The sequence below is a fragment of the Pseudogemmobacter faecipullorum genome, assembly GCF_020539525.1.
GTDB classification, from domain to species: Bacteria; Pseudomonadota; Alphaproteobacteria; order Rhodobacterales; family Rhodobacteraceae; genus Pseudogemmobacter; species Pseudogemmobacter faecipullorum.
This window is the reverse complement of record NZ_JACDXX010000014.1, coordinates 1-57671: the sequence shown is the minus strand read 5'-3', so window position 1 is coordinate 57671 and position 57671 is coordinate 1. Positions and strand designations below refer to the sequence as shown.

The following is a 57671-nucleotide window of genomic DNA, read 5'->3' as shown; positions in this document are numbered from 1 at the left end:
CGAAGGCAGGGGCCGGTGCGCAGCGGGCAGAGAGGGCCTGGCTCCGGCCAGGCCCCTGACCGGAATAACAGCCTGTCCCAGCCAGGCCGGGCGCGACAGTGCCGCCGCTCTCCTTTGCCGCCTGCTCCTCTTGCCCCCGCCTCACGCGCTCCCGCTGTGCCTGGCTTCGGGCCGCAGGGCATGATCGAGAACCCGCGCCACATGCTGCGCATCGCGGGCCGCCCCGTCATGGATCTGGTGGCGACAGCTGGTGCCATCGGCAATAATCAGATCCTCTGCCCCGGCTCTGCGCACGGCGGGCAGCAGCGACAGCTCGGCCATTTTCATCGATACTTCAAGATTTTCTGCGGCATAGCCAAAGGCACCCGACATGCCACAGCAGGCGCTTTCGATCATCTTCACCTCAAGCCCGGGCACGGCGCGCAGCACGGTTTCGACCGCTCCCATCGCGTCAAAGGCCTTCTGATGGCAATGACCATGCACATGCGCCACCTGGCCCTGCTGGTCTGCGAGCGGCAGGGTGATCCGGCCTGAGCGCAGATCCCCGGCCAGCAGCTCCTCAAACAGCAGCGCCTTGCCAGAGATGAAGCCGGTTTCCTCTTTTGGCAACAAAGCCGTCATCTCATCGCGGAAGCTGAAAATGCATGAGGGTTCCAGCCCCACCACCCTTGCGCCGCGCTCGACAAAGGGGCGCAAAGCCGCAAGTGAGCGCCGGGCCTCATCACGCGCGGCATCGGTCTGGCCAGAGGAGAGATAGGTTCTGCCACAGCAAAGCGGCCGGGCGCTGCCCGCAGCTTTAACACGGTGCAGCCGGTAGCCTGCGGCGCGCAGAACCCGCTCGGCAGCCTCAAGGTTTTCGCGCTCAAAATAGCGGTTGAACGTGTCGCCAAACAATACAAGGTCAAGCCCGTCGCCCAGAACATCCCCGGGCCGGGCCGGGCTCGCGTTCTCGCGCCAGGGTTTGCGCCATTGCGGCAGACTGCGCTTTGCCGAAAAACCGAGCAGCTTTTCTGACAACCGCGCCAGCAGCGGGATCCGGTCGCGCAGGTTCAGCAGCGGGGCCAGCCTTGCCGCATAGGGGGCATAGCGCGGCAGATGGGCGATCAGCCGCTCGCGCAGCGGCAGGCCATGCCGGTTATGGTAATGATGCAGAAATTCGATCTTCATCCGCGCCATATCCACCCCGGTCGGGCAGTCACGCTTGCAGCCCTTGCAGGATACGCAAAGATCCATCGCCTCTTTCATTCCGGGCGAGGTGAAGGCCCCGGGCCCGAGCTGGCCCGAAATGGCCTGGCGCAGGCTATTGGCCCGGCCCCGGGTCAGATGGGTCTCATCCAGGGTGGCACGGTAGGAGGGGCACATGGTACCCCCCGCCAGTTTGCGGCAGGTGCCATTGTTGTTGCACATTTCAACCGCGCCGCCGAAATCGCCCCATTCCGACCAGTCGAGCGCCGGGGCGCCGGGCAGGCTGGTGCGATAGTCAGGCTTAAACCGCATCAGGCTACGGTCATCCATGCGCAGCGGGCGCACGATCTTGCCCGGGTTCAGCCGGTTCTGCGGATCGAAAGCATCCTTTACCTGCTCAAACGCCCGGGTCAGCTTTGATCCGAACATCGGCTCGACAAATTCCGAGCGCGAGATGCCATCCCCATGCTCGCCCGAATAAGAGCCTTTGAACCGCTTTACCAGATCGGCGGTTTCCTCGGCTATCGCGCGCATATGCTGCACGCCTTCGGCGGTCTTCATATTCAGAATGGGCCGCACATGCAGGCAGCCGACAGAGGCATGGGCATACCAGGTGCCAAGGGTGCCATATTTCGCAAAGACGCCGCTCACCGCATCGGTGTAATCGGCCAGATGTTCGAGCGGTACGGCGCAGTCTTCGATAAAGGAGATTGGCTTGCCGTCGCCCTTCATCGACATCATGATATTGAGGCAGGCCTCGCGCACCTCCCAGACCGGCTTTTGTCGTGCGGGCTCAACCACTTCGACCACGGCATCGGCAAAGCCATAATCGGCCATGCACTGATCGAGCCGTTTCAGATCCTGCTTCAGCGCCGCCAGATCATCCCCGGCGAATTCGACCAGCAGCAGGCAATTGGGGGTGCCCCGGGTGATATCGCCCAGGGTTTTCACAAAGATCGGAATATCCGCGCCCAGCACCAGCACATTATTATCGACCAGCTCAACCGCCACCGGGCCGAGGGCGACAATATGCTGCGTCGTTTGCATCGCACTGCGGAAATCGGGGAAATGGCAGACCCCCATGACGCGATGCTTCGGCAGCGGCGACAGCTGCAGGGTAAGGCCGGTTGAGAGCGCGAGCGTGCCCTCGGATCCCACCAGCAGCCGGGCTGCATTGGGTTGCGCCGGCAGCAGCTCATCCAGGTTATAGCCGCCGACACGGCGCTGCACTTTCGGGAAAATGCTCTCGATATCCGTGCGATGCTCGCGGGCGAGGGCGGTCAGGCGCCCGATCACCTGTTGCGCCCGATGCGATCCGGCGGCGGTGCTGTCGGAAAGCGAGAAACTCTCGCCGTCATGGAACATGGCATCAATCGCCAGCACGTTATCGGCCATTTTTCCAAAGCGCAGCGAGCGCGCGCCAGAAGAATTATTGCCCGCCATGCCGCCCAGCGTGCAGCGTGTCGCGGTTGAGGGCTCAACCGGGAAAAACAGCCCGTCTTTTGCCAGCTGGCCGTTCAGCGTGCTCAGCACCGTTCCGGGCCGCACCCGCACCCGGCGCGCCGCCGGATCATAATCGGTCACCCCGCCGAAATGGCGTGACATATCAAGGACCAGCCCGGTGCCGATCGGCTGACCATTCTGCGAGGTGCCGCCTCCGCGCGCGATGACCGGCACATCATGCGCGGCCGCGACCTGCAGCGCGGCGGCGATGTCTGCCTCATGTTTCGGGAAGGCGACAGCGCGGGGCGTGATCTGATAGATCGAGGCATCGGTGGCATAGCGCGCCCGGCTGAAACTGTCGAACCGGCTTTCCCCCTCCATCGCCTTTTGCAGGGCGGCCTCAAAAGACCGGCGCTGCGCTTCGGCCCTGGCGGCCGGAGGATGGAGCGGTTTATGCGGTGCGTTCATCGGATCGCCTTGCTTGTCTCGGGCGGGCTGGCCTGGCTTATGGGTGGTCGGGCTGGACAGAGCCGACCGGCGTGCTGAGGAGGCCCGCTGGCGCGGACAATCAGCCGCCCGCAGCTGCGGACGTCCTTTCTCCTCCCTTTTCAGGCGTGGCGATCTGTCTGGACCCGACACGCAGCCTGGGGCTCCCCTCCCGGCCCTTCAGAGCTTTTCACAGCTTAATAATGAATTCAATATTCAACGGCTGAAAAGCTCTGAACTGACAAAAGCGGCCTGGTAATATGCCCCGGTCCTGGCCGGTCCGGGGCATCTGTCTCAGGCGGCGGCGGTCTGTCCGAACTGGGTGTTTTCCAGCATGGCAAGCGCAGCCTCGACACCGCCGGGCTGATGCGGGACCTTTGCTTTGCGCAAAGCCAGCTCAACCCCGGACAGGGTGGCGGCCAGCGCCAGATCGTTGAAATCGCCAAGATGGCCGATGCGGAACACCTTATCCGCCACTTTCGACAGGCCGCTGCCGAGCGAAATATCGTAATGCTGCAGCGCGACAGCACGGAAAGCATCAGCGCTGTGCCCTTCGGGCATCAGCACGGCCGTCAGCACGCCGCTTTCCTGACCCTGCCTGGTGCAAAGGTTTTCCAGCCCCCATTGCTGCACGGCGGCGCGGGTCGCGGCGGCATGGCGCTGATGGCGGGCAAAGACATTGTCGAGCCCCTCAGCATGCAGAAGGCCAATCGCTTCATTCAGGCCAAACAGCAGGTTAGTCGCCGGAGTATAGGGGAAATAGCCACCACGGTTGATCTCAACCATCTCCTGCCAGTCCCAGTAAGAACGGCGCGATCCTGCGGTTTTCGAATAGTCATAAGCCCGCTCGCTGACGGCGTTGAATGACAGGCCTGGCGGCAGCATCAGCCCCTTTTGCGAGCCGGAAACGCAGACATCGACCCCCCATTCGTCAAAGCGGAAATCAATCGAGCCGAGGCCCGAGATGGAATCGACCATCAGCAGGGCCGGATGACCTGCGGCGTCAAGGGCGCGGCGCATCTCGGCGATGGGCGAGACTGAACCGGTCGAGGTTTCATTGTGAACCACGCAGACCGCTTTGATCTCATGGGCTTTATCGGCGCGCAGGCGGGTCTCGATCGCATCCGGATCGGCACCGCCGCGCCAGTCGCCCTCGATAAACTCGGCCTTCAGCCCCAGTTTTGCCGCCATTTTCTTCCACAGCGTGGCGAAATGGCCGGTTTCATACATCAGCACATGATCGCCTTCGCTCAGCACATTGACGAGGGCTGCCTCCCAGGCGCCGGTGCCGGAGGCGGGATAGATCACCACATTCTGGCTGGTTTTGAAGATCGACTTCATCCCCTGCAGCGCCTTCTTGCCGACTTCAGCGAAATCGGGGCCGCGATGATCGATGGTCTGGGCGGAAATGGCGCGCAACACGCGGTCCGGCACCGGGCTGGGGCCGGGGATCTGCAGGAAATGACGGCCTGAGCGATGTGACATGACGAATTCCTCCAGATCAAATTTCACTCAATAATGAATTCAAAATATCCGAGACCCTGTCAATAGTGACGATTAAGTGAATTCATTAACCTGCAACAAAAGCGCATGCCGATGCATGACGGCGCCGGAGAGGCGGGCTTTGTTCACCGGCGAGGGGCCGGTCCGGTGGCGCAGGCTGCATGAAGAACAGGCGCATATGCTGTGCCAAATGATCCAGGACACCGGGTTCTCGCCGGAGAAGATCCCGGAAGCAGAGCTTTGCGCAAGTATGGCGCCTCACATACTCTGCCGCGCGCAGCGCTGAAAGGGCTGGCAGCCGACACCCTTGTGATACTCAGGGCCAGGCGCGCTTCCCGGGTGGCCGGATTGCACAGGCGGGGCAGGAGGTGTGGCTCCCGCTGATGGCGGCACTTGCATGGCCTTGCCGGAGAGCTATTTGCCACAACATCGGCGAGACGAAAATTGCTGTTATGTGGCAGCTGCCTGAAGCGATGGCCGGTCATCTCCACAACAATTGGCCTGCCGGATAGTTCGCGGTGAATGCGCAGATCCATGAGGCAATCCTGGCGGGGGTGCAGTGCCAGACGCTCCCGGCGCAATTTGGCGCAGTATCACGCGTTTGCGGCTCGGGTTCGGCGGGTGCGCAATTGCGACTATGGCCGCCGCAGGCTGGCAGCAGGCGATGATCGGGTATGAAAACATCATCCGCCTGCCGGTGAACCACGACCCTGCCGGACCTGCTGCGCTGTTAAAGCAGTATCTGGCCGGAAAAGTGGCGAGGTTTTGCGTCTCGCAGGTCACCCTCGCCCCGGCGGACGTTCCCCCCGCACATCCGGTGGTGCGGGGGGAGGCCTTGCCCGGGATCAGCCGGCTTTAACGCGGCGGCGCCAGGCGTGCAGCAGCGGCTCGGTATAGCCCGAGGGCTGAGCTGCCCCTTCCAGGATCAGCGCGCGCGCGGCCTGGAAAGCAGCGCCGTCAAAGCCCGGTGCCATGGCCCGATAGGCCGGATCACCGCTGTTTTGCTGATCGACCGCCACCGCCATACGCCGCAGACTTTCCTCAATCTGCGCCTCAGTGATCAGCCCATGCAGCAGCCAGTTGGCCAGAAACTGCGCCGAGATCCGCAAAGTGGCGCGGTCTTCCATCAGCGCGACATCGTCGATATCGGGCACTTTCGAGCAGCCGATGCCCTGATCGACCCAGCGCACCACATAGCCGAGGATCGACTGGCAGTTCAGGTCAACCTCGCGCTGGATCGCTGCGGCAGAAAGCTTGCGATCCAGCAGCAGTGGCGGTGTCATCAGCGCATCAAGACTGGCCCTTTCACGGCTGGCGAGGCTGTCCTGCACCGCCGCCACATTGACCAGATGGTAATGCGTGGCATGCAAAGTTGCTGCCGTGGGCGAGGGCACCCAGGCCGTGCTGGCCCCGGATTTGGGATGACCGGTTTTGGTCGCCAGCATTTCGGCCATCGCATCGGGTTTGGCCCACATGCCCTTGCCGATCTGGGCGCGGCCCTTCATCCCGCTGGCAAGGCCCGCATCGACATTGCCATCTTCATAGGCGGGCAGCCAGACCGCCGTGCGGATCTCGTCTTTCGGCAGCACCGGCCCGGCCTGCATCACGGTGTGTATTTCATCGCCGGTCCGGTCAAGGAAGCCGGTGTTGATAAAGACGATGCGGTCTTTCAGGGCGCGGATGCAGTCGCGCAGATTGGCCGAGGTGCGACGCTCTTCATCCATCAGCCCAAGCTTCACCGTGCCATAGGCCAGGCCCAGCAGGCGCTCGACCATGGCATAGGTCCGGTCGGCGAAGGCAGCCTCTTCGGGGCCATGCATCTTGGGCTTGACCACATAGACCGAGCCGCTGCGCGAATTGCGCGGGCCTTCGGTCTTTTGCAGATCGTGCATAGCGGCGGTGACCGTGATCATCGCATCGAGCAGCCCTTCCGGGACCTCACGCCCCTGCAGCAGCACGGCGTCGGTGGTCATCAGATGACCCACATTGCGCACCAGCAGCACCGCCCGACCGGGCAGGGTCAGCGGGCTGCCATCGGCAGCGGTAAAGCTGCGGTCAGGGTTAAGGCGCCGGGTCAGAACCTTTCCACCTTTTGGAAAAGCTTCGGTCAGATCGCCCTTCATCAGCCCCAGCCAGTTCGAATAGGCGAGGACTTTATCCTCAGCATCCACGGCAGCGACCGAATCCTCGCAGTCCTGGATCGCCGTCAGTGCCGATTCCAGCATGATATCGCGCAGGCCCGAGGGGCTGGTCGCACCGACCGGATGGCCAGGGTCAAAGACCAGCTCAAGATGCAGCCCGTTATGGCGCAGCAGCACCGAGCGTTTTGCGCCGGAACCGGAATGGCCGACAAAAGCCGTGGGTTCTGCAAGGCCCGTCGTTTTGCCATCGACGACGGCCAGGAGACTGGCCCCTTCAATGCGGTAATCTGTGACCGAAGCATGCGAACCCGAAGCCAGTGGCACGGCCTGGTCAAGGAAACGGGCGGCCCAGGCCACTGCCTCAGCTCCGCGCTGCGGGTCAAATCCCGGGCCAGCCGCGGCGCCAGGCAGCGCATCCGTGCCGTAAAGCGCGTCATAAAGGCTGCCCCAGCGGGCATTTGCCGCGTTCAGGGCAAAACGGGCATTCATCACCGGCACGACGAGCTGCGGCCCGGCGAGGCTGGACATTTCGGGATCCGAAGGCGTGGTGGCAATGGTAAAAGCCGGACCTTCGGGCTGCAGATAGCCTATCTCGCGCAGGAAATCCTGCCAGGCGATATTGTCCCATGGCAACGCCCGCCGCGCCTTCAGCCAGTCGTCGATCTGCGACTGCATTTGCTGGCGGATCGCGAGCAGGCGCTGGTTTTCCGGCATCAGCCCGGTCAGCAGCTCAGACAATCCGGCCCAGAAGGTGCCAGGGCTGATCGGCAGGCCTGGCAACAGCCGGGTTTCGACGAAATCGGCGAGAAGAGGGGCAACCTGCAGGCCGGCCCGGGAGGTGTGAGCGGTCATGGCAATCTCCTTTGTGTGCTATCGTATACCTCCGCATGCGGGGCCTCCAGTTTTGCTTGAAAGTTTTCCACGATGTGGAATAATCTTGGATCTATGGAAAAGAGCGGAACCGTTCAGTCCGTCGATCGGGCCCTGATGCTTCTGGAGGCCCTGGCCACCAAACCCGGCGGCACGCGCCTGTCCGATCTGGCGCGTGAGGCAGGCCTGGCGATCTCGACCACGCACCGGCTGCTGGTGACGCTGGAGCGCAACGGCTTTGCGCAGTTTGATCCGGTGCGGACCCGCTGGTATGTCGGGCGCAAGGCCTTTGCTGTGGGGGTGGCATTCGCCAACTGGCAGAGCTTTATCGCCGCGGCGATGCCCTTCATGCGTCAGCTGCGCGATGCCACGCGGGAAACCACCAATCTGGGTATTCTGGAGGATGGCGAGGTGGTGACGGTTGCCCAGGTGGAAAGCCGCGAGATTATCCGCGCGATTGCCTCACCGGGGGGGCGGGCGCCGGTGATGAATTCGGGCATGGGCAAGGCGATCGTCGCCACCTGGCCCGATGCAGCGATCGAGGCGCTGGTGGCGCGCCACGGGCTGCGGCCGCTGACCCGTAAAAGCCTGCGCAATATGGAAGAGGTGCGGGCCGAGATCATGGCCATCCGGGCGCGCGGTTTCGCCTATGATGATGAGGAATTTACCGCCGGGATGCGCTGTGTTGCCGCCGTGGTCTGGTCGCCTGCCGGCGAGCCGCTGGGCGGGCTTTCGGTCTCGGCCCTGACCGTGCGCCTCGCCGCCGGGGATATGGCGGCGCTTGGGGCGCGGGTGCGCGATCAGGCGCTTGAGCTGACCCGGGTGATGGGCGGGTGGGCGCCGGACTGAGCCTCAGCCCTGGCCCGCACCAAGCTGCTTGCCGATCCGGCCAGCCGCCGCGCTGACCATGTGGCCGATCCCGGCGATGCGGTCATCGCTCAGCCGCTGGCTCGGCCCCGAGACCGAAATCCCGGCAATCGCCTCGCCATGGACATTGAGGATCGCGGCTGCGACACAGCGCATGCCAGGGGTTCGTTCCTCATCATCAACTGCATAACCTGCCGCCCGCGCTTTCGCGAGATCCGCGGCGAGTTCGCTGGCGCTGGTCAGGCTGCGGGCGGTGAAACGCTCAAACGGGGCGCTGGCCAGATAGGTCGCCAGCCGCAGGGGGGGATACTGGCTGAGCAAAGCCTTGCCGATGCCGGAGGCATGTTTCGAGGCGACCGTGCCGGGCGGGAAGAAGGCCCGGATGATCTCATGGCATTCGACCTGGCTCAGGAACAGCACCTGGCCTTTCCAGTCGACGCCGAGATTGGAGGTCTCGCCGCATTCCGTCATCAGCGCCCGCATTTCCGGCCGGGCCCGTTCGGCCACATTGGTGCGGCGCAGAAAGGCCGAACCCGCGCGAAACGCCCCGGGGCCGATATGCCAGTCCTGGCGCTCGGGGGCGAGTTCGACAAATTCCCGCGCCTCGAGGGTTGCCAGAACCCGGTGCATTGTCGCGACCGACTGGTCAAGCGCCACCGCAATCTCGGTCAGGGTCATACCCTCGCGCTGCGAGAGCAGATCGATCACCTCAAGCGCACGGTCGAGAGCCTGAATCGTGCCTGGCGCTTCGGCCGGAAACATCGCTTTGGGGCGTCCACGCCGGGCCGGAGGCTGTGACATTGGTCGGGCTTTCCTGAAAGACTGCAGAATAAAATTAAATTACGAAAAACTATTTTGTACAATGAAAAAAACAACTGTCTGATATAAATGTAGTTTTTTGCATTTATCATCTGGCGAAACTATTTTTCAAAAATATATCCGCAGGCTGTCAGCCCTGCTAGCCTCGGTTCATGGCTGATCGAGGAGGAGCAACCATGCAAAACCCCGTGTTCATTCCCGGCCCGACCAATTTGCCGGAATTCCTGCGCAAGGCGGTGGATATGCCCACCCTGGATCACCGCTCCAGTGCTTTTGCCGATCTGCTGCACCCGGCGATTGCCGGGGTTCGCCAGGTGATAAAAACCCGGGAGGCCGAGGTGTTTCTCTTTCCCTCAACCGGCACCGGCGGCTGGGAGACGGCGATCAGCAATGTGCTCTCTGCCGGTGATGCAGTTCTTGCGGCACGGCATGGCATGTTCAGCCAGCGCTGGATTGATATGTGCCAGCGCCATGGCCTGGCGGTCGAGGTGGTTGAGGCGGCCTGGGGGGCAGGCCTGCCCGCAGATCGCTATGAAGAGATCCTGACCGCCGATAAAGAGCACCGGATCAAAGCCGTGCTCGCCACCCATAATGAGACCGCCACCGGGGTGGTATCGGATATTGCTGCGGTGCGCCGCGCGCTGGATGCGGCGGGCCATCCGGCACTGCTGCTGGTCGATGGGGTCAGCTCGGTTGGCTCGATGGATTTTTGTTTTGATGACTGGGGCGTCGATATCGCGGTGACCGGCTCGCAGAAGGGCTTCATGCTGCCCCCCGGTCTGGCGATTGTGGTGTTTTCAGCCCGGGCCATGCAGGCCTGTGCGACGGCCAAACTCGCCCGCTGCTTTTTTGATATCCGGGACATGGGGCGCAGCAATGCGGCTGGCCTTTACCCCTATACGCCGCCTGTGGGGCTGATCGCGGGTCTGCGTCTCGCGGCCGATAGCCTGCTGGCCGAGGGGCTGGACGTGGTTTTCGCCCGCCACAAGCGCATCGCTGACGGGGTGCGGGCGGCGGCCGGGGCCTGGGGCATGCCGCTCTGCGCCCGGTCACCCGATCTTTATTCGCAGACCGTAACCACGATCTGCACCCCCCCTGGCTTTAATGCCACCGGCATCGTCACCCGGGCCGCGGATGTATACCAGACCGCTTTCGGGACCGGGCTGGGCGAGCTGGCGGGTAAGGTGTTCCGCTTTGGCCATCTGGGTCAGCTGAGTGATATGGCGGCGCTTTCGGGGCTGGCCGTGCTCGAGATGTGCATGGCTGATCTTGGACTGCCGGTCCGGCTCGGCAGCGGCGTCGCGGCGGCCCAGGAGGTTTACCGCACCACGGCGGTGCAGCCGATGAAACAGGCGGCCTGAGCCATGGCAGCGGGTCAGATTAACGAGGTCGCGCTGCAGATCCCGCAGTTCCAGGACGTGCTGGCGGCGCGGGACCGTACCGCCGGACATATTCACCGCACGCCGGTTCTGACGTCGCGGATGCTGGATGAGCTGTCCGGGGCAGAGCTGTTTTTTAAATGTGAGAACCTGCAGAAAGCCGGGGCGTTCAAGGCCCGGGGCGCGGCTAATGCCGTCTTCGGCCTGAGCGATGCGGCGGCGGCGCGCGGGGTGGCGACCCATTCCAGCGGCAATCACGGCAGTTGTCTGGCCTGGGCGGCTGGCCGGCGCGGCATTCCCTGCACGGTTGTCATGCCGCATAGCGCGCCCCAGGCAAAGAAAGATGCGGTGCTGGGCTATGGGGCCCGGCTGGTGGAATGTGAACCCTCAACCTCATCGCGCGAGGCGGTCTTTGCCGGGGTTCTGGCCGGGACCGGTGCGGACTTTATCCATCCCTATAATGACCCCCGGGTGATCGCGGGCCAGGGGACCTGCGCGCTGGAACTGGCAGATCAGGTGTCTGGTCTCGATGCGGTGATCGCGCCGATCGGCGGAGGTGGGATGATTTCGGGCACATGCCTTACTTTATCGCAGATCGCTCCGGCGGTCCGCATCTATGCCGCCGAGCCCGAACAGGCCGATGATGCCTGTCGCAGCCTGAAAGCGGGCAGGATTATCGCCGATGATGCGCCGCAAACCATTGCTGACGGGCTGAAAGTGCCGCTGAAAGAGCTGACCTGGCATTTTGTGCAGCGCCATGTGACCGATATCCTGACCGTCTCTGAAGAAGAGATCGTCGCGGCGATGCTGCTGATCTGGAAGCGCCTGAAAATCGTGATGGAACCCTCCAGCGCGGTGCCTCTCGCGGCGGTGCTGAAGCATAAGAATCTTTTTGCCGGGCAAAGGCTCGGCATTATCATCACCGGCGGAAACGTCGATCTGACAAGACTTCCCTGGATGCAGAAGGGCCTGCCATGACTATCGAAGCAACACTGACCGGTCCTGAGGTGGGCTATGACGTCCCGGCGCTGCCGGGGATGGATGAGAAAGATATTCAGACCCCCTGTCTGATCCTCGACCTGGATGCGCTGGAAGCCAATATCCGCAAGATGGGCGCATATGCGCGCGATCACGGCATGCGGCTGCGGGTGCATGGCAAGATGCATAAATCGGTGGATGTCGCGAAACTGCAGATGCGCATCGGTAATGCCATCGGGGTCTGCTGTCAGAAAGTATCAGAGGCCGAGGTTTTCGTGCGGGGCGGGATCAGAGATATTCTGCTGACAAACGAAGTGCGCGACCCGGCCAAGATCGACCGGCTGGCCCGGCTGCCAAAGCTGGGGGCAGAGATCATCACCTGCATCGATGATATCGATAATGTGGCCGAGCTGTCTGAGGCAGCGATGCGCCATGGCACCACGCTGGGCTGTTTTGTCGAGATCGATTGTGGCGCCGGGCGCTGCGGCGTCACCGCGCCGGAGGTGGTGGTGAAAATCGCCGAGGCCATTGCCGCGGCGCCAGGGCTGCGTTTCCGCGGGCTGCAGGCCTATCAGGGCGCGATGCAGCATATCGAGGATTTTGCCGAGCGTGAGACCAGGCTTGATGCCGCGATTGCGCTGGTGAAGGAAACCTCAGAGCAGCTGGAGGCGGTCGGGCTGAAGCCCGAACTGGTCTCGGGCGGCGGTACAGGCTCCTATTATTTCGAAAGCAATTCAGGCATCTATAACGAGCTGCAATGTGGCTCTTATGCGTTCATGGATGCCGATTATGGCCGGATCCGCGACCGGCAGGGCAATCGCATCGACCGGGGTGAATGGCAGAATGCTCTGTTCATTCTGACCAGTGTGATGAGCCATGCCAAACCCTTCCAGGCGGTCTGTGATGCCGGGTTGAAGGCGCAGTCGGTAGACAGCGGTCTGCCGGTGATCTTTGGCCGTGAGGATGTGAAATACATCAAATGTTCGGATGAGCATGGGGTGATTGACGATCCCAAAGCCGTGCTGAAGATCAATGAGAAGCTGCGCCTGGTTCCCGGGCATTGTGATCCGACCTGTAATGTTCACGACTGGTATGTGGGCGTGCGTGGCGGAAAAGTTGAGGTGCTCTGGCCGGTCTCGGCCCGTGGTCGTTCCTGGTAATCCGGCGCAGAAAGGCTGCAGATGTATATTGTTCCCGAGGCCGTGATTGCGGGTCTGCTCAGCCGCGATGAGTGTTTCCGGGCTGTCGAGGCGGTTTTTGCCTCTATGGCGCGGGGGGCTGCGCGCAATTTTCCGGTGATCCGCGAAGCACTTGGCTATGCGGATGCGCTTTACGGCTTTAAATCCGGCTTTGATCGTGAGGGCCTGGCGCTGGGGCTGAAATCAGGAGGGTTCTGGCCGGGCAATGCCGCGAAGGGGCTGACCAATCATCAGTCCACGATCTTCCTGTTCGATGCAGAGAGCGGGCAGATCAGGGCGGTGATCGGCGGCAATCGGATCACGGCATTGCGCACGGCTGCGGCCTCGGCGGTTTCGATCCGCCATCTGGCCCGGCCCGATGCCGAGGTGATGGCGGTGGTCGGGGCGGGACATCAGTCCGCCTTCCAGCTGCGCGCGGCGCTCGAGCAGCGCCGTTTTCGCCGCGTCGTGGCCTGGAACCGCGATCCCTCCAGGCTGGCTGGCCTGGCGGCTGTTGCGGATGAGTTTGGCCTGCCCTTTGCTGCGGTGGATCTGGATCAGCTCGGGGCTGAAGCCGATGTGATCATCACCATTCTGTCGTCTTTCGCGCCGGTTCTCCGGGTGGCGCAGGTGCGGCCGGGCACGCATATTGCCTGTATGGGCACCGATACCCGGGGCAAACAGGAGGTGGAAACCGCGCTGCCGGGCCGGGCCAGCCTGTTCACCGATGAGGTACTTCAGGCGATCACAATCGGGGAGTTCCAGCATGCGATCGCGGCCGGGCTGGTCACGGCGGAAGCTGTCACCCCGCTTGGCGCTGTGATCATCGGTGAGCATCCCGGGCGGGTTTCGGAGGAGGAGATCACCCTTTTTGACGGAACCGGAGTGGCTTTGCAGGATCTGGCGGTGGGTGCTGCGGTGTTGGAGGCTGCGATTGCGAAGGGTCTTGCACTGACGGTATGACCTGTGATGCCCGCGCAATATAATGAGGTCGTTTGCAGGTTCTCTGGCTTTAATCTGCAAATAGTGAATTCATTATTCGGCGGTTCGTATCGAGAGGTATGCGATTGAATACATATGATCCTCTCGGCTCTTCTGTTCGGAAAGAATTCAGAGTAGGCTGCGACGGTGTTTTCAGCTTTGGTATGATATGGATTCCGCAACCCCCGACACGGCGCAACAGCCCATTGGCACCACTTTGCATGGTGAGATCCTGTCGCGCCTGCGCGACTATGTGGTCGAGGGGAATATTGCCGAAGGGGCCCGGGTCCCCGAAAAACTGCTTTGCGAGATGCTGGGGATCTCGCGCACGCCGCTGCGTGAGGCGCTGAAGGTGCTTGCCGCCGAGGGTCTGATCGAGCTTTTGCCAAACCGCGGGGCACGGGTGAAAGCGCTGACCACCGAAGAGGTGGGCGAGCTTTTTGATCTGATGGGCGGGCTTGAGGCCCTTGCCGGGCGCCTCGCCTGTGAGCGGATCACCGCAGCCGAGCTGGATGAAATCGAGCATTTACACCGGGAAATGTATGCTTTTTACCTGAGGGGGGATCGTCACGGCTATTTCCGATTCAATCAGATGATTCACGACCGGATCCTTCAGGCGGCGGGCAATCAGGCGCTGACGCTCAGTGCGCGCAGTGTTCAGGGCCGGATCCGGCGGGTGCGCTATGCTGCAAATCTTGACGATCAGGGCGCGCGCTGGAGTGAGGCGGTGCGCGAGCATGAGCTGATCCTCGAGGGGTTGCGGCGACGTGCGGCGGATGATCTGGCCTCAGTCTTGTTTAACCATTTGCGCAATAAGAAAATTGCAGTGCTGCGCCATCTGGCTGAAGGGCGCGGCGTTGAAAATAAGTGAATTATGCATTCGCCATTCTTATTGATATATTGAATTCAAAATCAGGTCGACTAGACTTCTTCCTGCGAGGCGCTGCAACGCCAGCCTCTCGTGCCTCAGGGAGGAGGAAAAATGAAAACTTATATGACGGCGGCCACCGCTGCGCTGGTTCTTTCGGTCACTGCGGCTCAGGCCTGGGAGCCGACCCGGCCCATTGAAATCGTTGTACCTTTCAGCCCGGGGGGCGCGTCCGATCAGATGGCGCGGACGATCCAGGGCATTATCCAGAAAAACAATCTCATTGCCGTGCCGGTGGTGGTGGTGAACAAACCGGCGGCAGCCGGGGCAGAGGCCATGCTCGATATCAAGGCAGCGGCAGGTGATCCGCAAAAGCTGCTGACCACATCGACCGGGGTGTTCCTGACGCCGATGACCACCAAGCTTGACCTCAGCTGGAAGGATTACACCCCGGTTGCCATGCTGGCCGAAGATGCCTTCGGGCTCTGGGTCAATGCCGCGGCCCCCTGGCAGAGCGCCGGTGAATTTGCCGAAGCGGCAAAAGCCAGCGCGGTGCCGCTGAAAGTGGGCGGCACCGGCTCAAAACGCGAGGATCAGCTGATCGCGCTGGGGGTCAATAAAGTCGCCGGTGTGAATACGGTCTATATCCCGCATACCGGCGGCGGTCAGGCTTCGACCCAGCTGGCGGGCGGCCATATCGACGCGACCACCAATAACCCGGCCGAGGAAGTGGCGAACTGGCGCGGCGGCGCGACCCGTCCGCTCTGCGTCTTCTCGGCAGAGCCGATCCCCTATACCGAAAAAGTCACCGAAACCCAGTCCTGGAATGATGTGCCGACCTGCGCCTCGCAGGGGCTGGATGTGCAGTATCAGATGCTGCGCGGCATTTTCATGCCCGGTGGTGTCACCGAAGAGCAGCAGGCCTTCTATGTTGATCTTTTCACCAAAGTCGCCGCGACCGAGGAATGGGTCGAATATATGGAGCGCAGCGCTCTGCTGCCTGCCTTCAGAAGCGGTGATGACTTCGTCAGCTATCTGAGCGCCGAAGAAGAAAAGCATCGCGCGATGCTGGATGCGGCCGGATTCCTGGTTCAGTAACCCCGGCTTTCTGCGGGTCGCGGGGGGGATCCTCTCCGCGACCTGGCCTGCACCCGGTCGTTTCTGCCCGCCCTGTCCGCAACGGATGGCGGGCGCCGCCGGGCTATCCTGATATCGCGAGGAGAAGATGACAGCATTTGAAACCAGGGATGACGAAATCGACGCTGCGGTCAGCCGGCCGCCCGAGCTGGACCCAGAGGCAAAACAGCCGGGTGTTTCGGCGCGAACGGCAGAAATTATCACCGCCGGGCTGCTGGTTGTACTGGGCGCCGTCGTGCTTTGGGACAGCTATGGCATTGGCGCCGGCTGGACCGAAGGACTGGGCCCGGAATCAGGATATTTCCCTGCAAGGGTTGGCTGGATCTTTTTCGCCCTCTCGGTGTTTTTGCTGCTTCAGGCCTTTCGCCGCCCGGCCGATGAGATCTTCGTCACCGTGCCGCAGCTCAAACAGGTCGCCCGCATTCTTCTGCCGCTGATCCTCTATATTGCCCTGATCCGGCCGCTTGGCATCTATGTCGCCTCGGCGCTGTTTATTGCCACATTGATGCTGATCGTCGGGGGCTCGCGCTGGTTCATGCTGGTGCTGATCCCGATCGCACTGCCGCTGCTGGCCTTCTGGGTCTTTGAGCTGCAGTTCCAGGTGCCGCTGCCCAAAGGGCCGCTTGAAATCACCCTCGGCTATTAAGGAAACCCCGGAATGGAAAATTTCTATTCGCTGATGCAGGGGTTCGAGCTGGCCCTGTCGCTGCATAATATCTTCTACATGATCCTTGGGGTGCTGCTCGGGATCGTGGTAGGGGTGCTGCCCGGTCTGGGCGGTCCGAATGGGGTTGCGATCCTTTTGCCCCTGACCTTTGGCATGGATCCGACTTCGGCGATTATCCTTTTATCCTCAATCTACTGGGGGGCACTGTTTGGCGGGGCGATCACCTCGATCCTGTTCAATATCCCCGGCGAGGCCTGGTCGGTGGCCACCACTTTCGACGGCTATCCGATGGCGCAGCAGGGCCGGGCGGGCGAGGCGCTGACCGCGGCCTTCACCTCTTCCTTCATCGGCGCAATCTGCGGTGTGCTGCTGATCACCCTGGTGGCCCCCCTGGTGGCGAAATTCGCTTTGCGTTTCGGGCCGGCCGAATTCTTTGCAGTCTATCTGCTGACCTTCTGCTCTTTCATCGGCATGGGGCGCGAGAACCGCGCCAAGATCGGCGTCGCGCTCTGCATTGGCTTTTTGCTGGCGGCGGTCGGGATGGATACGATCTCGGGCGATATGCGCATGACCTTCGGCAGCTCCGAGCTGATGCGTGGCTTTGACTTCCTCGTGGTGGTGATCGGTCTGTTCGGCGTTTCGGAAATCCTGCTGACGGTCGAGGAGGGGCTGGAGTTCAAAGGCAAAAAAGCCGGGATCCAGCTTTCGGTGGTACTGAAGACCTGGATGGAAATGCCAAAGCATTTCGCCACGCTGATCCGGTCCTGCGTCGTCGGCATGTGGATGGGGGTGACGCCGGGCGGGGCCATTGCCGCTTCCTTCATGGGCTATGGTCTGGCCCGGCGGTTCTCGCGCCGGGGCAAAAACTTTGGCAAAGGCGAGATCGAGGGCGTGCTGGCGCCTGAGACCGCAGCCCATGCTGCCGGAACCTCGGCCCTGCTGCCGATGCTGGCGCTTGGCATCCCGGGTTCGGCCACGGCGGCGGTGCTGCTCGGCGGGCTGATGATCTGGGGGCTGCAGCCCGGACCGCTGCTGTTTGTCGAGCAGAAAGAGTTCGTCTGGGGGCTGATTGCCTCGATGTATCTGGGCAATTTCGCCGGTCTGGTCATCGTGCTGCTGACGGTGCCTTTATTTGCGGCGGTGATGCGCATCCCCTTTGGCATGGTCGCGCCGCTGATCCTGATGGTCTGCGCCATTGGCGCCTATACGATCTCAAACTCGATCTTCGATATCTGGCTGATGCTGGTGTTCGGCGTGATCGGCTATGTGATGAAAAAACTAAACTATCCGCTGGCGCCGCTGGTGCTGGCGCTGGTGCTTGGCGACCGGGCGGAAGAGGCCTTCCGCATGGCGATGCTGGGCTCGGGCGGCAATATTTCGGTCTTTGTCAGCAACGGGCTGGTCGGGACACTGATTGTGCTGGCATTCGTGCTGCTGTTCTGGGGCCCGGTCTCGGATCTGCTGGCCCGGCTGCGCGGCCGCACGGTTCCGGCCGAGTAAGGCACTTCGCCGATAAAAAGGCCGGGCAGGAAATCCTGCCCGGCCTTTCGCATTGCTGCAGGCTCTGCTCAGCAGCTCGGGATCAGGGCTGCGCCTCGCCAAATTCCTGGCCAAAGATCTCGCGTTTGACCCGGTCGCGCCCCTCGGCCTTGGCAAGGCTGAGCTGGGCATCAGCAAAACGCACCCAGTCTGACGGGGTCATGCCAGCCCGCACCCGTGCCGAGGCCACCCCGATGCTGATGGTGACATAGGGGCTGACATCGGAGCGCTCATGCGGAATGCGCATCTGTTGCAGCTGATAGCGGATCTCAACCGCGACCGCCCCGGCCTGGCCTGGCGGACAATTGGGCAGGATGCAGCAGAATTCCTCTCCGCCATAGCGCGCCGAATGACCTGCCACCCGCACCACGGCGCGGTTCAGGGCCGCGCCGACCATTTTCAGGCAGTTATCGCCGCTCATATGGCCATAGGCATCATTATATTGCTTGAAGAAATCCAGATCGAGCATGATCAGCGACAGCCAGCCCTCATCCGGCAGCAGGTCCTGGACGTTCTTTTTCAGCAGGGAATCGAGCTTGCGGCGGTTGTGCAGCCCGGTCAGCGCATCGGTCACCGCCATTTCGGTCAGATGATCGCGCAGCTGTTTCAGCTCGATATGATTGCGCACCCGGTTGCGCAGGATCAGCGGATGGATCGGCTTGGTGACATAATCGATGGCACCGATCGACAGGCCGCGCACCTCATCATCGGTATCATTCAGCCCGGTGATGAAAATCACTGGCACATCGGCCAGCAGCGGATCCTGCTTGAGCTTTTCGCAGACCTCAAAGCCCTGCATGCCCTGCATCACCACATCGAGCAGCACCAGATCGGGCATGGTCACATGCATCTGCTCAAGCGCCTGCTCACCCGAAGTGGCAAAGCAGATCTCATACTCATCCCCGAGGGCTTCGTTCATAATCTCGATATTCGAGATTTCATCATCAACAATCAGGATCGTCGCCTTTGGCCTGGTGTCAGGCAGGTCAGAGGATTGTATCACGTGTCAGATCTCCGATGCCAGGGAAGAGGCGCTCCGCAGCGTTTCAAGCTCGTCCAGCGCGCTGGCGTAATCCAGACGCTCAAGCGCCTTGTAAAGCGGATGCGCGCTCGCCGCCACAGCATCCATGCCAAGGGCGGCTGCCAGTTCCAGATAGCTGCTCCGGGCACCGAGATTGCGTTTCACCAGCTGGCTGTGCAGCCGGTCGGACAATGCGCGGGTATCGCTGCTGCTGGACTGGGGCAGGACCGGGCCGGGCAGGACCAGCGCCGCACCAGCGCTCAGACTGCGGCCCGCCTCAACCGCAGGGGCAAGGGCGCTTTGCAGCTGATCAAGCAGCGGGTCGAGCCCCCGGGTCTCGCCAAGCCTGAGGCGCTGCTCCAGCTCAGCCGCGAGGGCCTGCAGATCCGGCAGTTCCAGCGAACCGGCCAGGCCTTTCAGCGTATGCGCGGCCCGCCGAGCCTCATCCAGCGAACCGCGTTCCAGCATCATATGGATCTCGGATGAGATATCGGCCTGGGTCTCGGCAAAGCTGATGATCAGCCGCCGCAGCAGCGCGCGATTGCCATTGACCCGCTGTAAAGCCTCAGCAATTCCGAATGGAGGCAGCTGATCGGGCAGGACGGCAGCGGGGGCTGCCGCCGCGGCGGCGATGGGCGGCACTGCCGTGATCGTGTTTACCGGGCGCAGCCAGCGGTCGAGGGTTGCGACCAGAACCTCAGGCTTCACCGGTTTGGCGATATGGTCATTCATACCGATATCGAGGCAGCGCTGCCGTTCATCGGCATAGGCATGGGCCGTCATGGCGAGGATCGGCAGCCGCTTTGCATCATAGGTCTCGCGGATGATCTGGGTCGCCTCAAGCCCGTCCATCACCGGCATCTGCAGATCCATCAGCACCAGCTGAAAATCACTGCCGCGGGCCTTGACCTCATTGACCGCTTCCAGCCCGTTTTCGGCCATATCGACCTGCAGCCCGGCATCCTCCAGCAATTGCCCGGCGATTTCGCGGTTAATCTCAATATCCTCGACCAGCAGCACCCTGGCGCCACGGAAGGCCGGGGCCACCATCGGGATCGACAGGCTGCCTTCGGCAGAAGGGTTCTCGCCGGGGGCAGGGGGGGGGGCTTCGCTCTCAGGGGCGAAAAGCTCATCCAGGGTGGCGATCAGCGCCTGGGGTTCCAGGGGCTTGGGCAGATAGCCGCAGACCCCGGCCGCCTCGATCTCGCCGGTCAGCACCTCTGAACCATAGGCAGTGACCAGCACCATGCGCGGCAGTTTCGACAGATATTTACTGGCGCTGATCGCCCTGACGGTTTCCAGCCCGTCCATATCCGGCATTTTCCAGTCGATCAGCACACAATCATAGGGCCGGCCCTCAGAGCTTGCAGCCTCAAGCAGGGTCAGGGCCTCGGCGCCGGAGGCGGTGGTATCGGCCTGCATCGACCATTGCGCGAAAATATCCTGGACCAGCTGGCGCGAGGCCGGATTGTCATCGACCGAAAGGAAGCGCAGCGGGCGCAGCGCCGGATGCGGCGCGGTTTTCAGCTGCGGCCCGGCCGAGGTCAGGCCAAGCTTGACGGTAAAGCTGAAAATCGTGCCCTGCCAGGGTTGGCTGCGCACCGAAATTTCGCCGCCCATCAGCCCGACGATCTGCTGGCTGATGGCGAGGCCCAGCCCGGTGCCGCCGTAGCGGCGCGTCATCGAACTGTCGGCCTGGGTAAAGGCGGTGAACAGCCGGTCGACCTGCTCTTCGGTCATGCCGATCCCGGTATCGATCACCTCAACCGCCAGCACAACCGAAGTCTCGTCGCGCGACTGCATCCGGGTGCGCACCGTTACCGAGCCATGTTCGGTGAATTTCACCGCATTATTAACGAGGTTCAGGATCACCTGGCCAAAGCGCAGCTCGTCCCCGACGATGCGCGAGGGCAGGGTGGGGTCTTTCTGCACATCGAGTTTCAGCCCCTTTTCGCGGGCCTGTTCCAGCACCATCTGCAGCTGATGCTCGATCACCGCATGCGGGTTGAAGGGGGTGGTTTCGAGGGTCAGCTTGCCGGCATCATGTTTCGACAGATCAAGGATATCATTGATCAGCCGCAGCAGCGCGCTGCCCGAACTGCTGATCTTGGTGATGTAATCGACCTGACGCGGCGTCATCTGGGTGCGCTGCAACAGGTGGCAAAAACCCAGCACCGCATTGAGGGGGGTGCGGATTTCATGGCTCATATTGGCGAGGAACATCGATTTGGCGCTATTGGCCTTTTCGGCCTCCTCGCTGCGTTGGGCCAGGCTGGCATTGCTTTCAACCAGCGCCTTGTTCATCTCGCGGATCCGGCGGAAGGCGTTGCTCAGCATATCGGCCAGCCAGACCAGAACCGCAGTCTGGAAGGCAACAATCGCGGCATGGAGCAGCACCCGCGACAGGGTGCCCTCGCTGGGGAATACGGCAAAGGGGATCAGGTAGAGCAGGATCAGATGGTGCAGTGCCACAGCCACTGCCGCCAGTAAAATGGGGCGGCGGTCGAACCAGGCAATCATCAGCGCCAGCATGGCAAAGAAGTACATATGCATGTCCATCTGCCAGGGATGGCCCCGCATGACAAAGACCAGCAGCGCCGGCTCGCCCATCAGCGCGATCGCCGAAATATAGCGCGTCACCGGCGCGATGCCGCGCAGCTGATAGCTGGCATGATAGCAGGCCGCGAGGGCGGCTGGCGCGAGGCCGGCCAGCAGCGGTGACTGGCCGTTCAGCCAGGCCACACCGGCGATCAGCGGCACATGCGCCCAGAGCAGCAGCACCAGCAAACGGCCAAAGCGGCTGCGCATCGAATCCAGTTCAGGTGTCATCTCAGGCTCCTGCCTCAGGGGGGGGGCTGCAGCCCAGGAATGCAGGTGCAGGAAAGACGATCAGCGCGCCGGCGCGGCGCAGCTCATCGGCGAAATCCGGCCGCTCTGAGGCGGCGATCAGCACATTGTCAAAACCGCCCGCCGCCACAATCGCACCCTCGGCCTGGCTGATAATCTCAAGCGCCGGGGGGCCAAAGGGCGGGGCGATGACAACATACTGGCCGGGTACACCGTCACTGAAGATTGTGGCCAGAGCCAGCCCGGCGAGCCCGGCGCAGAGCATCAGCCCTGCAGGCCAGAGCGCGGCCAGGCCTTGGCCTTCCTGGTCTTGCTGTCCGATCTCAGATGACACCACTGATGTTTCCTGCGTGAGCTGCAGCCGGTCCGATACGCCGCGATCAAAATGATACACGCGCATGAATGACGATTGAATATCAAATACAGCTTAAAGATGTTTTAGCAACCGTTGGCTTTTACATGATTTTCCGCAATCACGGCTGCTGCCCGGGCGCTTTAGCCGGGGGCTGCAGCCGGTCAGATGCCTGTAGCTGGCAGATCGGGTCAGACTGTTTTCATCCGGCGCGGCGGGCATTCGCGGCGGGCAGGCCACGCATCTGGCGCAGGGTTTCGATAAGGCGCATCGGATCGACCGGCTTGGTCAGCAGCGGCACATCCTGGAAATTGCGGGGCAGGTGCTCGCGGTTATAGCCGCTGACAAAGCAGAAGGGGATCGAGCGCAGTCGGAGTGTCTGAGCCACCACATCCACCGGCGCGCCGCGCAGATTGCCGTCAAGCAGGGCCAGATCAAAATCAAGGGTGCGGGCCGCCAGCAGCGCCTCTTCGAGGCTGGTGGCCAGCCTGACCACCTGCGCGCCATGATCCTCGAGCACATCGGTAATATCCATGGCGATCAGCGGCTCATCCTCGACGAGCAGCACCCGGCAGGCGCCGAAACCCTCGGCATGGCAGGCGGTCGCGGGGTCAGGATCGCTCTGCTGGCTCAGCTGCGACATATCGACGGTAAAGCCCGAATGAATGCCAATGGTCCAGAGCACGCCTTCAGGCTGCCAGCTGACCGCCACCTCGCCATCGCCGACGCCACTCTCGATCAGGGTTGAGCCAAAGCCGAGCTGCACCGGCGCGATAACCGGAGGGCCGCCGGTCTCGCGCCAGCTCAGCTGCAGCGCCGATTGCCGGACTGTCCAGGACAGATGCACCCGGCCGGAACTGCGCGAGAGCGCGCCATATTTGGCGGCATTGGTCGCCAGCTCATGCAGGATCAGCGCAAGGCGCAGCGTCACTTCGGGCGAAAGCGCAATCTCGGGCCCGCTCAGCTCCAGCCGGTCACGGTCGAGAGTGCCGGCGGCACACTGATCCTCGATCAGCTGCCCCAGCGAGGCGCGCGACCAGGTGACATCAGACAGGATCGAATGGGCCCGGGCCAGCGACTGCAGCCGGCCGCTGAAACGTTCGTTAAACCCGGCCAGGGTGGAGGAGGTGCGCAGCGTCTGGCGCATGATGGCCTGCACATTGGCAAGGGTATTCTTGATGCGGTGGTTCAGCTCACCCACCAGCAGAGAGCGCACTTTTTCAGCCTCATGGCGCTCGGTGGTCTCAAGGATCTGCAGCGAGAGAGAGGGGCGGCCCTGCGCCGGATCCAGCACCACTGAACCATAAATTTCACAATTGATCGTGCCGCTGGCGCCGTTTGCCACCGTTTCGGCGCTGTGGCGCGCCTGACTTCCGGCTGAGCTGATCCAGTCTGCGAACAACTCAAGGCTGTCATGCGGGAAACATCCGGCTTCGGCGAGCGCTCTGCCGATCGCCTTCGCGGGCGCGACGCCAAATATCCGCTCTGCTCCGCCCGACCAGCTGACCACATTCAGCCGGGCATCGCATTCGATCAGCGCCAGCGGCGAATTATCGGCATGCGCGCGCAGCGAGGCAATCGCCAGATCGCGGGCCTGGGCAATTTCGCGCAGCTCATCACGCTGGCGCTCAAGGTTATTGGCCTGCGAGGCAAGACGGTAGAAAATCTCGGCCTTGGAGCGCAGGATCACCGGATCAATCGGCTTGAAGATGAAATCGACGCCGCCCGCCTCATAGCCCTGAAAATCGCGGATCTCGCTCTGATCGGCGGCGGTGACAAAGATGATCGGAATTTCGCGGGTGAGTTCGGTGCCGCGCATCAGCTCGGCCAGTTCATAGCCATTGGTGCCTGGCATCTGAACATCCACGAAAGCCAGGCGGAAATCATATTGCAGCATCAGTTCCAGCGCTTCGCTGGCGGAATGCGCCTTATGAATTTCCAGGCCGTCGCGCTGCAGCAGCGCCTCAAGCGCGAGCAGGTTCTCCGGCAGGTCATCAACCAGCAAAAAGCGAATGGCTCTCTCAGACATCATGAAGCTCACTCAGGTTCGACCGGCGCCAGATGCGCTCTTGTTCGTTGAAAGAGGTGAAAGCCGGTTTTTTATCAGAGAAACGCAGGGTTTCATGCGCGCCAAGCCCAATGAACCCTCCCCGCACCAGCGATTGGGCAAACAGGCCCAGCACCCGGTTCTGCAGGGTTTCGTCGAAATAGATCATCACATTGCGGCAGGAAATCAGATGCATTTCACTGAAAACCTCATCGGTTGCCAGATCATGCTCAGAGAACAAAGTGCGCTGGCGAAGATGGCGGTGGAAGGCCGCGCCCCGATAGGCGGCGGTGTAATAATCCGAAAGCGTGGTCCGGCCGCCTGCCGCCTGATAATTCTCGCTGAACCGCGGAATGCGGGCCGTTTCATAGATCCCGGCCGCGGCTTTGCTCAGCGCCCGTCGGTTGATTTCGGTGGCATAGAACATGGTCCGCTCCAGCAGCCCTTCCTCGGCAAAGAGGATGGCCAGCGAATAGAGTTCTTCGCCATTGGCGCAGCCTGCCACCCAGACTTTCAGCGAGGGGAAGGTTCGCAGATAGGGCAGAACCTCCTGACGCAGCGCCAGATAATAGCCGGGATCACGAAACAGATCGCTGACCTGTACGGTCATCGCGTCGATCACATCATGCAGCAGCGCCGGTTCGCGCAGCAGCCGGCCCTGCATTTGTGAGATCGTCTCACAGCCCAGACGGCTGCGCGCCACCTCAACCCGGCGCTGTACCGAACTGCGGGCATAGGCACTGAAATCGTAATGATAGCGGCGGTTCAGCGCCTGGAGAAACAGATCAAGCTCGATATCCCTGACAGGGTCAGCCAGGCGTCGCTGCGCTGTCATTGCGGCATCCAGACGCGGATCAGCGACAGCAATTTATCTACATCAAGCGGCTTTGCCAGATAGTCATTCGCCCCGGCCGCAAGGCATTTCGCCTGATCATCGGCCATGGCTTTGGCGGTGAGCATGATGATGGGCAGGCTGCGCCAGGCCGGAATGCGGCGGATTTCGCGGGTGGCGGTCAGCCCGTCCATTTCCGGCATCATCACATCCATCAGCACCAGATCGATCTGCGGATCAGAACCATCGGCGATCCGGCCCAGCCTGTCGAGCGCTTCGCGGCCATTTCGGGCAATGCTGACCTGCACGCCATGCGGTTCGAGCACGCCGGTCAGGGCGTAGATATTGCGGACATCATCCTCAACCACGAGGATTCTGCGCCCCTCCAGCTCGGCATCGCGGTTAAGCGAGGCGGCGAGCATTTCGCGCTGTTTCTGCGGCAGATCTGAAACCACCTGATGCAGGAAGAGGGTGACCTCATCGATCAGCCGCTCCGGGGATTTCGCGCCTTTGATGATGATCGACTGCGAATAGCGCCTCAGGCGCCGCTCTTCGGCCTCGCTCAGCGCCCGGGCGGTGTAAACGATCACCGGCGGGAATGAGGCGCTGTCATCGCTGTTCAGCTGTTCGAGCAGATCAAAGCCACTGCCATCGGGCAGGTTCATATCCAGCACGATACAGTCAAAGGTATGGGCCCGGCAGGCGGCGAGGGCTTCGGCGGTACTCGAGACCCCGGTCACCTCGACCTCATCCGATCCGAGCAGAGATTTGATGCCCGAGAGCTGCGCCGGGTCATCCTCAACCACCAGCAGATGACGGATCCGCGCATCGGCCTGTTGCGAAATGCTGTCGAGCGCGCCGAGCAGATCCTCGCGGGCGACCGGCTTCAGCAGGTAATTGACTGCGCCTTTGGCCATGGCATCACGGGTGTGATCGGCGGCCGAGACCACATGAACCGGAATATGCCGGGTGGCAGGATCGCGTTTCAGGCGGTCGAGCACGGTCAGGCCGGAATGGTCCGGCAGGCCCATGTCGAGGATAACCCCCTGGGGCAGATAGGTTTTCGCCGCCCGTACCGCTTCATCCGCGGTCGAGACAATAATGGCGCAGAACTGGCGCTCATGCGCCAGATCCAGCAGGATGCCGGCGAAAGCCGCGTCATCCTCGACGATCAGCAGGCTGCGATCGCCTTCACCGATGTCGTTTCGGTCATCGGCGAGGCGGGCCCTGCGTCCGGCTGGGCGCTGCACGATCATGGCCTGGCTGTTCGCCTCTGCCGCCCCGGGGGAGGGGGCAGATCCCGCGCTCTCGGGCTCACCCGGATTCAGGATCGCGGCAGGCAGATGCAGGGTAAAGGTGCTGCCCTCGCCGGGGCGGCTGTCGAGGCTGATACTGCCTTCGAGCAAAATCGAGAGGTCGCGCGAAATCGCGAGACCAAGGCCGGTGCCGCCGAATTTGCGCGAGATCGAGCCATCGGCCTGGCGGAAAGCTTCAAAGACGGCTTTATGCTGCAAAGCGTCGATGCCAATGCCGGTGTCGCTGACCGAGAGCGCCACACCTTCGCCTTCGCGGCGGGCCGAGAGGGTGACCGAGCCTTTGGCGGTGAATTTCAGCGCATTGCCGACGAAATTGCGCAGGATCTGCTCGACCCGGGCCGGATCGGTGATGATTTCCGGCAGATCCGGCTCCAGATCCACCTCCAGGCTGAGGCCTTTATCCGAGGCAGCCGAGGCAAAAGCCCGGGCGATGCGCCGGGCAATATCGCGCGGATCGCTGGGTTCGGGCGAAATCTCGACCTTGCCGGCCTCGATCCGGGCGAGATCCAGAATGTCGTTGATCAGCCGCAGCAGATCCTTGCCAGAGCTTTCAATCGTCTCGGCCCAGCGGGTCTGTTCGGTGGTCAGATTGCCCTGACGGTTTTCGGTGATCAGCCGCGCCATGATCAGCAGCGCATTCAGCGGCGTGCGCAGCTCATGCGACATATTGGCAACGAATTCAGATTTGTAGCGGCTTTCGCGGGCCAGTTCCTCGGCCTGGGCTGCCAGCCTGCCGCCCGATTGCGCCAGCGCGTCGCGCTGTTCTTCCAGCTGGGCGGTCTGGGCCTCAAGTTCGGTATTCTGTTCTTCCAGCGCGGCCTGCTGATCGCGTAGCAGCGCGTCACTGCGTCTGAGCGCCTCGGTCTGCTCCTCCAGCTCCTCATTGGTGGCGGCGAGACGCTCGGCATGGCTGTGCAGCTCTTCGGCCTGCTGGCGGGTTTCATCGAGCAGATGCTGCAGCTCGTCGCGGTAAACGGCCGAGCGCAGCTCTATGCCGATTTTCATGCCAAGCGTTTCCAGCAGGGCGAGCGTGCTTTCATCCGGTTCCTGGTCGAGGCCAAGCTCAATCAGCCCGTTGGTCTGGCCGTTTTCGCGGGTCGGGATGATCACCGAACAGGCAGCGCGGCCCTGCATAAGCGCGGTGCCCCAGTTCAGCGCGGCCCCAGCGGGCGCGGTCAGGACAAGCGCCCTGTCACTGCCGAGCGCGCGCCAGAGATGACCGCCATTGCGCCCCGGCGCGTCGCGCTGCAAGGGCTGTGGTGTCTCGGCGGTGCCCCAGGAAGACAGCGGCACCAGCGCGCCTTCCTGCATCCCCCATAGCACCGAAGCCCTTGCCTCAAGCAACTCACCGATCAGGCTGAGACTGCGGTTGCCGATTTCAGCGCGGCTGAGATCGCCCTCAAGCGCTTTTGCCAGCCGGATTTCAGCAGCATGGCGCCAGTCGGCACCGGCGATGCGCAGACGGTTGCGGATCAGGATAGTTCCGGCAATGGCCAGCAAGGCGAGAGAAATGCTGGCGAGGCTGCGGTTGACCAGGGCAAGGGCGGCATTGGTCTCGCGCGGGTCGAGCTGATAGCCCAGCAGCATCACCAGGGTAGCCGAGGCCGCAATCACCGCGGGCAGCCAGCGGAAACTGAGGCTGAAACTGAGCACCATGGCGATGAAATAGCCGAGCCAGACCGAATAGCCGAGCGGCGCGGTGAAATCGACTGCCAGAGTGATTGCGAAAATCACCAGGATGCAGATGCCGACCGCATAGTCATAATAGCCTGCTCTGGCAGCCTTCATGCGCATTCTTCCCCCCGGTCCGACCGGTACCAATCTCAGCATCGGGCGGAAGACCTGCGTGGTGCCTGCTGCTGCAAATGTCTTAAAACACTAATCCTCCGCGATTATGCCAGCGCGAAAGATCGTGTTATAGGGGTAGGGGTTTTGCCGGGATAAATCCAGCCTTGTCGTGTGACATTGCCACTGGCTGTGCTGACTGAGCGGACGGCGGGCGGGCAGGGTCTGGCGCGGTGATTTTCGCAACGACTTCCGGGGCAGTACCCGGTCTCTGCCCTGGCTGGTCCGGGCAGGTAACGCCGATGCGGCACGGCTGGCCGCATTGCGCAGGGGGGCGGAGCCGCTTCTCTTCTGGAATACAAAAGCGCCCGGAAGAATTGCTCTTCCGGGCGCTCGTTGTGTCTGACTTACAGAAGCTGACAGGACATATTCATCGCAATGTCACCCCGATAGGGAAAACGACGGATCTGGCGGCTAGGCCCGTTCTGTCACTGTACTATTGCTGGTCAGGCAGCCTGCCGGTGAGGCAGGCCAGCTATCACAGAACCTTGATATTGACAGCCGATTCGCGGCCGTCACGGCCCGGCTCGATGTCGAAGCTGACAGCCTGACCGTCGTTCAGGGTGCGCAGGCCAGCACGCTCGAGAGCGGTGATGTGCACGAACACGTCCTTGCGGCCGCCTTCCGGAGCGATGAAACCGAAGCCTTTGGTTTCGTTAAACCATTTCACGGTGCCATTTGCCATCGTGAGGATCCTTTTTAGTAGATGCCGCCCACAACATGTGACGGCTTGGCACGAGCGATAATCGAGAGCTGCGCCATATGGATCAGGGTCGAAAAACGAAATGCTCATAACGCCTACAGGATCAGGCCAGACGGAGCAAGACATTTTGCGATTTTTTTCGCCGGGCCCGGGCGTCACAGAGCCGCGAGCAAGGCCTTTTGCGCCGGGTCTTGCAAGCGCGGCCCCTGATCCCCAGATAAGAGCAATGATAGAAACTGACTGGGGCAAACCCCTGCATATTGCCGTCACTCCTGCGGGTGACATCCGAAAAATCTCAACAATCGAACAGGCGCGTTACTGGCTGCGGAAAGACTGGCCGGTACAGGATAAAGCGCGTCAGAGGGCGCTTGAACGCATCGATTCCGCGATGCATTGCCTGTCAGACGCCGCCAGCGCGCGCCTTGCCTTCATGGCAGCCGCCACCACTGCGGGCTTTTCGCCTGTTTCCGGCGTTTCCTGCGTAGCCGGGACATAAGCCCTGACCCGGCACTGCGCCTGCGGCCTGATATCTGATGCCGGATATCGGGATGAGAGCCTTTCGCTGCCGCGTCATGTCACGCCTCGCGCAGCACTGCCATCAACCGCAGGCTATAGCTGCTTTGGAAAAAGCCCGGGGGGCGCGGTGAGCCCCCCGGTTTCAGGCCCTTCCATAGCAATACGAAGATCGCATTATCATGGAGGCGGTCCGGGTCAGGAACTCACCGGGCCGCGCCGGGCGTCATCGCCTCGCGGGTGAGGCTTTGCAGCTTTTCAAAGATACGGAAGCGGCTGAGATGCAGATCCTGCATCTCACCGCCCCGTGGCGTGTAGGAGGTCGCAAAACGCGACATCTGTGCCATGGCCTGGGGAAAGTCCGGATGACTGCCCGAGGCGACGCTGCCCAGGATGGCCGCACCGAGCAGTACCGGCTCTTCCGCTGCCGGGGCAGCGACCTCGACCCCGGTGGTATCGGCCAGCAGCTGGCGGATCAGCGGGCTGCGGCCCGCACCACCGCTGATCACGATCCGCCCCACCTCAGCCCCGGCCTTTGCCTGGACCTCAAGGATCTGGCGCAAGCCATAGCCAATGCCGCACAGCCCCGCGAGATAGAGCGAGAGCAGGCTGTCAAAGCCCTGATCCATGCCAAGGCCGATAATGGCGGCCCGGGTATTCGGATCGGCAAAGGGCGCGCGATTGCCCAGAAATTCCGGCACCACATGCAGAGTACCGAGCAGCCCGGCCAGATCCGCCTCGCTGTTCAGCCGCGACTCGACTGCAGCGGTCAGGGCGTCGGGCAGGCTCAGACCCTGTTCCTCTGCCTGCCGTCTTGCGGTTTCGGCATAGGGATGCAGGTTCAGCAGCGCCTCAATTGCCGCCCCTGCCGCCGACTGGCCGCCCTCATTGAGCCACAGGCCCGGGATCATGGCCGAGTAATAGGGCCCCCAGACGCCGGGCACGAAGACCGGTTCAGTGGTTGAGGTCATGGTGCAGGAAGAGGTGCCGAACACATAGGCCATATTGCTCCCGGGGCCACCGCTGGCCCGTGCGCCGACCGATCCGACGCCGCCCGCATGGGCATCGATCAGCCCGGCCCCGACCGCTGTGCCGGGGATCAGACCGAGGTCGCGGGCGGCTTTTTCGCTCAGCCCGGTGCCAAGCGGGCTGCCGACGGCAACGACATTGGCGCCGATCCGGCTGAACCCCTCTTCGGCCAGATCGCCAAGGCCAATGGCGCTAAAATAGGAGGCATCCCAGCTGGCCTCATGCGCGATATAGGTCCATTTGCAGGTAACAGTGCAGACCGAGCGCGCAAGATCGCCGGTGGCGCGCCAGGTGAGATAATCGGTCAGATCCATGAACTGCCAGGCACTGGCATAGATCCCGGGCCGGTTTTCCTTCAGCCACAAGAGCTTCGGCGTTTCCATCTCGGGCGAGACCCGGCCGCCCAGATAGTCCAGCACCCGGTGCCCGCTGGCATTGATCCGCTCCGCCTGGGGCAGGGCCCGGTGATCCATCCAGACCATTATATTGCGCTCGGGATGTGCCGGGTCGCCGACCGGCAGCGCCGCGCCATTCTCGCCCAGAACGACCAGCGAGCAGGTGGCGTCAAAGCCGATTCCGGTGACCTGGGCCGGATCGGCCCCGGCACTGGCCAGGGTTTCCCGCACCGCATGACAAACCGCCTGCCAGATCTCCTCGCTTGATTGCTCGACGATATCCCCGCCTTCGCGGTGCAGCGAGATCGGGTGTTTTGCCGTGGCCAGCATTTCACCCGCCAGGGTGAAAAGCCCGGCCCGGGCGCTGCCGGTGCCGACATCGATCCCCAGAAGCAGCTTTGGTGCGCTCAGTGCCATCTGCGCCTCCGTCACAGATCGAGACTGTTTGGCAGGATCACCAGATCGCGGATCACCACCCCGCGCGAGCGGGTCAGCATGAACAGCACGGCCTCGGCTACTTCGCGCGGCTGCATCAGCGAGCCACTGGCCAGAGCCTCTTCCATCTTCTCGCGCGGCCAGTCATCGATCAGCGCCGTCACCACCGGGCCAGGCAGCACCGCGCCCATGCGGATCCCATATTGCGAGACCTGGCGCCGGGTTGCATGCAGGAAGGCCTGTACCGCGAATTTAGAGGCGGTATAGACCGGCTCCCAGATCACCGGCACGACGCCGGCAACCGAGCTGGTGAAGATGATATCGCCGGTTTTACGTTCGATCATCGCAGGCAGCACCGCCTGGACCGAGCGGAACGCGGCATTGATATTAAGGTTCAGCATCCGGTCCCAGGCATCAGGATCGCCCTCTGCCGCCGGGCCGCCGATATAGGCCCCGGCATTGGCGTGGAAAATATCCAGCGGCCCGACCAGAGCCTCGATTTTCGGCAGCATCGAGGACACCTGCTTTCCGTCCAGCAGATCGACCACCAGCGGTTTTGCCGCAGGCCCCAGATCCTGGCAAAGCGTGGCGAGCCGGTCGGCCGCCCGGTCGATCAGCACCACCTCTGCGCCTTCCTCGATCAGGATGCGGGCACATTCCAGGCCGATCCCTGAAGCGGCCCCGGTGATTGCGGCGGTTTTACCTTGCAGGCGTCCGGTCATGTTACTTCTCCGATAAAACAGATGTCTGGCACGGGCTCAGGCGCGGCCATGGCTGGCGCGGGAGCGGCGGGCGAGCGAGTCAACGATCACTGCAATGGCGAGGACAGCTCCGGTGATCATATAGCGCAGCGAGGATGAGAGGTTCAGTAGCGTCAGCCCGTTTGAGATCGCCATGATGACGATCACGCCAAGCAAAGCCGACCAGGCCGAGCCACGGCCGCCAAAAAGCGAGGTGCCGCCGATCACCGCTGCGGCAATCGCATTGAGGTTCACATCCCCGGTACCGGCCTGCTGGCTGGCCGAGGCCAGGCGTGCGGCGGCAAAGACACCGCCAAGCGCGGCAAGGGCTGAGCAGATGACAAAAGCCGAAAGCCGGATGCGCCGGACATTGATGCCCGAGCGCCGGGCGGCTTCGGCATTGCCGCCGACGGCAAACATCGAGCGGCCCCATCTGGTGCGGGTCAGCGCATAATTCAGCGCCACCACGAACAGGGTAAAGACGCCAAAGATCAGCGGCACGCCGCGCCCCAGCTCGAGGTAATAGACGGCAAAGATCAGCGCCGCGCTGAGGGCTGCGGCTTTGGTGATGGTCACGCTCAGTCCCGGCGCGCTCAGACCTGCCGCACGGCGCTTTTGTCCGTTCTGAAGCCCGCCGGTGATGATCAGCAGCCCTGGCAGCACTGCCAGCAGATAGGAGACCCAGGCGGGCAGGATCAGGATCTGGCCAAAGCGGACCAGAGAGGATGAGAAGGGCAGGTTGATCGAGCCGGTCGGGCCCAGCAGATAGAGCTGCAACCCGAGCAGCGCGAGCAGGCCTGAAAGCGTTGCGACAAAGCTGGGCATTTCAAAGGCATTGCGCAGCAGGCCATAGACCGCGCCGACCAGCGCCCCGGTCAGCACCACCGCCAGAATGGTCAGCGGCAAAGGCAGCCCGGCCTGAACCCAGAGCACCCCGACCATGGCCGAGGCAAGGCCGCTCATCGAGCCGATCGAGAGATCAATCTCGCCCAGCAGCAGCACACAGACCACGCCAAGCGCGATCAGCCCCACGGCGGCGGCATCAAACAGCAGGTTCACCAGGTTATTGGGGGCCAGAAACACCGGATTGAGGATGGTGAATACGGTTGAGATCAGGATCAGACCGATCACCACCGGCAGCATACCGAGATCGCCCGAGCGCACCTGATCGATAAAGCCGCGCAGCGCGCCCCTCAGCCCCTGATCATGGCGGAGCCTGCTGTCGGCCCTGTCGAGGCTGACCGGTGCGGTTTGTTGAGTGTCTTGCGCCATGTTACTGAACTGCCTCTTCATTCTTGCGGGCGGCGCGGCGCGAGACCGCATTTTCACTGGCGCCGGTGATTGCGGCGACAAGGTCCTGGTGCGAGGTATCGGCGGTAAACTCGCCATTGTTGCGCCCGAGCCTCAGCACGACAATCCGGTCCGCCACGGCCCGCACATCATCCATATTATGCGAGATCAGGATCACCCCCAGCCCGCGCTGGCGTACCCGCTCAATCAGGTTCAGCACCTCTGCGGTCTGGGCGACACCAAGGGCGGCGGTGGGCTCGTCGAGCATGATGATCTTCGGGCTGGTCAGCAGCGAGCGCGCGATGGCGACGGTCTGGCGCTGCCCACCCGAAAGCGATGCCACAGGTTCGCGCACCGAGGGGATGCGGGCCGCGAGCTCTTTGAGCAGGGTCCAGGCGCGGACCTCCATCTGCACCTCATCGAGCCGCCAGGGCGAAAGCTCCTGGCCCAGAAACAGATTGGCGACGACATCAAGATTTTCACAAAGCGCCAGGTCCTGGAATACCGTGGCAATGCCCAGCTCAAGCGCTTTGCCAGGCGAGGTCAGCGACACCTCCTCGCCCATGAATTCCACTATGCCCGATGTGGGCTGATGCACCCCGGCCAGGACCTTGACCAGCGTGGATTTGCCCGCGCCATTGTCGCCGACCAGCGCGACCACCTCGCCGGGGTAAACCTCAAGCGCGATATCGGTCAGGGCGGAAACCGCGCCAAAGCTTTTTGAGACGCCATTGAGGCGCAGGATCGGGGCCGAACCAGGGGTGCTCATGTTTTTTCCTCTGCAGGGTTGGCCTGCCCGCTGGCACGGGCAGGCCGGGGCTCATGCGCCAGGCGTCACGAAACGCGCTGGTTACTGAGTGATGCCGAGGGCCGCACAGGCATCGGCATATTCGGCGGTGCAGACCTCGGCACTGGTCTGAATGCCGGCATCAAAGATCAGCTCTTTGATATTGGCCTGGGTGACCACGGCCGGAACAAAGAGCTGCGAGGGCGTGTCGTAAAGCGTGGTCGTGGCTTGCGGCGTCTCGCCCGCCAGCAGTTTCACCACCACTTCAGCCGCCGCCGCGGCAACGATTTCAGAGGGTTTGGAGATGGTATTATACTGATCCCCGGCGATGATCAGCTGCAGCGCGGCAATGGTCGCGTCATTGCCGGTGACCGGCGGCAGCGGATCAGCCCCTGCCGCTTTCAGCGCCGCGATCGCGCCACCGCCGGTGCCGTCATTCGCCGCCACGATGCCTTTGATATCACCGCCGAAACGGGTGATCTGACCTGCGGCCCATTCCTGGGCTTTCGGCGGTGCCCAGTCGGGGGTGTCAAATTCGGACAGGGTTTTATAGGGCGAGGCATCAAGGGCGCGGTCGATGCCGTCGCGGATCAGGCCAGCGGCAGCATCGGTGGGCGAGCCATTGATCTGCAGCACGCCCGCGCCATCGGGCACGCCCGAGGCTTTCAGATGCTCGACCAGCGACTGGGCGATGGCATAGCCGATGCCCTCATTATCGAAAGAGACATAAAAATCTGCGACCTTGTCCGGAATGGGGCGGTCATAGGCGATGACCTTCACATCCTGGGAATGGGCGATCTCGACCAGCCCGGCGGCTGCGGCGGAATCGACAGGATCGAGCACAATCACTTTGGCGCCCTGTGCGATCACCGAATTGAACTGCTGCTGCTGCAGCGCCACATCGCCATTGGCATTCTGATAGACCAGCGTGCAATCAGCGCAGAGCCCGGCCATTTTGGCCTCAAAACCGGGCCAGTCATGTTCTTCATAGCGGGTTGATGCCTGATCCGGCATCAGGAAGGCCACGGTCTGGGCCGAAGCCGCAGTGGCGATGAAAGCGGCGCAGACGGCCGATGTGGACAGCAGGCCTGTAAGTCTGGTCATGGTTTCCTCCTCCATGTTTAACATGCCCGGGGCGCCTGCTGAAGGAACAGCCCTCTGACCTGCCGCCCGGACTTTTCCCGGATCAGCAGGTTCGGCTTACGATTTCCCTCCGCTGCCCCCTCCCTGGGACAATCAACTGAGCTTTGCTCAATCGATTGTGCAATTGCTGCTCCATCGATTTCACTTTGTCAAGAAAGAGGTGTAGAGGGGAAAGAGCGGGCGGCAGGAAGGGGGGCGGCGGTTTGGAAACGAGCAGAAAAAAGCCGACAATTTACGATCTGGCCGGCCTGGCCGGTGCCTCGCCCAGTGCCGTGAGCTCGGTGCTGAACGGCACCTGGCAAAAGCGTCGAATCAGCCGCAGCCTTGCCGAGCGGGTGATGCGCATTGCCGGCGAAGAGGGCTATGCGGTGAATGTGCAGGCCAGCCTGCTGCGCCGCGAAAAGTCAAACATCGTCGGCATGATCATTCCCAAATACGATAACCGCTATTTCGGGCGGATCGCTGAAGAGTTTGAGACCATGGCCCGGGCGCGCGGGCTGTTTCCGGTGATCACCTGCACCCGGCGCGACCCGGAGCTGGAATTTGAGGCCGCGCGCGAGCTGATTTCCTACCAGGCGGAATGCCTGATCGCCACCGGCGCCACCGACCCGGACCGGATTGCCTCTTTGTGCAAAAGTGCAGGGGTGCAGGTGATCAACCTTGATCTGCCCGGCGCGCTGGCGCCTTCGGTTGTCTCTGACAATTTTACGGCGGCGCAGCAGCTGACCGAGCTGATCCTGCACAAATGCGACAGCGATCCCGGAAGCGGCGGGGCGCTGCATTTCGTCGGCGGCCGGCTGAGTGATCATAACACCGCCATGCGTCTGCGCGGTTTTCTGACCGCGCATGAAAGCCGTGGCATTGCGGTGCCCGAGCATCACATACTCGCAACCGGCTATTCCGCTGATCGCGCCGCCAGCGCGCTGGAGCGGCTGGGACCGGCGCATCCGCTGGGCCTGTTCGTCAATTCGACGATTTCGCTTGAAGGGGTGATCCGCTGGCGCAGCAGTCTGGGCGCGGCGCAGAGCAGATTGCGTTTCGGCTGTTTTGACTGGGATCCTTTCGGCTCATTCCTGCCCGGGAATATCGGCATGGTAGAGCAGGATGTGCCGAGGATGCTGGACAGGGTTTTTGAGCTGATGGCCAGCCGGACGCTCAGCAGTGAATGTCAGACCGTGCCCTGTATCCTGCGGAAATTCGTATAATGGCGGAAGGCAGGGACAGGATCAGCGGCATCTGAAATCGCTGAGGCAGGGGCAGGCCGGAGGCCCAGGTATGAGATCGGGCCGCCATTCGGGGCAAAGCCCTCTCGGGCCGCCGGCGTCACGCTGTTTCGCGTTCTGATCCTCACAGCGCGCCGCACGAGCGGCGGCGGCTCATGCCGCCGCTTCCCCATGGGGAAGACCCTGCCTCAGCCCTCCCAGGCAATTTCCTGCAGCCGGGTCAGTTCGGCGATCTGCGCCGGGGCGTGCCAGCTGAAATCCGCGCCGCGCATCAGCACCGCCAGACGGGCCCCCCGGCTGGATGTTCGCCCCCCCGGGGTCAGGCCTCGTGGCGATTGGTAAAGATCTCCCAGGCGAATTTTGCCCGGACACCAATGTCCAGAAATGGTCGGGGCGGAACCGCATTGGGCTGGCCAAGACTGATCATATCGGCCAGCAGCGGATCCTCGGCACCAAGCGCCATAGTCGCCGCCATTCTGCCGCTCATCGTGCCCTTGGTCACCCCCACCGCATTCTGGCAGACCGCGCTCCAGATATTCGGGGCCATCTGGCCAAAGCCAGGCGTGCCATTGCGCGACAGGCAGATGAAACCGGTCCAGCTATGCTCCATCGTCACGCCCGGCAAAGCCGGGAACAGGGTCTCAAACAGCCGCTGATGCCCGCGCCGCACCCGGGCCTGCAAGGCCGGACTGACCTGCATCGAGGGCTGGAAATGAATATTCTGGCGGACCAGAATGCGCCGGTCATTGGTATAGCGCAGCGTCACCCCGGCAAAGGCATTGGCGGGCGTGGTACCCCAGGGGGCGATATTGCCAATCTTTGCCTGTTCCTCACTGGTCAAGGGCCGGGTGAGGCTGGCGTGGGCCGCAAAATTCAGCAGCCGCCCCTTCCAGAAGCCAAAGCGCATGGCAAAGCCATTCACCGCAATAATCGCCTTTGCCGCGCGCAGGCTGCCCTGCGGGGTTTTCAGCGTGATCACCGGACCAAAATCAGCCTCAATGACCGGGCTGTTCTCATAGAGCCGGACATTTTCCGGCAGCGCGCTGGCCAGGCCGCGGCACAGCGCGGAGGGGTTCAGCAGCACAGTGCCCGGGGTATAAACCGCGGCGGCGAAATGGCCGGTGCCCAGCCGGGCGGCGCAGGCCTCGCGGTCCAGCCAGCGATAGCTTTCTCCCAGCCGGTCCAGCTCTTCTGTTGTCGGAACAAGCACTTCCCGGCGACCCCGATCCGAGCTGGCAGTGTGGAACTTGCCGTCCTCGCTCCAGTCGCAGTCAATCTGATGCCGCGTAACGGTATCGCGCAGGGCAGAAATCCCGGCGCGTGACAGCCGCAGATAGGCGCGGCCGCGCGCCAGCTCCTCCATCGACGAGCCGGTATTATGTGGCAGATCGATGCCAAAGCCCGAATTGCGGCCCGAGGCATTCTCGCCGACCAGGTCGGCCTCGATCAGCGCAATATCGAGGCCCGGATTCAGCTCGGCAAGGCGCCGCGCCGCACCGAGACCGGCAAAGCCTGCGCCGATCACCACGATATCAGCAGTCTGATCCCCCTGCAGGGCCGGGCGCGGCGGGCGTTTCGGCAGGATCGCACTCCAGCCGAGGCTGCGGTCATTTTTCGGCAGATGGGTGATGCGGCGGCTCACAGCGCGGCCTCCTCGCTGGCCCAGGAGGCAGGCTGCAGACTGTAAAACACCAGAGCATTCTCGGCGATATAGGTGACTTTGGTCCCTGCCGGCAGCCAGATCGTGTCACGCGGCCCGGCGCTGAGCCGCCCCTCGGCGGTCTCGACGGTGAATTCGCCTTCCAGCACCAGGATCAGCTCATCATAGCGCAGTTGCCAGGGAATTTCGGCGGCAGTGAACCGGGCGAAGCCACCTGCCAGGGCACTGCGATCGGCAAGGCCCGCCACTTCCACAACCTTACACATCTGCGGGAAAGCAAAGCGGGGCGCAAAGTCCAGCCCGTCAAAGCGTGTGACGCGCGGGGGTGATTTCTGCTGATGTTCCATATCTGGCGCTCTCTCTACGGCGCGCAGGACGGCGCCCCGGCGCCTGAATAACGCCGCTGCGCGATCCGTACAATGATGTATGGTTCTTCAGAGAGGGTCGCTAAACCCGCTTTGCCCCCGGCGCGGATCACACCGCGCGGGGTTTACGCTCGAAGGGGCCAAACGGGATTTCAGAAGGGGCATAGCTGTCGGCCCGGGCCCGGTCCCAGCGGCTGTACCAGCTTTCCAGACCTTTGATCTCTTCCCCGGCCAGCAGGAAGCCTTCGGGCAGATAGCTGTAGACCTCATTGCCGTCGCTGAATTCATTGTCTTTATTGCGGAACATGAAGTGATAGGGCATGAAATCGCGCGGATCGCTCAGACCCGCAGCCCCGGCCAGCTCGCCAAGCGCATGCATGGTATTGCGGTGGAAGCGCGCAACGCGCTCGCTTTTGTCCAGGACATCAATCGCCTTTTGCCGCAACGGATCCTGGGTGGCGATGCCGACCGGGCATTTATTGGTATGGCAGCTCTGCGCCTGGATGCAGCCGATCGAGAACATGAAGCCGCGGGCGGAATTGCACCAGTCCGCGCCGAGCGCCAGCGCGCGGGCGATGTCAAAGGCCGAGATGATCTTGCCGGCAGCACCGATGCAGATCCGGTCGCGCAGACCGGCGCCGCGCAGGGTATTATGCACGAAAGTCAGCCCCTCGAGCATCGGCATGCCGACCCGGTTGGCGAATTCCAGCGGCGCAGCACCTGTGCCGCCCTCTTTGCCATCGACGACGATGAAATCGGGGGTGATGCCGGTTTCCAGCATCGCCTTCACCATGCACATAAACTCCCGGCGGTGACCGATACAGAGCTTAAAGCCCACGGGCTTGCCCCCGGCCAGCTGTCGCAGCTCGGCGATGAAACGCATCAGTCCCAGCGGCGAGGAGAAAGCGCTATGCGCGGCCGGGGAAATGCAGTCGACCCCCATCGGAATGCCGCGCGCCTCGGAAATCTCACGGGTGATCTTGGAGGCGGGGAGCATGCCGCCATGGCCCGGTTTTGCTCCCTGGCTCAGTTTCAGCTCGATCAGCTTTACCTGGGGATCAGCGGCCTGAACCGCGAATTTTTCCGGCGAGAAACTGCCGTCCTCATTGCGGCAGCCGAAATAGCCCGAGGCCACCTGATAGATCAGATCGCCGCCGCCCTGGCGGTGATAGCGCGAGATCGACCCCTCGCCGGTATCATGGGCAAATCCGCCCAGTTTCGCGCCCTTATTCAGCGCCAGAATGGCATTGCCTGACAGCGAGCCAAAGCTCATTGCCGATATATTATAAAGACTTGCATCATAGGGCTGGGTGCAGTCCGGCCCGCCGATCGGCACGCGGAAGTCTTTATCGGCCAGATGGACCGGCTCAGCCGAATGGGTGATCCAGGAATAGCCCGAAGCATAGACATTCTGCGTCGTGCCAAAGGGGCGTTTGTCCTCGGCGCCTTTGGCGCGCTGATAGACCAGCGCCCGGGCCTCACGCGAGAAGGGTTCCTCATCGCGGTCGCCCTCGATCAGATACTGGCGGATCTCGGGGCGAAAGCTTTCAATGATAAAGCGCAGATGGCCAATGACGGGATAGTTGCGCAAAATCGCATGGCGGGTCTGTCTGAGATCATGCAGGCCCAGCAGGGTAAGCGCGGCGGCGATCAGTCCGGGCAGCAGCCACCACAGCGACCAGAAGGCGAGAGCGCAGCAGAGCAGGGCTGCAGCCGCGGCCAGCACCAGCGTCGCATAGCGGGCATTATAGAGCAAACGGACGGACATGCTGCGGACCTTTCTGAACGCGCTCCCCTGCCAGGCCCCGAGGCCCCGACCGGGCAATCAGCCTGCTTCTAATCTTCCCTCGGACGCAGGACCAATGCCGTTGCCGTCCGGTCTATGCCGTTTCAGCATAACCCCTGGAGTCCCGGCTGGCCACGCTCCAGACTTTCTCAACGATTGGCCGCGCCCTTTCCGCATTACGATAGAGACGAATTTCCATGGGCAGGGCAGGGGCGACCCGTTCCAGACGCCCCGATGCCAGATCAGCGCTGATCAGCGCCTCGGGCAGCCAGGCCACGCCATGGCCTTCGAGCACCATTGAGCGCATCGCCTCGGCAATCGAATTCTCATTCACATGCACCACCTGGGTGGCAGGGGCGCCGGGCAGGCTCTGGGCAACCGAGGTCAGCAGGCCGAGGAATGAGCCGCGCGAATAGTGCAGCATCGGCAGGGGGCCAGCCGCGGCCCGCCATGCCGCCAGCTGGCCCGCCTCGGCCACTGCCACCAGCTGATCTGCGCCAACCCGCGCATGCGGGAAACGCTGCGGATCGAGCGGCAGGGGCACGCTCGGGTGATGGAAGGTCAGGAAAAAATCATAGCCGCCCTCGGCCAGGGCCTGCAGACAGAGGGCGAAATTTTCCGGCAGCACCCGGCTGCCGACCGGCCCGATCTCGGCGCGCAATCCGGTCAGCCAGCGCGGCACAAAGGTGGTGCTGAGCGTATGCAGGGCGGTCAGGGCGAAGCTGGCCTGGGGCAGCTGCCCCGATCCCAGCCCCTGCAGGCTGGCCTTGCTCTGATAAAGCAGCCGCACCGCTTCCTCGGCGGTCTCGCGAAAGGCCCGGCCCTCCTGGGTCAGGGTAACCGGATAGCTGGTGCGGTTGAACAGTTCCGCCCCCAGCCAGATCTCAAGCGAACGGATACGGCGGCTGAAGGCGGGCTGGGTGACTGACCGCATTTCTGCGGCCCGCGAAAAGCTGCGATGCGCCGCCAGGCTGAGGAAATCTTCCAGCCATTTCAGTTCCATCGCATTCTCACCCTGGCGTGGCCCCATGTTGTAGCGCCAACAGAATGCGCCTGGCGGCCCGGCGGAGGCAAGGGGCAGTAACGGGAGGTTGTTCTGCAGGGCCCCGGCGGACCGGCCCCGCCCTTACAGGATCTGCGCCAGGCGGTCACATCCTCAATGCGCTGTGGGATCCGCCCCGAGTACAGGCTGCAGGCTGCGGCGCGCCAGCCATTGCCCGATGGGGCCGGGTAAAAGCACAGGCCAGCTGTGGCCCCTGCGCGGATGCTATCTGACCTGCGCCAGCACAGCAGTTTTCTGCCCTGTCAGGCTGCCCTCTCTGGCGCGGGTTTCAGCCGCCACTGATGCCGGGGGAGGGGCGCGCCAGCGGCATTGGAAAAAACGAATTCAGCCCGCATAAATTTACTTTTGCGAAAGTCATCGCCTCGCCTAGGCTCGCCTCACAAGACTGTGAAATGCAGCTGCAGCCTGATCCGGCCCAGCCCGGGATTACCAAGGGGAGAGTGACGATGACCAGCCTGAAACTGATCTGCACGACGGCGCTGTCTGTTCTGACCGCGCTGACGCCTGCGATGGCGCAAATCTCTGAACTCGGTCCGGGCGAGGGCAAACTCTCGATCGTCGCCTGGGCGGGCTATATTGAGCGCGGCGAAACCGACAAGGCCTTTGACTGGGTGACCGGCTTTGAGGAAAAGACCGGCTGTAAAGTCTCGGTCAAGACCGCCGCCACTTCGGATGAGATGGTCGCGCTGATGAATGAGGGCGGTTTCGATCTTGTCACCGCTTCGGGCGATGCCTCGCTGCGGCTGATCGCCGGCGGCCGGGTGCAGCCGGTGAATATCGACCTGGTCCCCTCGTGGAAAGAGGTGGATGACCGGCTGAAAGATGCGCCCTGGCATACGGTCAATGGGGTGCATTACGGCGTGCCCTATATGTGGGGGCCGAATGTGCTGATGTATAACACCGAAGTGTTCAAGGAACCGCCCAGCTCGTGGAATGTGGTGTTTGAGGAGCAGACCCTGCCCGATGGCAAATCCAACAAGGGCCGGGTCCAGGCCTATGACGGGCCGATCTATGTCGCTGATGCGGCGCAATATCTGATGGAGACCAGGCCGGAACTGGGCATCACCTCGGTCTATGAGCTGAATGAAGAGCAATATGCGGCGGCGCTGGATCTGCTGCGAGGCCAGCGCGAGCTGACCAGCCGTTACTGGCATGATGCTTTCATCCAGATGGATGATTTCAAGAATGAGGGCATTGTCGCTTCGGGTTCCTGGCCCTTCATGGTCAATCTGCTGCAGGCCGAGAATGTGCCGGTGGCCAGCGTGATCCCGAAAGAGGGTGCGACCGGCTGGGCCGATACTTCAATGCTGCATGTCGATGCGAAAAACCCGAACTGCGCCTATATGTGGTTTGATCACCAGCTGTCCTCAAACCTGCAGTCTGACCTGGCGGTCTGGTTCGGCGCCAATCCCAGCGTTCTGGCCGCCTGCACTGATAAGCGCGGCATGCTGACCCCCGAGATCTGCACCCGGAACGGCCTCGATGATTTTGAGAAGATCCGCTTCTGGACCACCCCGGTCTCGAACTGCGCGCAGGGTGAGGGGGCCTGTGTACCCTATTACCGCTGGGTCTCGGATTACATCGGGGTCATCGGCGGACGCTGAGCGCGCAACATCTGACCCTGCCTCCGGGCGGGGTCAGCCCGGCTTTCGCCCTGCCTGCGGGCCGGCCTGCGGATCTGTCCGCGCCGTGAGGGCAGGCCGCCCCTTTTGCCTCGGGATAGCGTATGGCCATTGCTGTTGAATTCGTGAAAACCTCGCGTCATTTCGGCGCTGTGAAAGCGGTGGACGATGTCGATCTGCAGATCGAGGAGGGGTCGTTTTTCGCAATGCTCGGCCCCTCGGGTTCGGGCAAAACCACCTGCCTGCGCCTGATCTCGGGGTTTGAACAGCCCGACAGCGGCGCGATCCGCATTTTCGGCGAGGATGTCTCGCGCATTCCGCCGCATCTGCGCAATGTGAATACGGTCTTTCAGGATTATGCGCTGTTTCCGCATATGTCGGTGCGTGAGAATGTTGCCTATGGGCTGATGGTCAAAGGCCTGGGCCGTCGCGCCCGCAATGACCAGGCCGAGGCGATGCTCGACCTCGTGAAGCTCGCCGATTACGGCAGCCGCAGACCCGGTCAGCTTTCCGGTGGCCAGCGCCAGCGCGTGGCCCTTGCCCGCGCCCTGGTGAACCGGCCCAGGGTTCTGCTGCTGGATGAGCCGCTCGGGGCGCTGGATCTTAAGCTGCGCGAGGCGATGCAGGATGAGCTGAAGGCTCTGCAGCAGCGTCTTGGCCTGACCTTTGTCTTTGTCACCCATGACCAGCATGAGGCCCTGTCGATGGCGGACCGGCTCGCGGTCTTCTCGCAGGGCCGGATCGCCCAGATCGGCCGCCCGGCCGAGATCTACAACCAGCCCCGCACCCGGTTTGTGGCCGATTTCGTCGGCTCGTCCAATCTGCTGCCGCCGGCGCTGACCCAACAGCTGGGAGGTCCGGCGCGCTGGTCCTCGATCCGGCCGGAACAGATCCGTCTTGGTGAAAGCGGCGCCCTCAGCGGCGCGGTGACAGCGCTGCGCTACCTCGGTTCAGGCACGCGGGTGATGATTGAGGCTGCAGGCACCCAGCTGGCCGCCTTTGTGCCCGCGGGTCAGCCGGTTCCGGCCGAAGGTATGCAGGTCAGCCTGAGCTTTGAGCGTGCGGCGCTGAATGTGATGGAGGAGCCATGACCAGCCCCGCGATCTTTCCCGCCCGCACCAGCGCTGACCGCCTGACCGGGTTGTTCTGGCGCAGGCCGGGGCTGTTGCTGTTCCTGCTGCTGCTGCCACCGCTGCTCTGGCTCGGGATCATTTATCTCGGCTCGCTCGCGGCTTTGCTGCTGCAGAGCTTTTACTCGATCGATGAATTCTCGGGAATGGTGCGCGAAGAACTGACGCTGAAAACCTATGCCGAGCTGTTCCGGCCGCAAAATCTCGATATCCTGCTGCGTACGGTGCTGATGGCGGCGGCGGTTACCCTGGCCTGCGCATTTATCGCCTTTCCGGTTGCTTTTTACGCCGCCCGCTTTGCCTGCGGGCCCTGGAAGGCGGTCTTCTACCTCGGGGTGATGCTGCCTTTGTGGTCAAGCTACCTGGTGAAGGTCTACGCTTGGAAGCTGATCCTCGCCAAAGAGGGCATCCTCAGCTGGGCTGCCGGAGCGAGTGGCACCTCCTTCGTGATCGACGGGCTGTTATCGATGCCGGTAATCGGCAGCTCCTCGCTCTCGACCTCACCGCTCGGCACTTTCATGGTCTTCGTCTATGTCTGGCTGCCCTATATGATCCTGCCGATGCAGGCGGCGCTGGAACGGGTGCCCGCCTCGCTGCTGGAGGCCTCGGCCGATCTGGGTGCCACACAGTCCCAGACCCTGCGCCGGGTGATCCTGCCGCTGGCTCTGCCTGGGGTGATCGCCGGCTCGATTTTTACTTTTTCGCTGACGCTGGGCGATTACATCATCCCGCAGATCGTCGGAAATTCGGCGAATTTCATCGGCATGGCGGTCTATCAGCTGCAGGGCACCGCCGGAAATATCCCGCTTGCCGCCGCCTTTGCCGTGGTGCCGATCCTGATCATGCTGGTCTATCTCGGGCTGGCGAAAAAAGCGGGGGCGTTTGATGCCCTCTGAGCGCCCCTCCGTTCTGCTGCGCATCGGTGCCCTGCTGGGCCTGTTGTTCCTGCATCTGCCGATCCTGCTGATTTTCCTTTATGCTTTCACCACCGAAGAGAAAACCTATCAGTTTCCGCCGCCAGGCCTGACCACGAAATGGTTCGCCGTGGCCTGGTATGAGCGCCCCGATATATGGCCGCCGCTCTGGCTGTCGCTGAAGGTCGCGGCGATTTCCACTGCGATGGCCATGGTGCTGGGCACGCTCTGCGCCGCCGCCATGAGCCGGGCCAGCTTTTTTGGCCGCAATCAGATCACCCTGCTGATCCTGCTGCCGATTGCTCTGCCGGGGGTGATCACCGGCATGAGCCTGCGCTCGGCCTTTGGCATGATGGGCATTCCCTTCTCGGTCTGGACCATCCTGTTGGGCCATGCCACCTTCTGCATCGTCATCGTCTATAATAATGCGGTGGCGCGGATGCGCCGCTTGTCGGGCGGGATCCTCGAGGCTTCAGCCGATCTCGGCGCCAATGCGTTCCAGACCTTCCGCTATGTGCTGCTGCCCAATCTGGGATCAGCCCTGCTGGCGGGGGGGATGCTGGCCTTTGCCCTGTCCTTTGATGAGGTGATCGTAACCACTTTCACCGCCGGTCAGCAATCGACCCTGCCGATCTGGATGCTCAATGAACTGGTCCGCCCCCGTCAGCGCCCGGTGACCAATGTGGTTGCCATCGTGGTTTTCATCGCAACCTTCCTGCCGATTCTGATCGCCTATTACCTGACCCGGGGCGGGTCTGAGACCGCCGGAATGGGCAAATAGAGACCAGGAGGACCGGCCCTCTGCCGCAGGCAGGCTCAGCGCTTTGTCGCTGCAGCGTCAATTGCTCTCCCGCCGCCGAGCGGATAGAGAGGCCGGGCAACGGCGGCGGTTTTTCCAGCGGCCGACCGGCTTTGGGATACCGATGGCAAGCTTGAGTGAATGGGATAAAGAACTGCTCAGCAATGAGTGGGCAAGGCTGCAGAGCACGCTGACCCCGCCGGTGCGCCGCTCGCTCTCTGCCCTGGTGGCGGATAAGGCGCCCGAGCTTGTGGAGAATTTCTACAGCGAACTCGGCAAAGACCCGGATGCACGGGATTTTCTGTCGCAGGATCTGGTCGCAGACCGGCTGGCCGGGGCGCTGAGGCGCTGGCTGACAGGCCTGTTCCCGGCGGATGCCGCGCCGGATTTTCAGCAGATGGCGGAAGTTCAGTTGCATGTCGGCGCGGTGCATTCACGGATCGGCCTGCCGCTCAAGCTGGTGACCCGTGCCCTGCGCCTGATGATTGACGGGCTGATTGCCGCTGCCGCCGGGCGATATAGCGACGCGGATCAGAGCGCGATGCTGCGGGCCGCCGTCGCGACACTCAGCATCGCCATTGATATTATGAACACCGCCTATGTCGAGAAAAGCCGTCAGAATGACCGCAGCGCCGAGGCATTCCGCTTGTTTTCGCTGGGGAAAAACATGTCCCAGGAGCGCGAGGCCCAACGCGCTGCCATGGCGGAATGGCTCCAGGAGGCAATGTATGTGATTGCCACCGGCGACCAGCTCGACCGGCTCAGCGATATGCGCAGCTCGGAATTCGGCCTCTGGCTCAGCCATCGCGGCGATGTCATTTTTGAGGGCACCCATGAGATCGAGCGCGCCAGACGGGTGATGGAGCGCATCGATGCCGAGATCCTGCCCGCGATCCGGCGCGGCGGGGATCTGCGGCTGCTGCTGCAGCGCCTGAATGATGAGGCGGCCCGGATCCGCGCGCTGGTTGCGGAATGCTTCAGTGCGGCCGCGCGGATTGAGGGCGGGCATGACGCGCTGACCGGCGTGCTCAGCCGGCGTTTTATGGATACGATCCTGACCCGTGAGGTCGAGACGGCCCGCAAAAGGCGCCATAAATTTTCGGTGGCGCTGGTCGATATCGACCATTTCAAAGCGGTCAATGACCGCTATGGCCATGCGGTCGGCGATCTCGCACTGCGCCATTGTGTGCAGGTGATTGCCGAGAGCGCGCGGGTCGGGGATTTTGTCTTCCGCTACGGCGGCGAGGAATTTCTGGTCACGCTTGCCGAAATGGATCTGATCGAGGCACGAAGCTTCGGTGAGCAGCTGCTGGCGGCGCTGCGTAACCGGCCGCTGCATCTGGAAGACGGCACATCCATCATCATGACAGCCTCAATCGGCGTGGCCGAATTCAGCGGCGAGCCGGATTTCCTGCGCCTGACCGAAGCCGCGGACCGCGCCTTGTACGAGGCCAAACACCTCGGCCGCAGCCAGGTCCGCGCTGCGGAATAAAGGCTGTTTCGCCCGGGAGTGCGCGCGGAATCAGGCGAAAGGCTGGAGGGCAGAACTCGTCTGTAATTTTATAATTCGTGACATAATTCATATTATGCGAATCCGCTTAGTCAAAATCATACATTTGGCTAAGCCTTTCACATATATAGGGAATTATGATCCATGCTTCGCCAGTGTAAAACAAAGTGCTATTTTGCCAGATGATGAGCTAAATTGCCAAAATGATATCGATATTTTGCCAGGTTTATAAAATTCAATGAGTTAGCATGCGATTTCAGCGCAGCTCTGCAATGTCATCTGAGCTCTTTCAGCGCGCCAGTATCCCCATTCTGATAGCTTGTCCCGGCGCTGCCATTCATCGGCACTGCTCTGAGTTCGATATCGGCGCTATCATGAGCATCACAGGCTGATCGCCACCAGGACTGTCTCATCTGCAGGATGCCAGGTTCGAGCTTTTTACCCTTACATCCGGGCTATCTCACAGCCGCGTTGGGCCTTAGCTGAGACTCAAACGGTGTGTGCGGCCAGCATCGAAGAGAGCCGCTGTTATAGACAATTTTCAAAAATTTTCTATAACAGCGGCTCCATCCTCAGACCTTTCCTCCAAGGCACCGCGGTAACCTGATCTTCAAGCCCGGTAGCAACGTCGATGCCAGCACTCACCGCCAGCTGCGATGTTTTTTCTTGCCAGACCGCCATGTCTTGCCGATTTCTGATCGTGGGAGGACGGTCATGGGTCTGTTTCTGATTGTCGTCGGGCTGATTGTCGGTGGTCTCGCCACTTTCGCCTATGTTTACCTCATCGGTTTCGGCTGCGGGATGAACACCACTGGGTGCAAGTCGGACCTGATTTATCTCTACTTCCGGCATCTCTTTTTCGAAGAAGGTCTCATCTATCTGACCGTCATGGCATTCGCCGTGATGCTGCTGATCGGCGGCTTTATGGTCCGCAGATCCTGAACCCGGCAGGGGCACCCTGCCCCTCACCTTTTCTTTGACCGGCGCGTAGTTGCTGTCCTGACCATCGGGACTACATCTGGAACATCCCATCTACAGGAAGTCAGATGTCTGTTCTGTTTGAACCCTTTACCCTGAAATCCGTAACCCTGCGCAACCGCATCGCTGTGCCGCCGATGTGTCAGTATTCCGCCACTGACGGTCAGGTCGCCGACTGGCATCTGCAAAACTACGCCTCGCAGGCGCGTGGCGGTGCGGGCCTCGTGATCGTCGAAGCCACGGCCGTGGCCCCCGAGGGCCGGATCACCCCGAACTGCCTCGGCATCTGGAGCGATGAGCTGGCCCAGGGCTTCGTGCCTATGGTTCAGGCCATCAAGGCGCATGGCTCTGTGCCGGGCATTCAGATCGCCCATGCGGGTCGGAAGGCCAACGCGAACCGCCCGTGGGAGGGCGACGACCATATCAGCGCCGATGATCCGCGCTATTGGAAAACCATCGCAGCTTCTGCCATTGCCTTTGGCAACAACCTGCCCCGCACCCCGCGCGCAATGGAGCTGGACGACATCGCCCGCGTGAAGGCCGACTTCGTCGCCGCGGCGCGCCGGGCGCTCGATGCCGGTTTCGAATGGCTCGAACTGCACTTCGCCCATGGCTATCTGGCGCAGAGCTTCTTCTCGAAGGACGCCAACCAGCGCACCGACGCCTACGGCGGCAACTTCGAGAACCGCAGCCGGTTCCTGCGCGAGACGCTGGCTGCCGTGCGCGAGGTCTGGCCCGAGAAGTTCCCGCTGACCATGCGCTTCGGTGTGACCGAATTCAACGGCAGCATGGATGAGGACATGGAAGAGGCCGTCACCCTGACCCGTCAGTTCAAAGAAGATGGCCTTGATTTCATGAGCGTCAGCATCGGCTTCTCGACCCCGCAGGCGCAGATCCCTTGGGCGACCAAGGGTTTCATGGGACCGATTGCGAAACGCATTCGGGACGAGGCCGGCCTGCCGGTCGCCAGCGCCTGGGGCTTTGGATACCCCGATGTTGCCGAAGCCGCCGTGCGCAATGCCGAGCTGGATGTCGTGATGGTCGGCAAGGCCCATCTCGCCAATCCGCACTGGGCTTATGAGGCCGCCCGTGCGCTGCAGGTCGAGCGCCCGTCATGGGCCACCCTGCCCGCGCCTTACGCGCATTGGCTGGAGCGCTACTGATAAAGACCTCGCTGCCAGCTCTGATCGGGCTGGCAGCGCGACACGACACCAACCTTTGGCGATCCAGCCTGGAATTCGGCTGCATTTCCTCCAACAGATCGCTTGTGTGAGGATCCGCCGGCGCTACATCATGGTGCCTGAAGCTGTGATATCAGGCGCAGCTCCTGGTGAAAAATGGCTTTGTCCCCACGCCTGCCTCTGTTCGAAGACGAAACCGTCCGCTCCTGGCTCGAGCGCCTGACGGCTTATCACGGGCCTTCCTCCGTTGAAGATCTCTGCCGTCAGCTGGGGATCAATCACGAAGGCCTGCGCCACGGCGAACGCGACGATATCCTCCGCCTGAGCGATATTACGGGCGAGAGCCCTGCCCTGATCCGGCGCAACCTGATTTCAACCACCGTCAAAGGCGACCTGCGACTTGGTCCTCATGTGCTGACCGCGGTGCTGCGACCGGCAACAGATCGACGGGTCTGCGCAGATTGCCTGAAGGAAGATGCAAGCTGTGGCCCGCCAACATTTTATCTGCGAGAACGCTGGGAGTGGCAGTTGGCGACCTCCCAGAAATGCAATCGACACGATCGTGAGCTGACGCGGATCGATCCTGAAGACGAACACTGGCGTGAAGGGTTCGTTCAACCCAAGGCCTCAAGGAAGAAGACCATAGACACAGCGCCTGAGGACAGCCGCTTCCATGATTGGCTACGGCAGGAGCTGAAGCAGCGTTCCAAGGCGGGCTGGAGCGCGGATATGTCCTTGCCGGATGCTGTGGATGCAGCCGGGGTCATCGGCGTTACCATCGGTCTAGGGTCGAACGAGCGATGGCAGGATCTTGATTTTGCCAGAAAACGGGACGCTCTGAACCTTGGTCATGACCTGGTGTGTCGGGACCGCGAAGCGCTGCGCCCTGCCCTTCTCGCTCAGGTGGAGAGAAACGGCACGTCCTTTGGACGCGGAAGAAATCATGGATCCCCTTTGGGCATGCTCTGGTCCTGGATGCGGCACCGCCGGGAACTCGCCCCCAGCGACCCGCTCACCAACATGTTCTTTGCCATCCTTACGTGATTTCATAGGGTTATCGGCCATGGCCGCGGCAACCGAGCGAAGAGACGCCTCAGCATCGGCCTCTTTGGTCACAGACTGAATTGTGCTACCTGTCGCCTCGCAGGAGTAACTTCGATGCCGCATTGGTATACCGCCGATCTTCACTTTGGTCATGACAGGATCATTCCAAATGCAACGAGACCCTTCCGCGACACGAGCCACATGGATGCCGTTCTGATCGAGCGCCTGTGGGAGAAGGTTGGCCCTGAGGATGATCTGTGGGTTCTCGGCGATTTTGCCTTCGGTCCGAAGGCGAAAGACGAGGACTGGCTTTGGGCGGTATTCAGTCAGCTGCCAGCCGCGAGGCGGCATCTGATCGTCGGAAACCATGATGGCCCTCTTACGCAAGCCCTGCCCTGGGATAGCGTATCCTTGATCGCAGAGATCGAGGATAAGGATGCAGCGCAACCCGTTACGCTTTGCCACTATCCCATGATGACCTGGAGCCATGCGCGCAAAGGCGCACTGCACCTCTTTGGTCATGTGCACGGCAACTGGCGTGGCTCAGCCAACAGCGTCAATGCCGGTGTCGATCTGTGGGACTTCTACCCTATCACCATCAGGGAGGCCGCCCAAAGGGCCAAAATGATGCCACCACACAAGCACTGGAAAGATGTCGAGCCTCGCGCCTGAGCTGAGCCTCTTAAACTACGCCGCCTTGATGGCAAAGCATCCGCGTAACCAAGGCGACAGGGATGGTCGCACGAATCCGGACAAGTGGCTAAGCTTTCGCGCCTGAGGAGGAACCGCTCCGAATTTATGCGGCCGCCTCTCTGGACCCAGCTCCCACCATTGCTGAGCAAACATATCACGTGTTCCTAATACTGCTCAGAAGCGTAGCAGCTGTCGGTTAGGCTTCCGCGCCCATTACGGAAGTTAGCGTTAGGATCACATCTATGCCCTATCCGATGCTCGTCGGGTCGAGTTCAACTACGGCAGGTCCCGGCAGATGATTGCGCCTGTATTCACCGCCGGCGCTGCGTTTGTTTGACCCTGCTTGGAAGAACCTGGCATCAGATCTACTTGGCGGCCAACTCCGCGCCCCATGTTCTGCGCATTGGCTCGGTTGAGCTCCCTGAAGCGAGCGTCGCCGAAAACTCGAGTCTATTCCTCAGGTCCCCACCGACTATCATCAAGATCGGACGATGGCACATGTGAGCTTTACTGCCCGCAATCTTTCTGATCGACGACAAGTCGGGACCGCTTGGTGCGGGACTGGTTCCTGGATGCGAGTGCCATTCCCCCAAGTAGTATCGCCCCTCGTTCCAGGCCTGCTCCAGTATCGCGGCCAGCCCCACTTTTCCGCGCACGAACCACGTCCTGCCCGCACGCGAGTCCGGCGGTTCATCGCTGACGCACTCTATTCTGGCAGTGGTTAGGTCGTCCGAGTAGTGACCGACCATGATGCCGCCGGTCTCGCGGTGGTATCGCTTACGAGCGAATTCGGTCATCATCGCAAGAGCCTTGGCGGATATTGTGACACGAGCCCCGGAAACGCTCGTGAAATGCAGATCGGCTCTATCCATGCTCTAATCCGATCGTCCGATCTTCATTGAAGAAATAGATCCCGCATGCCTCCGGTGCGCCCGCAATCTGGTTCAGGACGAACCTAGCGCCCATGCCGGCCCAGACTTGGATGTCTGCGGCATCCGCGGGAAATACTGGATGCCAGCAGCCAATACCTTCAATACGTTCTTCTAGTTTCTCGGGCCTAAACCGCCTGGCAAGTGCCTCGAGGCGCGTTGTAGCATCGATGGCTGGAAACGCTGAGCCTCGCGAGGACCAGAACATCAGACCCTGCGCACCCCAGTTCACAGAGAGGGAAATGAACAGTTTTTCGGACTTCCAAGGTATCATCGATAGGCCGCGCAACAGCTTGTTTTCCGCAGTGCAGTCCAGAATGACTTCATAGTCATCAGCGGTTTCCAGTCCGTCATACCCCATCATCGGGAATGACTTATCAATTCCTCGCGCCTGTGCATCCGGCTGTATGCGGTTCAGGCGCGCAGCAAGAGCGCTGGCTTTTTTAACACCGACCATACCGAGATCGAGCGAATGGCGGCACAGGTTTCCCGCGGCCAGGACGTCCCCGTCACGAACATCGATACGACTGACACCCATTCTTGTCAGAGTTTCAGCTACGTGACCACCAAGTGCGCCGGCACCCAGTAGCAACACCTTAGGCTGTGCGGTCGGCGCAATGCGAAGTCGGGTCCTGATCTGGTCGGGGGCCCAGTTTTCACATTTTGCCCAGGCGAGGAGCTTGCCGGACAGCGCGAGCTCACGATCGAAGCGCTGCCGGTTCTCCTCTGTGGGGCGGAAACCCTGCCTAGCGCTATTCTTGCGGGTTAGCCGGACATCCGAGATTGCAAGCCAGTGAACGCGTGATGGTGCGGCGCCGAAGTAACGTGGAACCGGAAAGCCGAACATGATCACGGCTGGCTGACTAATGTTTCTTTTCCTCATGCTCTGGCCTAGGATCGCAAAGTTCTCGGCTAGGTCGATCCCCGCAGCAGCCAGTATGTCACCCAACTCACGGTATGTCCGAGGCAGCTGCCAAGCACCGATGATCGGGATATCATCCAGCAAGAACCATATCGCTGGGATCTCCCCGACAGATGGGCTACCGATAAGAGCGCCCCAGTCGGGTGCATGGATCAGTTTGTCCTCAAGCGTCCGCCAGCACTGCGCGGCGAATGCCTTACCGGCAGAAGAGACACTGACCAGGCGCACCACACCCGACTTGGTGCTGGCTTGCGTCCATCGGGCAAGGTCTGCCTCAGTCTCATAGAAACCGATGGTTACATGATCTGAAACTCCGCTAAGGGGTGGGAATTCGAAATGGTCGCCAGGCCTGTGGAGGCAGCCCGCTGCAGCGAGCTCGCACCAACGCGAGAACCGCTCAACTTTCCAGATCAGGCGGCTAGAGAGGTCGACCGGCTCGGGCGCGGCTCCATAGCTGTCCCCCAATATTGCCGTCGGATCGGTGAGGCATGGCTCGCCGAATAACCAGGGGTCTTTGCCTGTCCCCGCCGAAACCGCTCCCTGATGGGGGAAGGTCATGCCGGGTCCGGTCGCGCGGTCCGGCAGGATGAAAACATCCGCAGGATAAGATCCGGACGAAACGATCAAATGCCATCCGCTGTCGGCGGGAAAACTCTGACCAGGTAGCGGTGCCACGTTCACCGTGAGTGGGAGGGAGAAAAAGCCCTTCCGCCACTCGTTCCAGCCCACCAGTGCGCTGACTGGCCCGATGCCGTTGCGCAGCAAAGAGGTGACCAGATGCAGAACATCCGGGATATCCACATCGGCTAGGGTCTTCAAGCGAAGCGGTCGCTGGTCGCGGGCACGGCGGCGGCTGCCGGCTTCACGAAGTGGCCGGCAGGCCGGTCTCCGCCATTAGGTCCAGGGAGTGGAAACTTTGCCCCAAAAATTTGCTTCCAAAGTTTCCCTGATTCCGCCGTATCCGGAGAGTCGAAGGCCTTCCTCGCCAAAGATGCAAAGCCAGAGATGATCTCCACGAAGTCCTGAAAGTCTTGCGCACTGAGGCGTGCCAGCACATTGTGCTCAGGCACGCCGTGGTCGGATAGCTTGGGCACCTGATGGCTTCTCGCGGTCAAAAGCCATTTATCCCGGAAGCTTTCGAATACCTCCACGATACCTTGGGCCGTCGACAGGTCCGCGCCATCCCTGAGGAGGTGTCCGACCATGTGTTCAAGCGGATAGCCCTTGGGATATTTGGGCAACTTTTCCGCAATCTCCAGGCGCCACCATTTGATGGCCCGAACAATGTGCAGATAGGTCTTGTTGGTGTTGCGGTTTTTCTCGGCCGTCCAAGAAATTTGAAGCAGCGGATGCGTGCGTCCCCAGGTCTTGGTGTCGCGGTCAGGGAGCCAGAGTGGCTCGTTCTTCCACAGGTCTGTGACCTCGTCTTTGAGACCCTCGTTCATCACTGAGCCGAGTTGGCGATTCAGGCCGTCGAGATCACTGAAGGCCCTGCTGTCCTGCCATCGCGGGTTCAGGCGCCAGCTCGTGTCCTCCTCCAGCGTCGCGAACGATGTGGCCGCGGCGGAGCGGTAAATATTGGCCAGGGCTGCCCTGTCCGCGATGCTCGCAGCCTGGCGCTCATTCACCACCTGCACTGTCCTTGGAAGTGCTGTGATCACCAGGTCCATATCGACATGAGAAAGCTCGATTCCGAACGAGCGGCCCTGCGGGTGCCACTTGTCCTTATAGTGCTTATCGAGAAAGGGCTTGAACCGGTCCATAGCCTGTTGAGGTGTCGTCTGGTTGTAGTCGATGTTCGTGACCACCACGATGTCGACGTCCGGCCGCTTCCCGCCACTGGGACGAATCGCCGTCGATCTGCGAATGCTTCCCTGCAGGAAGGTTTCTTCCAGAATATCCTTGAGGCCGGGATCTTGCGCCAGCCTGTTTCGCAAAGTCTTCGCCCCGGCCTTCCAATCCTCTTGTTGGATGTCAGTGGGGCGGATCTCACGAAGAAATTCCCTGAATTGCGGTTCAAGCTTCACGCGGAATTCCTCCGGGCAAGATGTGAAAAAGGATGCATCAAAACTGACCCAGAGCACCGCATTCGGTGTGCTCAACGAGGCTGTCCCCCAACATAAGGCGTTCCCTGCCTACCCTTCAAGGCCGGCGAGGATCTATTTCGAAAGATGGTCGGTAAGAGGCGTCGACTTCCTTCTTTAAGTCGAATTCGTAAGGGATGCAGACGCCCATTGAATCGGCCTGCTGCCCCAGGAAGAAGGACACCGCATTGGGTGCTGAAATGAACACATGCGTCCGGCCACCTGGTTGCGCGAGGTCCGACACCGCCTGACCAGCGAAAGCGGCGATGGAAAGTGCATGCTCTCCACCTGCCACCGAAACCTGCGCGGCGCCACCTGAGGGCGTGACGTGAACCACGGTGCCGACCTGCGGCAATGCTCTGTGCAGATATTCCTGCACCTTGGGGAGGGCATTTCGGGTCAGACTCATCACCAGGGCAATGTCTTGACCATCCCCAATTCTGAGAACCTCGATCGACGGCGCTGGCCCGCCCCGCCCATCGCTGGTATCCCAGACCTGGTTCGGGTTGCCGTGGCCCATCTGGACCAGCTCGACTGCGGCTCCGGATTTCAGACCCAGACAGGCGCCCGCGAGAAAGCCCAGAGATGATGGTGCATCAAGGAAAAGCCGGAAGTCGGTGGTTTCCTGTAGCTTCTTACTCAGGAAGGCTTTCACATCGTCGCGGATCTGGTCCCAGCTATGCTCTTTCTTGAGCTGACGGTCATCGAAGTTGTCTGCAAGGACCAGTGTGTTCTCTGGCGCTGCCAGCAAGAGGTCGGCAGGCGTTGCGCGAGGTGCATATGTCTGGATTGCAACCCCGCGTTTCGAGGGCGCACGTTTCTGAAGATACCAACCCTCTCGTTCGCAGAGAGCCTTGAATGCCGCGCGGTCCAGGCTACGGATTTGCTTGACGACCAGCTCTCTTGCGAATTCATCATAGGGAAAAATCGTATCCGCCTCGTGGCCATTGAGGCCGACCGACCGGAACCGCATTGCGACGTCCGAACGCAGTGTCTCGAGGCTGCGCGCTCTGGTCTCGATATGAAACCCTGTCAGGATCTCAAAGAGCTCCTCCTCTGTCACCTTGAGATGTTCGCACCAGACCTCTCGGACCTCCCCCATCCTGCTTCTTGGGGTCTTGCCCTCCTTTAGGACTTTCAAGCGAATTGAATGATCCACATTGGAAACAAGCTCCCGTAGCGGATCCTCCTGCGTGAGATCATGCGTTGTGACGAAATGGAAGGCCGAGTTCGGAGGGGCAGTCCGCTTTGCATCGCGCAACCTCTCCAGCAAAGATACGGCAGTGCCCGAGATAAACTTCGGATCAATCAGGTCCCGGAAACCGAAGTGCCCTGAGAGATCCGTGTGCCATTTGATCTGATAATGGTCCTGGATAACGGGTTCCGGACTCCTCCGATTTGGTCGGCCGGGTTCGTATCGCACTACGACATCGTCGAAGGCCTTGGGGCCATGTGCCTCGAAAGTGACCTCGGCGACATCGGTGCGATGCTCATCGATCAGGGATGCGGCGTGTATCCAGAACTGACGTGACTGATAGTTGTCCCCGTGCCAGCGGGCGCTTGGATCTGCCATCCCTATCTCCTGCATCATGCTCAAATGCGACAAAAGGCCGATATTACGACGGCTTAGTCAACACAAACCTGGCGCGTCAAAACCAATTATGCTGATCCCAATGCCGCGGCGGCTGAAATGGGATGGCGGCGAAGAGCTGCCCATGCCATCCGTCAGACATAGCATTTTGATCCTGCCGAGTCCTCTGATGAAAATTTCCAGATCCTTTCTGCCCGGCCTCTTCGCCAGCCTGGCAGGCAGCCCATACCGCTCGCTTGAGTTGATAAAGGATGGTGTCAATTTTTCTGGTCGGGCAAGCGGCACGCTCAGCTTCTCTGCTCTCTCCGACAGCCCATCCCTGAAAACCGGCCTGCTATCCTCGACGATCACCCTGCCTCGCGATCAGGACGACCCCATCATCCTGCGCGGCGCGCCGAAAGCGCAGGCCCAGGCATTCCAGGAGGCTGCAGAGACGGCCTGGCGGGCCTTCAACCTGGCAGAACTGGAGCGTGAACAGGCCCGCGTCGACGCTCTGCTTGCCCGGCTGGCGGAGCTGAACAACCCCGCCGCCTACCCTTCCGCCTGCCACCTCGAGCCGGTTTCCCGCGAATCCTGGGAACTGTGGAACTGCCTGATCCGAAAACTCCAACCCGCCGCGATCGGCCCCGAGCAGGTCGCCCGCCTTGCGCCCATTGAGGCCTTCGCTGAAGCCCCGTCCAAAGCCCGCAACGCAGCGGTGGATCGCTTTGTCGAGGCGGAGCTTGTCTTATGGAATTCTCGGCTCCTGAGGCAAAAGGGAGCTGTTGCCCAGCACCGCAAACTGCGGGGCAGCGGCGGGGGTGGCGTCGTGCGGAGCTTGGTCTTTCAGGACCGCGGTCGA

45 protein-coding genes and 1 pseudogene are annotated in these 57671 nt (G+C 61.9%); 22 read left to right on the top strand and 24 right to left on the bottom strand.

Annotation, left to right across the window (positions count from 1 at the left end):
• Positions 1 to 141 precede the first annotated feature (141 nt).
• Positions 142 to 3096, bottom strand: coding sequence for an FAD-binding and (Fe-S)-binding domain-containing protein (locus H0485_RS14890; protein WP_226936741.1), 2955 nt, complete (start codon positions 3094 to 3096; stop codon positions 142 to 144).
• Positions 3097 to 3408: 312 nt separating this feature from the next.
• Positions 3409 to 4599 carry a pyridoxal-phosphate-dependent aminotransferase family protein gene (locus tag H0485_RS14885; protein WP_226936740.1) on the bottom strand — a complete coding sequence of 397 codons (1191 nt, stop codon included), beginning with the start codon at positions 4597 to 4599 and terminating at the stop codon, positions 3409 to 3411.
• A 655-nt stretch (positions 4600 to 5254) separates the two neighbouring features.
• Here H0485_RS14885 and H0485_RS14880 point away from each other — a divergent pair.
• Positions 5255 to 5476, top strand: a complete 222-nt coding sequence (locus H0485_RS14880; RefSeq protein ID WP_226936739.1) for a hypothetical protein — start codon at positions 5255 to 5257, stop codon at positions 5474 to 5476.
• On the opposite strand, the gene H0485_RS14875 is transcribed toward H0485_RS14880, so the two are convergent.
• On the bottom strand, positions 5463 to 7610 hold the full coding sequence (locus tag H0485_RS14875; RefSeq protein ID WP_226936738.1) for a malate synthase G: 2148 nt from the start codon (positions 7608 to 7610) through the stop codon (positions 5463 to 5465). The genes H0485_RS14880 and H0485_RS14875 overlap by 14 nt on opposite strands.
• Before the next feature lie 93 nt (positions 7611 to 7703).
• On the opposite strand from H0485_RS14875, the gene H0485_RS14870 reads away from it, so the two are divergent.
• Positions 7704 to 8477, top strand: a complete 774-nt coding sequence (locus H0485_RS14870; protein ID WP_226936737.1) for an IclR family transcriptional regulator — start codon at positions 7704 to 7706, stop codon at positions 8475 to 8477.
• Positions 8478 to 8480: 3 nt separating this feature from the next.
• Here the strand turns inward: H0485_RS14870 and bhcR are convergent, their stop codons facing one another.
• Positions 8481 to 9296, bottom strand: coding sequence for an HTH-type transcriptional regulator BhcR (gene bhcR / locus H0485_RS14865; protein WP_226936736.1), 816 nt, complete (start codon positions 9294 to 9296; stop codon positions 8481 to 8483).
• A gap of 194 nt (positions 9297 to 9490) precedes the next feature.
• Here bhcR and bhcA point away from each other — a divergent pair, with 194 nt between their 5' ends.
• The 8 genes from bhcA (at position 9491) to H0485_RS14825 (ending at position 18002) form a co-directional block, all read left to right on the top strand.
• Complete coding sequence (bhcA, locus tag H0485_RS14860; protein WP_226936735.1) at positions 9491 to 10675, top strand: L-aspartate--glyoxylate aminotransferase BhcA; 1185 nt, start codon at positions 9491 to 9493, stop codon at positions 10673 to 10675.
• A 3-nt stretch (positions 10676 to 10678) separates the two neighbouring features.
• Positions 10679 to 11671 carry a beta-hydroxyaspartate dehydratase BhcB gene (gene bhcB / locus H0485_RS14855; RefSeq protein WP_226936734.1) on the top strand — a complete coding sequence of 331 codons (993 nt, stop codon included), beginning with the start codon at positions 10679 to 10681 and terminating at the stop codon, positions 11669 to 11671.
• Positions 11668 to 12831 (top strand): 3-hydroxy-D-aspartate aldolase BhcC, encoded by a 1164-nt coding sequence (bhcC, locus tag H0485_RS14850; RefSeq protein WP_226936733.1) that lies wholly within the window; start codon positions 11668 to 11670, stop codon positions 12829 to 12831. Before bhcB ends, bhcC begins: the two co-directional genes overlap by 4 nt.
• 21 nt (positions 12832 to 12852) lie before the next feature.
• The gene (gene bhcD / locus H0485_RS14845) at positions 12853 to 13812 is read left to right on the top strand and encodes an iminosuccinate reductase BhcD (protein ID WP_226936732.1); all 960 of its coding nucleotides are present in this window, start codon (positions 12853 to 12855) and stop codon (positions 13810 to 13812) included.
• 187 nt (positions 13813 to 13999) lie between these two features.
• Positions 14000 to 14701: a GntR family transcriptional regulator gene (locus H0485_RS14840; protein ID WP_226936731.1), complete on the top strand. Its 702-nt coding sequence runs from the start codon at positions 14000 to 14002 to the stop codon at positions 14699 to 14701.
• Positions 14702 to 14812: 111 nt separating this feature from the next.
• On the top strand, positions 14813 to 15796 hold the full coding sequence (locus tag H0485_RS14835) for a Bug family tripartite tricarboxylate transporter substrate binding protein (RefSeq protein WP_226936730.1): 984 nt from the start codon (positions 14813 to 14815) through the stop codon (positions 15794 to 15796).
• Between the two features lie 127 nt (positions 15797 to 15923).
• Positions 15924 to 16481 (top strand): tripartite tricarboxylate transporter TctB family protein, encoded by a 558-nt coding sequence (locus H0485_RS14830; protein WP_226936729.1) that lies wholly within the window; start codon positions 15924 to 15926, stop codon positions 16479 to 16481.
• 12 nt (positions 16482 to 16493) lie between these two features.
• Positions 16494 to 18002 (top strand): tripartite tricarboxylate transporter permease, encoded by a 1509-nt coding sequence (locus H0485_RS14825; protein WP_226936728.1) that lies wholly within the window; start codon positions 16494 to 16496, stop codon positions 18000 to 18002.
• Positions 18003 to 18084: 82 nt separating this feature from the next.
• Here H0485_RS14825 and H0485_RS14820 read toward each other — a convergent pair whose 3' ends face one another.
• The 7 genes from H0485_RS14820 to H0485_RS14790 form a co-directional block, all read right to left on the bottom strand.
• Positions 18085 to 19044, bottom strand: a complete 960-nt coding sequence (locus tag H0485_RS14820; protein WP_226936727.1) for a diguanylate cyclase — start codon at positions 19042 to 19044, stop codon at positions 18085 to 18087.
• A 3-nt stretch (positions 19045 to 19047) separates the two neighbouring features.
• Entirely contained in the window at positions 19048 to 21891 is a 2844-nt protein-coding gene (locus tag H0485_RS14815) for a response regulator (RefSeq protein ID WP_226936726.1), read from the bottom strand.
• A 1-nt stretch (position 21892) separates the two neighbouring features.
• Positions 21893 to 22243, bottom strand: coding sequence for a hypothetical protein (locus H0485_RS14810; RefSeq protein WP_226936725.1), 351 nt, complete (start codon positions 22241 to 22243; stop codon positions 21893 to 21895).
• A 220-nt stretch (positions 22244 to 22463) separates the two neighbouring features.
• On the bottom strand, positions 22464 to 24293 hold the full coding sequence (locus H0485_RS14805) for a response regulator (RefSeq protein WP_226936724.1): 1830 nt from the start codon (positions 24291 to 24293) through the stop codon (positions 22464 to 22466).
• Positions 24283 to 25143, bottom strand: a complete 861-nt coding sequence (locus H0485_RS14800) for a CheR family methyltransferase (RefSeq protein WP_226936723.1) — start codon at positions 25141 to 25143, stop codon at positions 24283 to 24285. Before H0485_RS14800 ends, H0485_RS14805 begins: the two co-directional genes overlap by 11 nt.
• The gene (locus H0485_RS14795) at positions 25140 to 28244 is read right to left on the bottom strand and encodes a response regulator (RefSeq protein WP_226936722.1); all 3105 of its coding nucleotides are present in this window, start codon (positions 28242 to 28244) and stop codon (positions 25140 to 25142) included. Before H0485_RS14795 ends, H0485_RS14800 begins: the two co-directional genes overlap by 4 nt.
• A gap of 535 nt (positions 28245 to 28779) precedes the next feature.
• Positions 28780 to 28986 carry a cold-shock protein gene (locus H0485_RS14790; RefSeq protein ID WP_226936721.1) on the bottom strand — a complete coding sequence of 69 codons (207 nt, stop codon included), beginning with the start codon at positions 28984 to 28986 and terminating at the stop codon, positions 28780 to 28782.
• Positions 28987 to 29086: 100 nt separating this feature from the next.
• On the opposite strand from H0485_RS14790, the gene H0485_RS14785 reads away from it, so the two are divergent.
• Positions 29087 to 29500, top strand: coding sequence for a DUF982 domain-containing protein (locus tag H0485_RS14785; RefSeq protein WP_354002453.1), 414 nt, complete (start codon positions 29087 to 29089; stop codon positions 29498 to 29500).
• A 223-nt stretch (positions 29501 to 29723) separates the two neighbouring features.
• On the opposite strand, the gene H0485_RS14780 is transcribed toward H0485_RS14785, so the two are convergent.
• The 5 genes from H0485_RS14780 to H0485_RS14760 form a co-directional block, all read right to left on the bottom strand.
• Positions 29724 to 31358, bottom strand: coding sequence for an FGGY-family carbohydrate kinase (locus tag H0485_RS14780; protein WP_226936719.1), 1635 nt, complete (start codon positions 31356 to 31358; stop codon positions 29724 to 29726).
• A gap of 11 nt (positions 31359 to 31369) precedes the next feature.
• Positions 31370 to 32098: an SDR family oxidoreductase gene (locus H0485_RS14775; protein WP_226936718.1), complete on the bottom strand. Its 729-nt coding sequence runs from the start codon at positions 32096 to 32098 to the stop codon at positions 31370 to 31372.
• A 36-nt stretch (positions 32099 to 32134) separates the two neighbouring features.
• Positions 32135 to 33388 carry a sugar ABC transporter permease gene (locus H0485_RS14770; protein WP_226936717.1) on the bottom strand — a complete coding sequence of 418 codons (1254 nt, stop codon included), beginning with the start codon at positions 33386 to 33388 and terminating at the stop codon, positions 32135 to 32137.
• A 1-nt stretch (position 33389) separates the two neighbouring features.
• A complete protein-coding gene (locus H0485_RS14765; protein ID WP_226936716.1) occupies positions 33390 to 34175 on the bottom strand; it encodes an ATP-binding cassette domain-containing protein in 786 nt (261 codons plus the stop codon).
• An 81-nt stretch (positions 34176 to 34256) separates the two neighbouring features.
• Entirely contained in the window at positions 34257 to 35297 is a 1041-nt protein-coding gene (locus H0485_RS14760; RefSeq protein WP_226936715.1) for a substrate-binding domain-containing protein, read from the bottom strand.
• 242 nt (positions 35298 to 35539) lie between these two features.
• Between H0485_RS14760 and H0485_RS14755 the strand changes: the two genes are divergently transcribed.
• Positions 35540 to 36541 (top strand): substrate-binding domain-containing protein, encoded by a 1002-nt coding sequence (locus tag H0485_RS14755; RefSeq protein WP_226936714.1) that lies wholly within the window; start codon positions 35540 to 35542, stop codon positions 36539 to 36541.
• Positions 36542 to 36878: 337 nt separating this feature from the next.
• Here H0485_RS14755 and H0485_RS14750 read toward each other — a convergent pair whose 3' ends face one another.
• From H0485_RS14750 to H0485_RS14735, 4 genes are all read right to left on the bottom strand, one after another.
• Positions 36879 to 38201 carry an NAD(P)/FAD-dependent oxidoreductase gene (locus H0485_RS14750; protein WP_226936713.1) on the bottom strand — a complete coding sequence of 441 codons (1323 nt, stop codon included), beginning with the start codon at positions 38199 to 38201 and terminating at the stop codon, positions 36879 to 36881.
• Complete coding sequence (locus H0485_RS14745; RefSeq protein ID WP_226936712.1) at positions 38198 to 38566, bottom strand: cupin domain-containing protein; 369 nt, start codon at positions 38564 to 38566, stop codon at positions 38198 to 38200. The genes H0485_RS14750 and H0485_RS14745 overlap by 4 nt, the downstream gene beginning before the upstream one ends.
• 127 nt (positions 38567 to 38693) lie before the next feature.
• The gene (locus H0485_RS14740; RefSeq protein WP_226936711.1) at positions 38694 to 40352 is read right to left on the bottom strand and encodes an FMN-binding glutamate synthase family protein; all 1659 of its coding nucleotides are present in this window, start codon (positions 40350 to 40352) and stop codon (positions 38694 to 38696) included.
• Positions 40353 to 40464: 112 nt separating this feature from the next.
• Positions 40465 to 41400, bottom strand: a complete 936-nt coding sequence (locus tag H0485_RS14735; protein WP_226936710.1) for a LysR family transcriptional regulator — start codon at positions 41398 to 41400, stop codon at positions 40465 to 40467.
• Positions 41401 to 41879: 479 nt separating this feature from the next.
• Between H0485_RS14735 and H0485_RS14730 the strand changes: the two genes are divergently transcribed.
• The 9 genes from H0485_RS14730 to H0485_RS14690 all read left to right on the top strand — a co-directional run bounded on the left by H0485_RS14730 (position 41880) and on the right by H0485_RS14690 (position 51283).
• Positions 41880 to 43037 (top strand): ABC transporter substrate-binding protein, encoded by a 1158-nt coding sequence (locus H0485_RS14730; protein ID WP_226936709.1) that lies wholly within the window; start codon positions 41880 to 41882, stop codon positions 43035 to 43037.
• Between the two features lie 122 nt (positions 43038 to 43159).
• Positions 43160 to 44146, top strand: a complete 987-nt coding sequence (locus H0485_RS14725; RefSeq protein WP_226936708.1) for an ABC transporter ATP-binding protein — start codon at positions 43160 to 43162, stop codon at positions 44144 to 44146.
• Positions 44143 to 45081: an ABC transporter permease gene (locus H0485_RS14720; protein ID WP_226936707.1), complete on the top strand. Its 939-nt coding sequence runs from the start codon at positions 44143 to 44145 to the stop codon at positions 45079 to 45081. Before H0485_RS14725 ends, H0485_RS14720 begins: the two co-directional genes overlap by 4 nt.
• Positions 45071 to 45880 (top strand): ABC transporter permease, encoded by an 810-nt coding sequence (locus H0485_RS14715; RefSeq protein ID WP_226936706.1) that lies wholly within the window; start codon positions 45071 to 45073, stop codon positions 45878 to 45880. Before H0485_RS14720 ends, H0485_RS14715 begins: the two co-directional genes overlap by 11 nt.
• Before the next feature lie 142 nt (positions 45881 to 46022).
• Positions 46023 to 47390 (top strand): GGDEF domain-containing protein, encoded by a 1368-nt coding sequence (locus tag H0485_RS14710; protein ID WP_226936705.1) that lies wholly within the window; start codon positions 46023 to 46025, stop codon positions 47388 to 47390.
• Between the two features lie 732 nt (positions 47391 to 48122).
• Complete coding sequence (locus tag H0485_RS14705) at positions 48123 to 48350, top strand: hypothetical protein (protein ID WP_226936704.1); 228 nt, start codon at positions 48123 to 48125, stop codon at positions 48348 to 48350.
• Positions 48351 to 48454: 104 nt separating this feature from the next.
• The gene (locus H0485_RS14700) at positions 48455 to 49549 is read left to right on the top strand and encodes an NADH:flavin oxidoreductase/NADH oxidase (protein WP_226936702.1); all 1095 of its coding nucleotides are present in this window, start codon (positions 48455 to 48457) and stop codon (positions 49547 to 49549) included.
• A gap of 180 nt (positions 49550 to 49729) precedes the next feature.
• A complete protein-coding gene (locus H0485_RS14695) occupies positions 49730 to 50611 on the top strand; it encodes a TniQ family protein (protein ID WP_226936701.1) in 882 nt (293 codons plus the stop codon).
• Between the two features lie 114 nt (positions 50612 to 50725).
• On the top strand, positions 50726 to 51283 hold the full coding sequence (locus H0485_RS14690; RefSeq protein ID WP_226936699.1) for a metallophosphoesterase: 558 nt from the start codon (positions 50726 to 50728) through the stop codon (positions 51281 to 51283).
• Between the two features lie 386 nt (positions 51284 to 51669).
• Here the strand turns inward: H0485_RS14690 and H0485_RS21880 are convergent, their stop codons facing one another.
• The 4 genes from H0485_RS21880 to H0485_RS14670 all read right to left on the bottom strand — a co-directional run bounded on the left by H0485_RS21880 (position 51670) and on the right by H0485_RS14670 (position 56812).
• Positions 51670 to 52176, bottom strand: a complete 507-nt coding sequence (locus H0485_RS21880) for a Mov34/MPN/PAD-1 family protein (protein ID WP_354002452.1) — start codon at positions 52174 to 52176, stop codon at positions 51670 to 51672.
• Positions 52169 to 53974 carry a ThiF family adenylyltransferase gene (locus tag H0485_RS14680; protein WP_226936698.1) on the bottom strand — a complete coding sequence of 602 codons (1806 nt, stop codon included), beginning with the start codon at positions 53972 to 53974 and terminating at the stop codon, positions 52169 to 52171. The genes H0485_RS21880 and H0485_RS14680 overlap by 8 nt, the downstream gene beginning before the upstream one ends.
• Positions 53971 to 55182: an SMODS domain-containing nucleotidyltransferase gene (locus H0485_RS14675; RefSeq protein ID WP_226936697.1), complete on the bottom strand. Its 1212-nt coding sequence runs from the start codon at positions 55180 to 55182 to the stop codon at positions 53971 to 53973. Before H0485_RS14675 ends, H0485_RS14680 begins: the two co-directional genes overlap by 4 nt.
• Positions 55183 to 55297: 115 nt before the next feature.
• Positions 55298 to 56812, bottom strand: coding sequence for an SAVED domain-containing protein (locus H0485_RS14670; RefSeq protein WP_226936696.1), 1515 nt, complete (start codon positions 56810 to 56812; stop codon positions 55298 to 55300).
• Positions 56813 to 56900: 88 nt separating this feature from the next.
• On the opposite strand from H0485_RS14670, the pseudogene H0485_RS14665 reads away from it, so the two are divergent.
• A pseudogene (locus H0485_RS14665) lies at positions 56901 to 57671 on the top strand (hypothetical protein); the annotation flags it as partial.

Coding starts and splice junctions, on each gene's coding strand:
- H0485_RS14890 (WP_226936741.1), bottom strand. CDS start 3,096: ATGAACGCACCGCATAAACCGCTCCATCCTCCGGCCGCCAGGGCCGAA.
- H0485_RS14885 (WP_226936740.1), bottom strand. CDS start 4,599: ATGTCACATCGCTCAGGCCGTCATTTCCTGCAGATCCCCGGCCCCAGC.
- H0485_RS14880 (WP_226936739.1), top strand. CDS start 5,255: ATGGCCGCCGCAGGCTGGCAGCAGGCGATGATCGGGTATGAAAACATC.
- H0485_RS14875 (WP_226936738.1), bottom strand. CDS start 7,610: ATGACCGCTCACACCTCCCGGGCCGGCCTGCAGGTTGCCCCTCTTCTC.
- H0485_RS14870 (WP_226936737.1), top strand. CDS start 7,704: ATGGAAAAGAGCGGAACCGTTCAGTCCGTCGATCGGGCCCTGATGCTT.
- bhcR (WP_226936736.1), bottom strand. CDS start 9,296: ATGTCACAGCCTCCGGCCCGGCGTGGACGCCCCAAAGCGATGTTTCCG.
- bhcA (WP_226936735.1), top strand. CDS start 9,491: ATGCAAAACCCCGTGTTCATTCCCGGCCCGACCAATTTGCCGGAATTC.
- bhcB (WP_226936734.1), top strand. CDS start 10,679: ATGGCAGCGGGTCAGATTAACGAGGTCGCGCTGCAGATCCCGCAGTTC.
- bhcC (WP_226936733.1), top strand. CDS start 11,668: ATGACTATCGAAGCAACACTGACCGGTCCTGAGGTGGGCTATGACGTC.
- bhcD (WP_226936732.1), top strand. CDS start 12,853: ATGTATATTGTTCCCGAGGCCGTGATTGCGGGTCTGCTCAGCCGCGAT.
- H0485_RS14840 (WP_226936731.1), top strand. CDS start 14,000: ATGGATTCCGCAACCCCCGACACGGCGCAACAGCCCATTGGCACCACT.
- H0485_RS14835 (WP_226936730.1), top strand. CDS start 14,813: ATGAAAACTTATATGACGGCGGCCACCGCTGCGCTGGTTCTTTCGGTC.
- H0485_RS14830 (WP_226936729.1), top strand. CDS start 15,924: ATGACAGCATTTGAAACCAGGGATGACGAAATCGACGCTGCGGTCAGC.
- H0485_RS14825 (WP_226936728.1), top strand. CDS start 16,494: ATGGAAAATTTCTATTCGCTGATGCAGGGGTTCGAGCTGGCCCTGTCG.
- H0485_RS14815 (WP_226936726.1), bottom strand. CDS start 21,891: ATGACACCTGAACTGGATTCGATGCGCAGCCGCTTTGGCCGTTTGCTG.
- H0485_RS14805 (WP_226936724.1), bottom strand. CDS start 24,293: ATGATGTCTGAGAGAGCCATTCGCTTTTTGCTGGTTGATGACCTGCCG.
- H0485_RS14800 (WP_226936723.1), bottom strand. CDS start 25,143: ATGACAGCGCAGCGACGCCTGGCTGACCCTGTCAGGGATATCGAGCTT.
- H0485_RS14795 (WP_226936722.1), bottom strand. CDS start 28,244: ATGAAGGCTGCCAGAGCAGGCTATTATGACTATGCGGTCGGCATCTGC.
- H0485_RS14790 (WP_226936721.1), bottom strand. CDS start 28,986: ATGGCAAATGGCACCGTGAAATGGTTTAACGAAACCAAAGGCTTCGGT.
- H0485_RS14785 (WP_354002453.1), top strand. CDS start 29,087: ATGCTCATAACGCCTACAGGATCAGGCCAGACGGAGCAAGACATTTTG.
- H0485_RS14780 (WP_226936719.1), bottom strand. CDS start 31,358: ATGGCACTGAGCGCACCAAAGCTGCTTCTGGGGATCGATGTCGGCACC.
- H0485_RS14775 (WP_226936718.1), bottom strand. CDS start 32,098: ATGACCGGACGCCTGCAAGGTAAAACCGCCGCAATCACCGGGGCCGCT.
- H0485_RS14770 (WP_226936717.1), bottom strand. CDS start 33,388: ATGGCGCAAGACACTCAACAAACCGCACCGGTCAGCCTCGACAGGGCC.
- H0485_RS14765 (WP_226936716.1), bottom strand. CDS start 34,175: ATGAGCACCCCTGGTTCGGCCCCGATCCTGCGCCTCAATGGCGTCTCA.
- H0485_RS14760 (WP_226936715.1), bottom strand. CDS start 35,297: ATGACCAGACTTACAGGCCTGCTGTCCACATCGGCCGTCTGCGCCGCT.
- H0485_RS14745 (WP_226936712.1), bottom strand. CDS start 38,566: ATGGAACATCAGCAGAAATCACCCCCGCGCGTCACACGCTTTGACGGG.
- H0485_RS14740 (WP_226936711.1), bottom strand. CDS start 40,352: ATGTCCGTCCGTTTGCTCTATAATGCCCGCTATGCGACGCTGGTGCTG.
- H0485_RS14735 (WP_226936710.1), bottom strand. CDS start 41,400: ATGGGGCCACGCCAGGGTGAGAATGCGATGGAACTGAAATGGCTGGAA.
- H0485_RS14730 (WP_226936709.1), top strand. CDS start 41,880: ATGACCAGCCTGAAACTGATCTGCACGACGGCGCTGTCTGTTCTGACC.
- H0485_RS14725 (WP_226936708.1), top strand. CDS start 43,160: ATGGCCATTGCTGTTGAATTCGTGAAAACCTCGCGTCATTTCGGCGCT.
- H0485_RS14720 (WP_226936707.1), top strand. CDS start 44,143: ATGACCAGCCCCGCGATCTTTCCCGCCCGCACCAGCGCTGACCGCCTG.
- H0485_RS14715 (WP_226936706.1), top strand. CDS start 45,071: ATGCCCTCTGAGCGCCCCTCCGTTCTGCTGCGCATCGGTGCCCTGCTG.
- H0485_RS14710 (WP_226936705.1), top strand. CDS start 46,023: ATGGCAAGCTTGAGTGAATGGGATAAAGAACTGCTCAGCAATGAGTGG.
- H0485_RS14705 (WP_226936704.1), top strand. CDS start 48,123: ATGGGTCTGTTTCTGATTGTCGTCGGGCTGATTGTCGGTGGTCTCGCC.
- H0485_RS14700 (WP_226936702.1), top strand. CDS start 48,455: ATGTCTGTTCTGTTTGAACCCTTTACCCTGAAATCCGTAACCCTGCGC.
- H0485_RS14690 (WP_226936699.1), top strand. CDS start 50,726: ATGCCGCATTGGTATACCGCCGATCTTCACTTTGGTCATGACAGGATC.
- H0485_RS21880 (WP_354002452.1), bottom strand. CDS start 52,176: ATGGATAGAGCCGATCTGCATTTCACGAGCGTTTCCGGGGCTCGTGTC.
- H0485_RS14670 (WP_226936696.1), bottom strand. CDS start 56,812: ATGGCAGATCCAAGCGCCCGCTGGCACGGGGACAACTATCAGTCACGT.